At 68.8% G+C, this 55,522-nt stretch carries 57 protein-coding genes (2 of these 57 cut by a window edge); 23 read left to right on the top strand and 34 right to left on the bottom strand.

What is annotated here, in order from left to right; translation table 11 throughout:
- The 5 genes from ACIBGM_RS36700 to ACIBGM_RS36680 form a co-directional block, all read right to left on the bottom strand.
- Positions 1–848 carry the 5' portion of a carbohydrate ABC transporter permease gene (locus ACIBGM_RS36700; RefSeq protein ID WP_360531469.1) on the bottom strand. 46 nt of this gene lie to the left of the window's left edge, so 848 of the gene's 894 nt are visible here — the first part of the coding sequence; it begins with the start codon at positions 846–848; its stop codon lies off the left edge, out of view.
- A complete protein-coding gene (locus ACIBGM_RS36695; protein ID WP_396388170.1) occupies positions 845–1,750 on the bottom strand; it encodes a carbohydrate ABC transporter permease in 906 nt (301 codons plus the stop codon). Before ACIBGM_RS36695 ends, ACIBGM_RS36700 begins: the two co-directional genes overlap by 4 nt.
- A 2-nt stretch (positions 1,751–1,752) precedes the next feature.
- A complete protein-coding gene (locus ACIBGM_RS36690) occupies positions 1,753–3,087 on the bottom strand; it encodes an extracellular solute-binding protein (RefSeq protein WP_360531475.1) in 1,335 nt (444 codons plus the stop codon).
- A 10-nt stretch (positions 3,088–3,097) separates the two neighbouring features.
- Positions 3,098–4,405: a MarR family transcriptional regulator gene (locus ACIBGM_RS36685; protein WP_396388169.1), complete on the bottom strand. Its 1,308-nt coding sequence runs from the start codon at positions 4,403–4,405 to the stop codon at positions 3,098–3,100.
- Positions 4,406–4,492: 87 nt separating this feature from the next.
- Positions 4,493–5,059, bottom strand: coding sequence for a CGNR zinc finger domain-containing protein (locus ACIBGM_RS36680; protein WP_396388168.1), 567 nt, complete (start codon positions 5,057–5,059; stop codon positions 4,493–4,495).
- A gap of 81 nt (positions 5,060–5,140) precedes the next feature.
- On the opposite strand from ACIBGM_RS36680, the gene ACIBGM_RS36675 reads away from it, so the two are divergent.
- Complete coding sequence (locus ACIBGM_RS36675) at positions 5,141–6,313, top strand: epoxide hydrolase family protein (RefSeq protein WP_396388167.1); 1,173 nt, start codon at positions 5,141–5,143, stop codon at positions 6,311–6,313.
- Here the strand turns inward: ACIBGM_RS36675 and ACIBGM_RS36670 are convergent.
- Entirely contained in the window at positions 6,303–7,181 is an 879-nt protein-coding gene (locus ACIBGM_RS36670) for a helix-turn-helix transcriptional regulator (protein ID WP_360531487.1), read from the bottom strand. The genes ACIBGM_RS36675 and ACIBGM_RS36670 overlap by 11 nt on opposite strands.
- Positions 7,182–7,315: 134 nt before the next feature.
- On the opposite strand from ACIBGM_RS36670, the gene ACIBGM_RS36665 reads away from it, so the two are divergent.
- Positions 7,316–8,341 carry a zinc-dependent alcohol dehydrogenase family protein gene (locus tag ACIBGM_RS36665; protein WP_396388166.1) on the top strand — a complete coding sequence of 342 codons (1,026 nt, stop codon included), beginning with the start codon at positions 7,316–7,318 and terminating at the stop codon, positions 8,339–8,341.
- A complete protein-coding gene (locus ACIBGM_RS36660) occupies positions 8,338–9,561 on the top strand; it encodes a multidrug effflux MFS transporter (protein WP_396388165.1) in 1,224 nt (407 codons plus the stop codon). Before ACIBGM_RS36665 ends, ACIBGM_RS36660 begins: the two co-directional genes overlap by 4 nt.
- On the opposite strand, the gene ACIBGM_RS36655 is transcribed toward ACIBGM_RS36660, so the two are convergent.
- The 5 genes from ACIBGM_RS36655 to ACIBGM_RS36635 all read right to left on the bottom strand — a co-directional run bounded on the left by ACIBGM_RS36655 (position 9,551) and on the right by ACIBGM_RS36635 (position 16,383).
- The gene (locus ACIBGM_RS36655) at positions 9,551–10,423 is read right to left on the bottom strand and encodes an enoyl-CoA hydratase/isomerase family protein (RefSeq protein WP_396388164.1); all 873 of its coding nucleotides are present in this window, start codon (positions 10,421–10,423) and stop codon (positions 9,551–9,553) included. The two genes, ACIBGM_RS36660 and ACIBGM_RS36655, sit on opposite strands and share 11 nt — an antisense overlap.
- A gap of 61 nt (positions 10,424–10,484) precedes the next feature.
- The gene (locus tag ACIBGM_RS36650; protein WP_396388163.1) at positions 10,485–11,906 is read right to left on the bottom strand and encodes an aldehyde dehydrogenase family protein; all 1,422 of its coding nucleotides are present in this window, start codon (positions 11,904–11,906) and stop codon (positions 10,485–10,487) included.
- Positions 11,903–12,847, bottom strand: coding sequence for an NAD-dependent epimerase/dehydratase family protein (locus tag ACIBGM_RS36645; RefSeq protein ID WP_396388162.1), 945 nt, complete (start codon positions 12,845–12,847; stop codon positions 11,903–11,905). The genes ACIBGM_RS36650 and ACIBGM_RS36645 overlap by 4 nt, the downstream gene beginning before the upstream one ends.
- A gap of 26 nt (positions 12,848–12,873) precedes the next feature.
- Positions 12,874–13,479, bottom strand: a complete 606-nt coding sequence (locus ACIBGM_RS36640) for a molybdopterin-dependent oxidoreductase (protein ID WP_396388161.1) — start codon at positions 13,477–13,479, stop codon at positions 12,874–12,876.
- A 114-nt stretch (positions 13,480–13,593) separates the two neighbouring features.
- Complete coding sequence (locus tag ACIBGM_RS36635) at positions 13,594–16,383, bottom strand: ATP-binding protein (protein ID WP_396388160.1); 2,790 nt, start codon at positions 16,381–16,383, stop codon at positions 13,594–13,596.
- A gap of 208 nt (positions 16,384–16,591) precedes the next feature.
- Here ACIBGM_RS36635 and ACIBGM_RS36630 point away from each other — a divergent pair, with 208 nt between their 5' ends.
- The 3 genes from ACIBGM_RS36630 (at position 16,592) to ACIBGM_RS36620 (ending at position 21,050) form a co-directional block, all read left to right on the top strand.
- On the top strand, positions 16,592–19,354 hold the full coding sequence (locus ACIBGM_RS36630) for an ATP-binding protein (protein WP_396388159.1): 2,763 nt from the start codon (positions 16,592–16,594) through the stop codon (positions 19,352–19,354).
- A gap of 149 nt (positions 19,355–19,503) precedes the next feature.
- Complete coding sequence (locus ACIBGM_RS36625; protein WP_360531511.1) at positions 19,504–20,055, top strand: YceI family protein; 552 nt, start codon at positions 19,504–19,506, stop codon at positions 20,053–20,055.
- Between the two features lie 2 nt (positions 20,056–20,057).
- A complete protein-coding gene (locus tag ACIBGM_RS36620) occupies positions 20,058–21,050 on the top strand; it encodes a hypothetical protein (protein ID WP_396388158.1) in 993 nt (330 codons plus the stop codon).
- A 59-nt stretch (positions 21,051–21,109) separates the two neighbouring features.
- Here ACIBGM_RS36620 and ACIBGM_RS36615 read toward each other — a convergent pair whose 3' ends face one another.
- Positions 21,110–22,306 carry an epoxide hydrolase family protein gene (locus ACIBGM_RS36615; protein WP_396388157.1) on the bottom strand — a complete coding sequence of 399 codons (1,197 nt, stop codon included), beginning with the start codon at positions 22,304–22,306 and terminating at the stop codon, positions 21,110–21,112.
- Positions 22,307–22,840: 534 nt separating this feature from the next.
- Here ACIBGM_RS36615 and ACIBGM_RS36610 point away from each other — a divergent pair.
- From ACIBGM_RS36610 to ACIBGM_RS36600, 3 genes are read left to right on the top strand one after another with little or no spacing between them, the layout of a single operon-like run.
- Complete coding sequence (locus ACIBGM_RS36610; RefSeq protein ID WP_360531520.1) at positions 22,841–23,119, top strand: twin-arginine translocation signal domain-containing protein; 279 nt, start codon at positions 22,841–22,843, stop codon at positions 23,117–23,119.
- Positions 23,120–23,134: 15 nt separating this feature from the next.
- Positions 23,135–24,514 carry a DUF4331 domain-containing protein gene (locus ACIBGM_RS36605; RefSeq protein WP_396388156.1) on the top strand — a complete coding sequence of 460 codons (1,380 nt, stop codon included), beginning with the start codon at positions 23,135–23,137 and terminating at the stop codon, positions 24,512–24,514.
- Entirely contained in the window at positions 24,511–24,942 is a 432-nt protein-coding gene (locus tag ACIBGM_RS36600; RefSeq protein ID WP_396388155.1) for a hypothetical protein, read from the top strand. Before ACIBGM_RS36605 ends, ACIBGM_RS36600 begins: the two co-directional genes overlap by 4 nt.
- A 60-nt stretch (positions 24,943–25,002) precedes the next feature.
- On the opposite strand, the gene ACIBGM_RS36595 is transcribed toward ACIBGM_RS36600, so the two are convergent.
- From ACIBGM_RS36595 to ACIBGM_RS36565, 7 genes are all read right to left on the bottom strand, one after another.
- Positions 25,003–27,447 (bottom strand): X2-like carbohydrate binding domain-containing protein, encoded by a 2,445-nt coding sequence (locus ACIBGM_RS36595; RefSeq protein WP_396388154.1) that lies wholly within the window; start codon positions 27,445–27,447, stop codon positions 25,003–25,005.
- A gap of 582 nt (positions 27,448–28,029) precedes the next feature.
- Positions 28,030–29,151: a tRNA dihydrouridine synthase DusB gene (dusB, locus tag ACIBGM_RS36590; protein ID WP_360531532.1), complete on the bottom strand. Its 1,122-nt coding sequence runs from the start codon at positions 29,149–29,151 to the stop codon at positions 28,030–28,032.
- A 2-nt stretch (positions 29,152–29,153) separates the two neighbouring features.
- Positions 29,154–29,831 (bottom strand): hypothetical protein, encoded by a 678-nt coding sequence (locus ACIBGM_RS36585; RefSeq protein WP_360531535.1) that lies wholly within the window; start codon positions 29,829–29,831, stop codon positions 29,154–29,156.
- A gap of 2 nt (positions 29,832–29,833) precedes the next feature.
- A complete protein-coding gene (locus tag ACIBGM_RS36580; protein ID WP_396388153.1) occupies positions 29,834–31,219 on the bottom strand; it encodes a glycine--tRNA ligase in 1,386 nt (461 codons plus the stop codon).
- An 82-nt stretch (positions 31,220–31,301) separates the two neighbouring features.
- The gene (locus ACIBGM_RS36575; protein ID WP_396388152.1) at positions 31,302–31,583 is read right to left on the bottom strand and encodes an antibiotic biosynthesis monooxygenase family protein; all 282 of its coding nucleotides are present in this window, start codon (positions 31,581–31,583) and stop codon (positions 31,302–31,304) included.
- A gap of 22 nt (positions 31,584–31,605) precedes the next feature.
- Positions 31,606–32,307: a hypothetical protein gene (locus ACIBGM_RS36570; protein WP_396388150.1), complete on the bottom strand. Its 702-nt coding sequence runs from the start codon at positions 32,305–32,307 to the stop codon at positions 31,606–31,608.
- Positions 32,304–32,798: a hypothetical protein gene (locus tag ACIBGM_RS36565; protein WP_396388148.1), complete on the bottom strand. Its 495-nt coding sequence runs from the start codon at positions 32,796–32,798 to the stop codon at positions 32,304–32,306. Before ACIBGM_RS36565 ends, ACIBGM_RS36570 begins: the two co-directional genes overlap by 4 nt.
- Before the next feature lie 76 nt (positions 32,799–32,874).
- On the opposite strand from ACIBGM_RS36565, the gene ACIBGM_RS36560 reads away from it, so the two are divergent.
- A complete protein-coding gene (locus tag ACIBGM_RS36560; protein ID WP_396388147.1) occupies positions 32,875–33,183 on the top strand; it encodes a DUF6703 family protein in 309 nt (102 codons plus the stop codon).
- An 88-nt stretch (positions 33,184–33,271) separates the two neighbouring features.
- Here ACIBGM_RS36560 and eboE read toward each other — a convergent pair whose 3' ends face one another.
- Together eboE and ACIBGM_RS36550 are read right to left on the bottom strand one after the other, a co-directional pair.
- Positions 33,272–34,420, bottom strand: coding sequence for a metabolite traffic protein EboE (gene eboE, locus ACIBGM_RS36555; protein ID WP_396388146.1), 1,149 nt, complete (start codon positions 34,418–34,420; stop codon positions 33,272–33,274).
- Positions 34,421–34,544: 124 nt separating this feature from the next.
- On the bottom strand, positions 34,545–35,840 hold the full coding sequence (locus ACIBGM_RS36550) for a YibE/F family protein (RefSeq protein WP_360531555.1): 1,296 nt from the start codon (positions 35,838–35,840) through the stop codon (positions 34,545–34,547).
- 52 nt (positions 35,841–35,892) lie between these two features.
- Between ACIBGM_RS36550 and ACIBGM_RS36545 the strand changes: the two genes are divergently transcribed.
- The 7 genes from ACIBGM_RS36545 (at position 35,893) to ACIBGM_RS36515 (ending at position 41,271) form a co-directional block, all read left to right on the top strand.
- Entirely contained in the window at positions 35,893–36,870 is a 978-nt protein-coding gene (locus ACIBGM_RS36545; RefSeq protein WP_396388145.1) for a metal ABC transporter substrate-binding protein, read from the top strand.
- Positions 36,867–37,622 carry a metal ABC transporter ATP-binding protein gene (locus ACIBGM_RS36540; protein WP_360531561.1) on the top strand — a complete coding sequence of 252 codons (756 nt, stop codon included), beginning with the start codon at positions 36,867–36,869 and terminating at the stop codon, positions 37,620–37,622. The genes ACIBGM_RS36545 and ACIBGM_RS36540 overlap by 4 nt, the downstream gene beginning before the upstream one ends.
- On the top strand, positions 37,622–38,626 hold the full coding sequence (locus ACIBGM_RS36535) for a metal ABC transporter permease (RefSeq protein WP_360531660.1): 1,005 nt from the start codon (positions 37,622–37,624) through the stop codon (positions 38,624–38,626). The genes ACIBGM_RS36540 and ACIBGM_RS36535 overlap by 1 nt, the downstream gene beginning before the upstream one ends.
- A gap of 71 nt (positions 38,627–38,697) precedes the next feature.
- Positions 38,698–39,090: a Fur family transcriptional regulator gene (locus ACIBGM_RS36530; protein WP_360531564.1), complete on the top strand. Its 393-nt coding sequence runs from the start codon at positions 38,698–38,700 to the stop codon at positions 39,088–39,090.
- Between the two features lie 68 nt (positions 39,091–39,158).
- Positions 39,159–39,647 (top strand): MerR family transcriptional regulator, encoded by a 489-nt coding sequence (locus ACIBGM_RS36525; RefSeq protein WP_360531567.1) that lies wholly within the window; start codon positions 39,159–39,161, stop codon positions 39,645–39,647.
- 73 nt (positions 39,648–39,720) lie between these two features.
- A complete protein-coding gene (locus tag ACIBGM_RS36520) occupies positions 39,721–40,701 on the top strand; it encodes an aldo/keto reductase (protein WP_396388144.1) in 981 nt (326 codons plus the stop codon).
- 81 nt (positions 40,702–40,782) lie between these two features.
- Positions 40,783–41,271 (top strand): GNAT family N-acetyltransferase, encoded by a 489-nt coding sequence (locus ACIBGM_RS36515; protein WP_360531573.1) that lies wholly within the window; start codon positions 40,783–40,785, stop codon positions 41,269–41,271.
- Here the strand turns inward: ACIBGM_RS36515 and ACIBGM_RS36510 are convergent.
- A complete protein-coding gene (locus ACIBGM_RS36510; protein WP_396388143.1) occupies positions 41,268–42,362 on the bottom strand; it encodes an S-(hydroxymethyl)mycothiol dehydrogenase in 1,095 nt (364 codons plus the stop codon). The genes ACIBGM_RS36515 and ACIBGM_RS36510 overlap by 4 nt on opposite strands.
- A gap of 136 nt (positions 42,363–42,498) precedes the next feature.
- Here ACIBGM_RS36510 and ACIBGM_RS36505 point away from each other — a divergent pair, with 136 nt between their 5' ends.
- From ACIBGM_RS36505 to ACIBGM_RS36490, 4 genes are read left to right on the top strand one after another with little or no spacing between them, the layout of a single operon-like run.
- On the top strand, positions 42,499–43,377 hold the full coding sequence (locus ACIBGM_RS36505) for an ABC transporter ATP-binding protein (protein WP_360531579.1): 879 nt from the start codon (positions 42,499–42,501) through the stop codon (positions 43,375–43,377).
- Positions 43,374–44,210 (top strand): ABC transporter permease, encoded by an 837-nt coding sequence (locus ACIBGM_RS36500; RefSeq protein ID WP_360531582.1) that lies wholly within the window; start codon positions 43,374–43,376, stop codon positions 44,208–44,210. Before ACIBGM_RS36505 ends, ACIBGM_RS36500 begins: the two co-directional genes overlap by 4 nt.
- Before the next feature lie 58 nt (positions 44,211–44,268).
- The gene (locus ACIBGM_RS36495; RefSeq protein WP_360531585.1) at positions 44,269–45,474 is read left to right on the top strand and encodes a sensor histidine kinase; all 1,206 of its coding nucleotides are present in this window, start codon (positions 44,269–44,271) and stop codon (positions 45,472–45,474) included.
- Positions 45,471–46,112: a response regulator transcription factor gene (locus ACIBGM_RS36490; protein ID WP_360531588.1), complete on the top strand. Its 642-nt coding sequence runs from the start codon at positions 45,471–45,473 to the stop codon at positions 46,110–46,112. The genes ACIBGM_RS36495 and ACIBGM_RS36490 overlap by 4 nt, the downstream gene beginning before the upstream one ends.
- An 86-nt stretch (positions 46,113–46,198) precedes the next feature.
- Here the strand turns inward: ACIBGM_RS36490 and ACIBGM_RS36485 are convergent, their stop codons facing one another.
- The 6 genes from ACIBGM_RS36485 to ACIBGM_RS36460 all read right to left on the bottom strand — a co-directional run bounded on the left by ACIBGM_RS36485 (position 46,199) and on the right by ACIBGM_RS36460 (position 50,397).
- Positions 46,199–47,074: a hypothetical protein gene (locus ACIBGM_RS36485; RefSeq protein WP_396388142.1), complete on the bottom strand. Its 876-nt coding sequence runs from the start codon at positions 47,072–47,074 to the stop codon at positions 46,199–46,201.
- Positions 47,074–47,286: a hypothetical protein gene (locus tag ACIBGM_RS36480; RefSeq protein ID WP_396388141.1), complete on the bottom strand. Its 213-nt coding sequence runs from the start codon at positions 47,284–47,286 to the stop codon at positions 47,074–47,076. Before ACIBGM_RS36480 ends, ACIBGM_RS36485 begins: the two co-directional genes overlap by 1 nt.
- Before the next feature lie 33 nt (positions 47,287–47,319).
- The gene (locus ACIBGM_RS36475) at positions 47,320–48,156 is read right to left on the bottom strand and encodes an isoprenyl transferase (protein ID WP_396388140.1); all 837 of its coding nucleotides are present in this window, start codon (positions 48,154–48,156) and stop codon (positions 47,320–47,322) included.
- Between the two features lie 221 nt (positions 48,157–48,377).
- Positions 48,378–48,608: a hypothetical protein gene (locus ACIBGM_RS36470; RefSeq protein ID WP_396388139.1), complete on the bottom strand. Its 231-nt coding sequence runs from the start codon at positions 48,606–48,608 to the stop codon at positions 48,378–48,380.
- Between the two features lie 413 nt (positions 48,609–49,021).
- Positions 49,022–49,720 (bottom strand): hypothetical protein, encoded by a 699-nt coding sequence (locus ACIBGM_RS36465; protein ID WP_396388138.1) that lies wholly within the window; start codon positions 49,718–49,720, stop codon positions 49,022–49,024.
- 308 nt (positions 49,721–50,028) lie between these two features.
- On the bottom strand, positions 50,029–50,397 hold the full coding sequence (locus ACIBGM_RS36460; protein WP_396388137.1) for a hypothetical protein: 369 nt from the start codon (positions 50,395–50,397) through the stop codon (positions 50,029–50,031).
- Between the two features lie 306 nt (positions 50,398–50,703).
- On the opposite strand from ACIBGM_RS36460, the gene ACIBGM_RS36455 reads away from it, so the two are divergent.
- Together ACIBGM_RS36455 and ACIBGM_RS36450 are read left to right on the top strand one after the other, a co-directional pair.
- On the top strand, positions 50,704–51,132 hold the full coding sequence (locus ACIBGM_RS36455) for a hypothetical protein (protein WP_360531615.1): 429 nt from the start codon (positions 50,704–50,706) through the stop codon (positions 51,130–51,132).
- Positions 51,129–51,884, top strand: a complete 756-nt coding sequence (locus tag ACIBGM_RS36450; RefSeq protein ID WP_360531618.1) for a PIN domain-containing protein — start codon at positions 51,129–51,131, stop codon at positions 51,882–51,884. The genes ACIBGM_RS36455 and ACIBGM_RS36450 overlap by 4 nt, the downstream gene beginning before the upstream one ends.
- An 18-nt stretch (positions 51,885–51,902) precedes the next feature.
- Here the strand turns inward: ACIBGM_RS36450 and recO are convergent, their stop codons facing one another.
- From recO to ACIBGM_RS36420, 6 genes are all read right to left on the bottom strand, one after another.
- Positions 51,903–52,643 (bottom strand): DNA repair protein RecO, encoded by a 741-nt coding sequence (gene recO, locus ACIBGM_RS36445; RefSeq protein WP_396388136.1) that lies wholly within the window; start codon positions 52,641–52,643, stop codon positions 51,903–51,905.
- A gap of 12 nt (positions 52,644–52,655) precedes the next feature.
- Entirely contained in the window at positions 52,656–53,480 is an 825-nt protein-coding gene (locus ACIBGM_RS36440; protein ID WP_360531624.1) for an SDR family oxidoreductase, read from the bottom strand.
- Positions 53,477–54,466, bottom strand: a complete 990-nt coding sequence (locus tag ACIBGM_RS36435; protein ID WP_360531627.1) for an aldo/keto reductase — start codon at positions 54,464–54,466, stop codon at positions 53,477–53,479. Before ACIBGM_RS36435 ends, ACIBGM_RS36440 begins: the two co-directional genes overlap by 4 nt.
- 67 nt (positions 54,467–54,533) lie before the next feature.
- Positions 54,534–54,812, bottom strand: coding sequence for an SAV_915 family protein (locus ACIBGM_RS36430; RefSeq protein WP_396388135.1), 279 nt, complete (start codon positions 54,810–54,812; stop codon positions 54,534–54,536).
- A gap of 64 nt (positions 54,813–54,876) precedes the next feature.
- Positions 54,877–55,302, bottom strand: a complete 426-nt coding sequence (locus tag ACIBGM_RS36425) for an NUDIX domain-containing protein (RefSeq protein ID WP_396388209.1) — start codon at positions 55,300–55,302, stop codon at positions 54,877–54,879.
- 31 nt (positions 55,303–55,333) lie between these two features.
- Positions 55,334–55,522: the final stretch of a GNAT family N-acetyltransferase gene (locus ACIBGM_RS36420; protein WP_396388134.1), read on the bottom strand. It continues 1,269 nt past the right edge of the window; 189 of the gene's 1,458 nt are visible here — the last part of the coding sequence; the start codon falls outside the window, past its right edge; its stop codon occupies positions 55,334–55,336.

The following is a 55,522-nucleotide window of genomic DNA, read 5'->3' as shown; positions in this document are numbered from 1 at the left end:
TGGAAGAGCAGGGCCAGTACCAGGGGTGGGACGACCGCGAGCACACCGGCTGCGGCCATCACGGTGAACTGGGTGTTGAAGTCGGTGGCGAAGTTCGCCGCCACCACCGGGATCGTCTTCGCGGCCTTGGTGCTGGTCAGGAACAGCGCGAACATGAACTCGTTCCACGCGGTCATGAACGCGAACACCGCGGCGGCGACCAGCCCGGGCGCTGCCACCGGCAGGAACACCGACCACATGGTCCGGAACCAGCCGCACCGGTCGACCCGGGCCGCCTCCTCCAGCTCGCGCGGCACCGACCGGAAGAAGTCCTTCAGGATCCAGATCGTGATCGGCAGCGCGAACGTGGTGTACGACAGGATCAGCGCCAGGTACGTGTCCAGCAGCCCGAGCGACCGCATCAGCAGGTAGAACGGGATGATGATCGCGATCCCCGGCACCATCCGGGTGAGCAGGTAGAGCACCAGCAGCACCTGGCTGCCGCGGAACTTCAGCCGGCTGAACGAGTACGCCGCGAACGTCGCCAGCGCCAGGTTCAGCACCGCCGTCGCGGTCGCCACGATCAGGCTGTTCCGCAGCGAGTACGGTGTCTCCTCGATCGCCCGGCCGCCGACCAGCGCCTGCGCCTCGGTCGGCTTGACGAAGCCGAGGTAGTTCTCCAGCGTCGGGCTGGTCGGGATCCAGTGCGGCGGCACCGAGATCGCGTCCACCTCGTGCATGAAGCTCATCGCGACGATCCAGTAGAACGGCAGCACCAGGTAGAGCGCGAACGCGATCGCCAGCACATACAGCACGATCTTCTTCCACGGAATCCGGTACCGCAGGGGAACTCGCACGACGGTTCTCATACCTCGAAGTTCCCCTTCCGGTAGAGGAGGCCGATGTAGCCGATCGAGATGAGCAGCGTGATCGCGGTGATCACCCAGGCGTAGGCGGAGCCGAGGCCGAAGTCGGTGAAGGTGAGCACGGTCTGCACGTCGAGCAGGGCGATGGTGGTGGTCGCGTCGCCCGGACCGCCACCGGTCAGCACGTAGATCGTGTCGAAGGCCCGGAACGCGTTCATCGTCTCGAGGATCAGCACGATCAGCAGTGGGTGCAGCAACCACGGCACCGTGACCTGGGCGAACCGTTGCAGTGCCCCGGCCCGGTCGACCGTCGCGGCGTCGTACAGCTCCGAGGGGATTGTCGACAATCCGGCGAGCAGAATGATGACCGAGAACGGCAGCGTGTTCCACACCTGGGCGAGCGCGGTGAACAGGAACGCGCCGGTCCCCGACGTCAGCCAGGCGTGGTAGCTGTCGATCAGCCCGAGCTGGGTGAGCCACCCGTTCAGCGCGCCGGTCTTCGCGTCGAAGATCGTCCGCCACATCAGGCCGTTCACCACGCCGGGCATTGCCCAGGGCAACAAGGCCAGGCTGAGCAGCAGCCCGCGGCCACGGAACCGCTCGTTCAGCACCAGCGCCAGGATCAGCGCCAGTACGACGGTCAGCCCGAGCACCACCAGGACGAACAGCGCCGACACCTTCAGCGCGGACAGGAACGCCTGGTCCGACAGCAGCGCCTTGTAGTTGTCGAGCCCGATGAACTTCTTCGCCCGCGGGCGTTTCAGGTTGTTGCGCTGCAGGCTGACCCAGAACGAGTAGATGATCGGGTAGGCGACCAGCAGGGCGATCACGATCATGGCCGGCGCGTTCAGCGCCCAGGCCTTGGCGCTGTCGCCCAGCGGCCGGCGTTCGGCGAGGACACTCATCCTCAGTTGTACTTCTTCTTCAGGGTGTCGACCGTCTGGGCCAGGCTGCCGACCGCCGCGGACGGCTGGGTCTGGTTGCTCAGCACGCCCTGCACGACCTTGTGCATCTCGGTCTCGAACTCGGTGTACCAGGGCACCCCGAGCACGTTGCGGGGCTTGGCGATCTCGGCCAGCTGGGCGTAGACGGCCGGGTCGGCGAACTTCTTCAGCGACGCCACGATCTCCGGGTCGGTCGCCATCGACTTGTAGGCGAAGCCGAGACCGCGCTCGAGGAACCAGTACCGCGCGGTGTACGGCTTCTTGTCCGCGTCGAGCCCGCCGAGGTAGGTGAGCAGCTTGAACGCGTTGTCCTTGACCTCGGTGTCCTTCGCCAGCCCGTACAGCCGGGTATTGCTGACGGTGCCGTGCACCTGGCCGTCCAGGCTCGGTACGAGCGCCATCTTGATCTTGCCGGCCGCCTTCGACTTGGCCGGGTCGTTGTAGTCGCGGTTCGCGTACCGGGCGCCGATCGTGTAGGCGTACCGGGCGGCCTTCATCGCGTTGTCGATCGGGACCGGCAGCAGTTGCAGGCAGGCCGGGTCGATCACCTTCGACTTGTTCGCGGCCTGCTGCAACCAGGCGAAGACGTCCTTCACCACGGTGTCGGACGTGTTCATGACCGCGTTCTGCTGGTCGTCGAACATGTTGCCGCCGCTGGCGAACACCAGCGCCCACACCCAGGACCACCAGGTGTCGGACAGCTGCGCGGGAACGCCGATCGGGTACTCGAGCAGACCGGCGTTCTTGATCTTCAGCGCCTGCGCCTCCAGCTCCTCGAGACTGGCCGGCGGCTTGGTGATCCCGGCCTTGGCCAGGATCTCGGAGTTGTACGTCAGCGAGTTCGCGTCGGTGTAGTACGGCAGGCCGTAGCGCTTGCCCTGGTAGGTCATCGCGGTCGCGTTACCCGGGTAGATCGCGTCGTACACCTCGTCGACGCCGGGCATCCCGTCCAGCGGCTGCAGGTAGTCGCCCTCGACCCAGGCGGCGAGCGAGTCGTCGTACACGTAGAGGGCGTCGGGGCCGCCGCCACCGGTGAACTCGGCGACGACCTTCTGGACGTACTGCGCGCTGGTGATCGGGGTGTAGTCCACCTTGATGCTGTTCTGCTGGCTGAACCGGTCGAGGTTCTTCTGGACCAGGGCTGCCTCGTAGTCCCAGCCCTCGAACTTCACGGTGCCGTCGCCGGCGCCACCGCCGGAGGAGTCGTCGTTGGAGCAGGCGGAGAGCAGGGTCGATGCGCTGGGGAGGGCGATGCCGAGGCCGGCGAGCTTCAGGACCTGGCGGCGGTTGAGCTCCATGGGATTCCCTTCAAGACTGTCGATGCAGGAGGGCTTGGGAGATGCGGAGCCGGTACAGACGCGTCGGGCGTCCTTTCCGGTGGTGCTGAGCAGTGCCTTCGACGCTCACCAGGCCCCCAGCGTCGAGAGTGCGGATCAGCCGGCGCCCGCTCTGATCCGTGATGCCGAGCCGGTCGGCGAGCTCACCGGGCGAGATCGCGCGACCCTGCAGTTCGTGGTCCAGCGCCGCGAGCCGGGAGACCGTGGCGGCGCTGAGGCCGACGTTCTTCGCGAGCTGTTCCACCTCGTCCCCGTGCTCGCGGTAGGAGTAGCTGAGCGGCGCCTCCCGCACCGGCCCCATCGGGCCGATGATCACGCCGCTGTCCTCGATCAGGTACGCGCACGGCTCGTCCTCGACCTCCGCCCGCCTGGCGGCCTGCTCCGCGAGCAGCACGCAGTTGCGGGCGGACACGCCGACGCCGAAGCCGGCCGACACCTGGACGCCGAGCGCGGTCGCCGCCTCGGCCAGAGCCGGTACGGCGACCCAGTTGCGGGTCACGCGTTCGAACAACGCCTTGTGGGCGAACACGACGACACCGCGCGGTCCCCGGTCCTCGATCCAGGCGCCGGCGAACTCGGGGGTGTTGAGCAGCAGGTTCATCAGGCCGACCCGGGCGCGTTCCTCGTCGGCCGACCGGGAGATCAGGAACACCCCGGCCGCGAACCGCTGCGCGCTGGCCCGCTCGGACTCGATCCGCAGCGCGAGCTCGTGCAGCTCGGTCCGGATCGTGGCCGGCACCGGCATCCCGCTCATGATCGGGATCTCGTCCCGGAGCTGTTCGCGGACAGCGGCCCGGACACTGATCACGTAGCTGCGATCGCCGAACCGGTGGAACGCGGCCCGGTGGAAGTCGACGATGTCCTCGACACTCTGGGTCGGTGCGTAGGGCAAGCAGTCGATCGCGTCCTGGTCGAGCTCGAGCGCGGTGGCGACCGCCTCGACCGCCTCCTTCGGGAACGTGTCGATGCTGACCGGGGTCCGGCCCCAGCCGCGTTCCTGGGCGCGGTAGAGGGCCAGGGTCAGGTCCAGCGCGGACGACCTGATCACGCCGACCGGTAGGCCGGGTGGCAGCAGCTCGCGGCTGGCCGTGTACGGAACCGGTCCGGCCAGGAAGCCGTCCAGGCGCGTGTTCGCGACGAACTCGGAGACCTTGTCGCGGATCTCCTCCTCGTGGTCGTAGCTGACCCATTCCAGGTCGACGCCACCGAGCGTGCTGGCTGCTTCCCGGAACAGCACCCGGTGGGTCGAGTGGGTCACGACCCCGATCACAATCGCCACGACACTCCTTTACGAACCAGGTTCGGAAGTGACTCGTAAATCCGATCCGCACCAAGGTGACGTGCGTCGGGGGGTCAGGTCAAGACCTCAGGCCGAGTTCTTGGGGTGGTTCGCGATGAAGCGCGCCTTCTTCTGGCGATTCCCGCAGGTGTTCATGTCACACCACTTGCGAGTGCGACTTTGGCTGGTGTCGAAGAAGGCGGCTCGGCAGGTCGGCGAGGCACACAAGGCCAGCTTTCCGTCGCGTTCGCCGGCGATGATGCTGATCGCGTCGGCGGCGATCACGCTGAGGGCGTCTTCCACGCAGGAAGCCGAGCTGAGCTGCCAACGCCGCTGACCCTCGGGTGTCAGGATCGCCGCGGCCCGGCCCTGAGCGCTGCGGTCGTTGATGACTTGGACAGCGGCTGCAGGAAAAGCGTCCTGGATCGCGGCCGCTGTCGCGGCGGCGTGGATCGACTCCCGCAGTTCCCGGGCGAGGTCGAGCTGGGCAGGGGTGCAGGAGTCCACGGCGAGTCCGTTCACCGCCAGCCAGTCGATGAGTCGCTGCGGCGTGGGAATGCGCTCCACAGCGTTGCCACGCCGCTCCGTAAGAGTCCCCGTGAAGCTGGTCGCCAGCACGGCACCGAGGCGGAAGTCAGGGAATCCAGTACGCACTGAACCACCTTAGCCGGTTGCAGGCCGGCAGGGCTTCATGTTAGAACCGTCTTAGACGGTTCTAGATGACCAGGAGGTCTCATGCCCCGTCCGACCAGCGACGTGCAAGCATTCGAAGCCCACGCAACCGACGCCGACCTCGACGAGTTGCGCGCGCGATTGGCCGCGGCGCGACTGCCGGAGCCCGAGACGGTCTATGGCGCCGCGCCCGGTCCCCGCCGATGGGACCAGGGCGTTCCGCTCGCCGACCTCGTCGATGTCGTGAACTACTGGCGTACCGGATACGACTGGCGGTCGTTCGAAGATCGCCTGCACCGGATCGGCCAATTCCGCACGACGATCGACGAGCTGGGAATCCACTTCCTGCACCGCCGATCCGCGCGCGCAGATGCCACTCCGCTGATCTTGACGCACGGCTGGCCAGGCAGCATTGCGGAGTTCGTCGATGTGGTCGACGAACTGGCAGATCCGAAGAACGCAGACGCGCCGGCGTTCCACGTCGTCGTTCCCTCGCTCCCCGGCTTTGGTTACAGCGACAAACCGGCCAGCACCGGGTGGGGAACCGAGAAGATCGCGGCCGCCTGGGTGGAACTGATGGGACGGCTCGGCTACCGCAAGTTCGCGGCCCACGGCGGCGACTGGGGAGGAAATATCACCACGGTCCTCGGCGGCAGGTTCCCGGACCACGTGCTCGGCATCCACACCACGTTCGCAGAGGCACCACCCGGGTTGACCACGGACGGACTGACGGCGATCGAGCGCCAGTGGACCGAGGAAACCCATGATTTCTGGCGTCGGCGTGCGGCGTACGCGAAGCAGCAGGCGACCCGGCCGCAGACCATCGGCTACTCGCTCGTCGACTCACCGGTCGGGCTTCTTGCCTGGATCCTCGACAAGTTCGCCGAATGGTCGGACACCGAAGACAGCCCGTTCGAGACGATTTCCCGGGACCGCATTCTCGACGACGTCACCCTGTACTGGCTGACGCGGTCCGGCGCGTCGTCGGCCCGCATTTACTACGAAAGCCACAACTCGCTGGACCCCGAACTTCGGGTCGATGTCCCGACCGCCATCACCATGTATCCCCGCGACATCGAGAAATACCCGCGCCCCTGGGCACAGGAGCGGTACCGGCAGATCGTGCGATGGAATTCGCCCGAAAGCGGAGGACATTTCCCTTCGCTGGAGGTTCCCGAGTACTTCGTCGAAGATCTGCAGGAAGGCCTCGCGGCAGTGCTGGCCGCTAATCGGTGAACGCGGCTGGTGTCGTCGGGGCGACCCAGGAGGCAAGAAGGTCGAGGGCTTGCGCCGTGGGTGAGCCGGGCTCGGCGGCGTACAGAGTGAGCGTCAGTCCGGGGTCGGAGATCATGTCGACGCTCTCGTAGGCGAGCTCCAGATCGCCGACGTCGTGATGGTGGAAGTGCTTGGTGCCCGCGCCGTGCTGGCGCACGTTGTGGGCACTCCAGAGGCGGCGGAAATCTTCGCTGCGGGTGGACAACTCGCCGACCAGGTCGTGCAGCTCCTTGTCGTGCGGGTCGCGGCCGGCTTCGGTGCGCAGGATGGCGACGCAGGTGTCGGCGGCGGTGTCCCAGTCGGGGTAGAAGTCGCGGGCGGCGTCCAGGTCCAGGAACGTGAACCTGGCGAAGTTCGGCTGCGCGCCGGCCGCGGACCGGTACACCGCTTCGTGCATCGCCCGGCCGAGGTGGTTGCAGGCCAGGAGATCCATCCGTCCGTTGCGGACGATCGCCGGCGCGGTGAACTTGTCGAGCACCCACTGCAGGCTGGGCCGCGGTGTCCACCGCTTGCCGGCACGGCGGCGCGGACGCATCCCGGCGCTGGTGCCGTCGGCCGCGTGGGCCAGGTGGAACAGGTGCGTCCGTTCGGCGTCGTCGAGTTGCAGCGCGCGGGCGATCGCGTCCAGGACGGAGGCGGAGACACCGCCGAGCGCGCCGCGTTCGAGCTTGGAGTAGTACTCGACGCTCACGCCCGCGAGCGCCGCCACCTCGACCCGGCGCAGTCCGGGCACCCGCCGCGAGCCCACGTCCGGAAGCCCCGCCTGCTGCGGGGTCACCTTGGCTCGTCGCGAGACCAGGAACTCGCGGACCTCGGCACGATTGTCCATGGCAACGACGGTACGACGTCCTCCGGCTGCCTGGGATGCACTGTCAGTACACCTCACGAAAGAGACTCCCTCGGCGCAGCGGGCTCGGGTTCCCTGGACTCGGCAATCCACTCGAACCAAGGAGAGTTCCACCGATGCGTGGTGTCGTGATGTACGCCCCGGGCGAGGTCCGGGTCGAGGACCGGCCCGAGCCGGCCATCCTGAAGCCGACGGACGCGATCATCCGGCTGTCGGCGACCTGTATCTGCGGGTCCGACCTGTGGCCGTACCGAGGCGCCGACAAGATCGACGAGCCGCTGCCGATGGGTCACGAGTACGCCGGGATCGTCGAGGAGATCGGCTCCGCGGTGACCACGGTCACACCGGGCCAGTTCGTGGTCGGGTCGTTCTTCGCCTCGGACAACACCTGCGAGATCTGCCGGGCCGGGTACCAGACGTCCTGCGTCAACCGGGAGATCCTCGGCACCTCGGGCGCCGCACAGTCGCAACGGATGCGCGTGCCGCTGGCCGACGGGACCCTGGTCGCGACGCCCGAGGTCCCGGACGCCGACTTGGTGCCGGACTTCCTGGCGGCTTCCGACGTACTGGGCACTGGATGGTTTGCGGCGGTCGCCGCTCAGGCCGGTCCGGGGAAGACGGTTGCGGTCGTCGGTGACGGCGCGGTCGGACTGCTCGGGGTGATGGCTGCTCAGCAGTTGGGGGCCGAGCGGATCATCGCGATGAGCCGGCACTCGGACCGGCAGAAGCTCGCGCTCGAGTTCGGGGCCACCGACATCGTCACCGAACGCGGTGACGACGGAGTCGAGCAGATCAAGGCCCTCACGAACGGGCTGGGTGCGCACTCGGTGATCGAGGCCGTCGGCACCCAGGAGTCCATGCTGCAAGCGATTCGCTCCACCCGGGCCGGCGGTCACATCGGGTACGTCGGGGTCACCCACGACGTCACGTTGAACGGCGACGAGTTGTTCTTCTCCCACGTCCACCTGCACGGTGGACCGGCCCCGGTCCGGCAGTACCTGCCCGACCTCATGGACCGCATCGCGAACCGCACCATCCGCCCCGGACGCGTCTTCGACCTCGAGCTCCCCCTCGACGAGGCCGCCGCCGGCTACGAGGCGATGCACACCCGCAAAGCCATCAAGGTTCTCCTCCGCCCGTGACCACTTCGCTGGCGCTTCCACCCGAGGTACGGCGGGAGGCTCGGCTGACAGTCGGGCTGGTGGCGACCGTGGTGTTCCTGACCGCGATCGCGCCACTCGCCACGGACATGTACGTGCCGGCCTTCCCGCAGGTCGCCGGTGAGCTGAGCACGACTGCTACCCAGGTCCAGCTCACGCTCACGACGTTCTTCGTCGGGATGGCACTCGGGCAGTTGGTCGGCGGACCGGTCTCGGACCAACGCGGCCGCCGCCGGCCCCTGCTCGCCGCGATCCTCGCGATGACCGCTGCCTCGATCGTGTGCGCCCTCACGCCCTCGATCGGCGTGATGACCGCGGCGCGGTTCGTGCAGGGGTTCGCCGGCGGCTGGGCGATGGTGATCGGCCGCGCGGTGATCGTCGACCTAGCTCGCGGCGCCCAGCTCGTCCGCGTCCTCAACGTCATCGCCGGTGTCGGCGGCATCGCCCCGATCGTCGGCCCACTCCTCGGCGCCGCCATCCTCCAGTTGTCGCATTGGCGGGTCTCGTTCTGGGCCGTGGCCGCTCTCGGCGTCGCGATGATCGTGGCAGTCCTGGTCGCCGTACCGGAGTCATTGCCACCGGAGCGCCGTCACGGCGGTGGTCTGCGGACCTTCGGCACGGCTGCTCGAGTCGTGCTCGGCAACCGCGAGTACGTCGGCTACGTCATCGTCGCCGGATCCTCGATGGGCGCGCTCTTCGCCTACGTCGCCACATCGGCCTTCGTCCTGCAGTCCATGAACGGCCTGTCGCCGGTCGCCTACTCGGTCGACTTCGCCGCCAACGCCGGGGGCATGACCGTGGCCGCCCTCGTCGCCGCCCGCCTCGCCGGCCACGTCGCCACCCGCAAGCTCATCCTGACCGGCCAATTCGCCGCGCTCGCGGCGGGCCTCGGAATGCTGATCGGCGCCCTGTGGTTCGACACTCCACTGGTCCTGGCGATGATCTGCTTCTTCGTCCTGATGACCGCGCAAGGCCTGATCATCCCGAACGGCGGCGCGCTCGCGTCGGCCGCCGTACCGGACCATCCCGGCACGGGATCCGCCGTCCAGGGCTTCGTCCAATGGGTCGCCGCCGGCGTCATCGCTCCGATCGCCGGCCTGGGCGGCGACCACACCGCCGTCCCCATGGCCACCTTGATGATCGCCGGCGCCGCTACATCCCTGACCGGTCTCCTCGTCGTAGCGAGGCGCGTCAGTCGCTGAGCCAGTCGCGGATCGCGTTGGGGAGGTCGCCGACCACCTGACCCAGGTTCTGCTCGACTCCGTGGGGGGTCTGGAGGCCGTGATCGAAGAGGTAGCGGACCCGGGCTGCGTTCTCGGGGCGGCGCGCGGTGCGGAAGAAGGCCGCGAGGCCGGGGGCGAACTCGTCGTCGGGTGGCAGAGATGCCAAGTCCAGCAAGGCTTTGGTGTCGGTGACTGCGGTCTTGTCGAAGGTGCCGATGCGCCGGGCGAAGCCGTCGACGAAACCGTCCAGGTCGGCGTCGGGCAGGACGCGGTTGACGTAGCCGTAGCGCTCGGCCAGCTCGGCCGGGATGTCGTCGGCTCCGAGCAGGATCTCCGCCGCGCGTCCCCGGCCGACGAGCCGGGCGAGCCGGGCCATCGACCCGCCGCCCGGGACGGTGCCCAGGCCGACCTCGAAGTGTCCGAGGATCGCCTTGTCCCCCGCGAACCGCAGGTCGGTCGCCAGCGCGAACTCGCTGCCGGCGCCGCGGACGCGTCCGCGGATCGCGCAGATCGTCACCGCCGGCACCTTGCTCAGCCTGATCAGGCCGTCGAGGTAGGGGTGCATCCCGGTCGGGCCGGGCGGCATCGCCGCCACCCGACCACGATCCGCGCGCAGGTCCCAGTGCGCCATGAAGTAGTCGGGATTCGCACTGCCGAAGACGACCACGGTCAGCGCGGGTGCCTCCTCGATCCGGGTGACAAGGTCGGAGAGTTGCTCGACGGAGTCCGCGTCCAGCAGGTTGACAGGCCCGTTGCAGAACGTCACTTTCCAGTACGACGGTGAGACCTCGTCGACGACGAACTGCGTCCGAGGTTTCGCGACCACTGCCTCGCTGCTCACAATGCCTACCCTCCGACGAGGAAGGCACGCTCGCGCCCGTCGAAATCCCTGGTCGCCGGGATCAGCCGGTGAAGTGCGCGTACGTCTTGTGCTCCTGGAACTCCTCCAATCCGCGCGGACCGTTGAGCCGGCCGATCCCGCTCTGCTTGAAGCCGCCCTCCTCGAACTCGTCGGTGACCATGGCCCAGGTGTTGGTCCAGACCGTGCCGACCCGTAGCCGGCGCCCGACTCTGCGCGGCCGATCGACGTCGCGGGTCCAGACGGACGCGGCCAGGCCGTACTCGGTCGCGTTGGCCACCCGGACCGCGTCGTCCTCGGAATCGAACGTCTCGAAGGTGGCGACCGGGCCGAAGACCTCGTGCTGCACGATGTCCGCCTGCGGATCGTCGACCGCCACCAGCGACGGGTGGTAGTACGCGCTGTCGGCCTGCCGGATCCCGCCTCGCACGAGCGCAACGCCGTACTTGCTCGCTTCCTCGACGATCGCGTCGACCCGACGAGCGTTGGCCGCGTCGATCATCGGCCCCATCTCACTGTCAGGATCGTCACCAGGCCCGACGCGGACGGCGGACAACGACTCGACCAGGCGGTCGCGCAGCCGGTCCGCGATCCCCCGCTGCACGAGGATGCGGCTGCCCGTCATGCAGAACTGGCCGGTGAACGTGGTCACCGCTGCCGTGAGAACCGGCACCGCCGCGTCGAGTTCGGCGTCGTCGAAGACGATCATCGGCGTCTTCCCGCCCAGCTCGAGCGACAGCCGCTTGAGCTGCGGAGCCGCGTTCGCCATGATCACCCGTCCGACCCGGGTGCTGCCGGTGTAGCTGACGACGTCGACCTCGGGCGACGAGATCAGCAGCCGCGCCACCTCGTCACCGGACTCGGTCAGCGACGACACGACCCCGGCGGGCAGCGACGGGGCCTCGCTGAGGATCTGGTGGAAGAGCCCGTTCACCAGTCCGGTCTGTCCGGCCAGCTTGAGTACGGCGGTGCAGCCGGCCGCCAGCGCCGGCGCGAGTGATCGCACCAGCAGAGCCACCGGCGAGTTCCACGGCGTGATGATCCCGGCCACCCCGATCGGCTCGGGCGCGGAGGTCAGGTGGAGTCCGGGCGCCACCTCGGAGGCGCGCCCGTCGTGACTGATCGCCAGGCCGGCGTAGTACCGGAACTTCGGCGCCGAGAGGTTCACCTCGAACGCGGCATCCTTCAGGATCTTGCCGTTCTCCCGCGCGACCATCGTGATCAGCTCGTCCGCGTGCCGCTCGACACCGTCGGCGAGCTCGGTCAGCACGCGGTGCCGCAGGCGGCGGTCCCTGGCCCAGTCGGTCTCCTCGAAGGCACGTCGCGCCGCCGCGATTGCTTCCGCGGCCTGCTCGGCGTCCGCATCGGCGTAGGTTCCCAGTACGGCGCCGTCCGCCGGGGCGATCGACTTGGTCTCGTGCGCCGAGCCCACCAGCCGTCCGTCGACGAACTGCAGGGCGTTCATGACCCCTCCCGCGCACCGAAGACCGCGCGGAATCCCTGCCGCCACGACGGGTGCGCGAAGATCAGGCCCAGCTCGGCCTTCGCCTTCATGTTGCTTGCTGCAGGCAACTGGTTGCCGTAGTAGACGCTCTGGACGCCGAACCGCTCGGCGGCCTCTTCCTCGGACATCCGGGCCGGCGCCGGGCCGCCGAGGATCCCGGCCAGGAACGGCAGCCAGTCCGCCTGCGGGGCGGGCTCGTCGTCGAGGATGTTGTAGACGCCGGGTGCTCCGGTCCCGACTGCCCGCACGGTGGCCCACACCGCGTCGTCGACGTGGACGAACGGGTAGTGGCCGGCGCCGGTGCCGACGATCGGCATCGTGCCGGCCTCGACCGCCTTCGCGATGTCCCCACCAGGGCCGATCGCGGTGTGGTCGCCGTACAGGAAGCCGTAGCGAAGCACGACGCCGTCGATTCCCGGGGTATCGAGCACCATCTCCTCGGCGGCGATATTCGCCTGCACGTGGACTCCGATCGGTCCGGGAGCGTCCAGGTACGGCGGTGCGGTCTCGTCCGTCGGTCCCGATCCGGGTTGGGTCATGAAGCTCGCGCTCTGCGCGACCACTCGGTGCGCGCCGGCGTCACGCGCCGCGCTCATCAACACCTTCGTGCCCTCGCTCCGCAGCCGGTTGGTGATCGCCAGCCACTTGCCGTAGTCGTCCGACGGCGCCGACAGCGCGGTCATCAGGTTGACGACCACTTCCGGAGCGACGTCGAGGAGCGCCCGCCGCACGGAGGCCTCGTCGAGCCCGTCCATGAGGACCGCCGTCGCTCCCAGTCCCTCCACGATCGCGAGGTTGGCGGCCCGCTGCGTGCTGGCCACGACCTCGTGCCCCCTGGCGGCCAGGGCTTCGACCACCGGCCGGCCTACAACCCCCGTGCCCCCTGCCACGAAAACGCGCATCGTCCTCTCCTCTGCCGTCGTGCGAGTCAGTCGTTCCAGTGCCGCTGCTCTTGCCACGGGTCGCCGTACTCGTGGTAGCCGAGCTGTTCCCAGAACCCCAGTTCGTCCCGCTCCTGCACCCGCAGGCCGCGCAGCCACTTGGCGCTCTTCCAGAAGTAGAGGTGTGGGACGAGCAGCCGGGCCGGGCCGCCGTGCTCGAGGGCGAGCGGCCGTCCCTCGAACTCGAAAGCCACCCAGGCCTTGCCGCCGAGCAGGTCCCGGAGCGGCACGTTGGTGGTGTAGCCGCCGTACGACGACGCGACCACGAAGTCACCCGGGAGGTCCACGTCGGTCAGCAGCGTGTCGATCGGGACGCCGGTCCAGCTCGTGTCGAGCTTGCTCCACCTGGTCACGCAGTGGATGTTGACCGTGATCTGCTCGGCATCGAGCGTCTGGAACTCGTCCCAGCTCCAGCTCCGCACCACCCCGTCGGCACCGCTGATCTCCAGCCGCCACTGGTCGAGCGGGACGCGCGGAGTCGGTCCGGCGGACAGCACCGGGAAATCGCGGGTGACGTACTGGCCCGGTGGCAGGTCGCCGTACCGGGTGCTTCGCTCGGGCCGGCCGCTGAACCCGGCCGAGAAGGTGGTCATGACGTGGGGCTCCAATCCGGCTGGCGAGGCCGTTGATCCGCTCTTCAGAGTGACCGGTGCGGGTCCCTGGTCGCGCCCGTGCGTAGCCCTGGCCGGCACCCTGGCACGGCCGGTTCAGACGGGCTCGGTCGTCTTGAGCGCGTCGCGCAGGTGCCTGCGCGCGTTGATGCCGAGCTTGGCGAACACCTTGCGCAGGTGCCACTCCACCGTGCGAGGGCTGATGAAGAGCTCGGCGCCGATCTCCGGATTGGAAAGCCCTTGGGCCGCCAGGCGGGCGATGTGCAGTTCCTGAGCGGTGAGGTCGAGTTGCGTGGCGGCAGTCCGCTTCCGCGGCGTCTCGCCCGTTGCCGCCAGCTCATGCCGGGCGCGCTCGGCAAAGCCAGCCATACCCATCGCCGTGAACGCGTCGTGGGCGACACGCAACTGCAGCCGCGACTCGACTCGACGGTTGTCGCGTCGCAGCCACTCACCATAGAGCAGTCGCGCGCGAGCCACTTCGGTGCGTACGGCGGTACGTTCGAGCCGGTCGATCGCTTCGCGGTAGCGGTCTTCGGCTGGCGTCCCGTCGTACAGCTGAGCTTCGGAGCGGGCCGCGACGCCCAGCGCCCAGTCGGTGCCGCTCGCCTGCGTCATCGCGGACAGCTGCTCGAAGGCCGTAGCCGCCGTCGTGCGATCACCGGCGCGCACCGCAGCCTCGATCAGCTCGACCAGTCCCCAGTTCGACACCCCCAGCTCCGCCGGGAACGCGGCCGCCTCGCGCCCGGCGGCCATCGCCTCCGGATAGCGCCCGAGGCCGTTGCACAGCATCGCCCGAGCCCAGTTCGTCAGCGAGACGCCGATGCCCTCACCCCGAGCTGTCACGTCGCGCAGCGAGGCCGCAATCAACGCGGCGGCCGGATCCTCCCGGCCGCGGAAGGCCGCCAGCCCGATCGCGGCGTACGGCGAAAGACTGGTCTCGGCGGCCTCGGTGACCGCACGGATCTCCTCGACCAGTCCCCCGGCCGCGGACAGCTCGCCGGCGAACAGGTCGACGTACACGCGGGTGTTCAACGCGAGCGGCAGCGCGCTGAGCGCGCCAGCCTCGCGGACGATCCTCAGGTGCCGGCGCGTCAACCGATCCCAGGCACGTTCGTCCCAGAGGTCGGAAGCCACGACTGCGGCCAGCCACATGAACCGGACGCCCTCTTCCAGCGAGAGGTGGTCACTGTCGAAGACCTCGGTCGCTCGCCTGAGCAACGGCGCCGCGGCCGGGTAGTTCTCGGCGAACAGGACCGCCACTCCGTGCAGGAGCAGATCTCCACGGCGCAGCCGCGCGGTCGAGGACGGCGCGTTGCGCGCTGCCTGCGCCACCTCCGCCGGCCCCGGCCCGGACGCCAGGCGCCCGGCGAACAGCGCCGCGGTGAGTGCGTCCAGGTAGCTGTCGAGAGCGCGCTCGGCAGCCAACGGCTCCAGCCGCTGGGCGGCGGCCAGGAGTCTTGGCAGCGCCTCGTTGCCGCGGCGGGACGCGAATCCGATCTGCGCCCGGAGTACGTCGATCCGAGCGCGCTGCAGGTCACCGAGCGGCCCGTGCTCGGCCACCGCGAGCAGGTTCAACGCGGCTTCGAAAGTGCCCGCGTGCAGCATCAACTCGACGGCGCTGAGCTGGCGCTCGGTCCGGTCGGCCGCTTCCGGCGTCAACAGCGCCGCATGTTCGAGGAACGCCGCTGCAGCAGCGAGCCCGCCCTGCGCCAGCGCGCGGCCGGCGCAGTGCTCGAGCTCGGCGGCGACGGCTTCGTCGGGACCCGTCGCGGCGTGTGCGAGATGCCAGGCGCGCCGGTCCGGATCCAGGTCGGGATCCGTCGCGTCCGCGAGTGCCCGGTGCACCGCCTGCCGCTCCGGAGTGGCCGCGAATCCGTAGGCCACCGACCGGACCAGCGGATGCCGGAACCGAACAGTGTCCTGCAGCTCGATCAGGCCGGCCTTCTGTGCCGGTACGGCGTCATCGACGCCGAGCCCGATCCGGGCCGCTGCCCGCCACAGCAAGCCGACGTCACCGAGCGGCTCGGCGGCCGCGGTGAGCAGCAGCCGGCGTGACTGCCCCGGCAGCGTCTCCAACTCCCGGCGGAAGCCCTCCTCCATCCGCCTCGTCAACGTCCCCGGCTGGGCCGGCTGCGGCCCGAAGGTCAGTTCGGCCGTCGTCCACCAGCGCGGCAGCTCGAGCAGCGCGAGCGGGTTGCCATGCGCCTCCGCCAGGATCCGCCGGCGAACCCGGTCGTCCACGGGACCGGTCAAGGCCGAGTCGAGCAGCGCCTCGGCGTCCTCCTCCGGCAGGCCGCGGAGCGTCAGGTACGGGAGGCCAGCCCACTTCTGCGGATCCTGGCCGGTTCGGACGGCGAAGACCAGCACGACCGCCTCGGCCACCAGCCGGCGCGCAACGAACGTCAGCGCCTCGGCGGAGGCCTGGTCCAGCCACTGCGCGTCGTCGACGAGGCAGACCAGGGTCCCGTCACCGGCAGCCTCCGACAGCAGCGTCAACGCGGCGAGCCCGATCAGAAATCGGTCCGGAGGGTTTCCGGACCGCAACCCGAAAGCGATGCTCAGCGCGTTCGCCTGCGGCAGCGGCAGACGCTCCAGCCCGTCGAGCAACGGTCCGCACAACTGGTGCAGACCGGCGAACGCGAGCTCCATCTGTGACTCGACGCCGGAGACACGCAGCGTCTGCGCGCCCGGTGCAGACTCCGCGACGAAGTCCAGGATCGCGGTCTTCCCGATCCCGGGCTCGCCAAGGACGACCACAACCGCGCTGCGGCCCGACCGGGCCGCTTGCACCAGGCCGGCCAGCGTTTCGCACTCTGTGCGCCGACCGCGCAGACCCGGCCACGGACTGCTCGGTCCCGGCGCCACATGGCCTCCCAGCGATTCCACCCCACGGTCCCACTACGAGATCAGCCGAGCAACGGCAAAGGACGTCCTACCGGTAGGGCCGGGGGCAACGAGTCACCGGGATGCGCGCTTGGCGGAAAGATCCCCGCCGCGGGTTGCCCATTGCCGGGGCGGCGTGGCGGTGGAAAGGTGGGGCGGGACCGCCCCTTCCTCCCCTCACCGGGACCGCCACAGTCGGGGACGGTTTTCGATGGCAAGTTGGCCAGGCTTGCGCGGGCGCGTCAGCGAGTGCGAAACGCTCCGCCGGCTCGTCGCGAGTGCTCGGGACGGCCGGAGCCAGGTGCTCGTCCTGCGCGGTGAGGCGGGGATCGGCAAGACCGCGCTGCTCCAGTTCCTGCTCCACGACGTCACGGACTGCCGGGTGATCCGGGCGGCCGGCGTGCAGTCGGAGATGGAGCTCCCGTTCGCCGGCCTGCATCAGCTGTGCGCTCCCTTCCTCGATCGGCTGGAAGGCCTGCCGGCTCCGCAGCGGGACGCGCTGGCCGCCACGTTCGGGATGCGAACGGGCAGCCAGCCGGATCAGTTCGTAGTCGGTCTGGGCGTGCTGACCCTCCTGAGCGCAGTGGCCGACGAGCAGCCGCTCCTCTGTGTCGTCGACGATGCCCAGTGGCTCGACCATGCGTCCGCGCAGACGCTCGAGTTCGTTGCCCGTCGGCTCCGAGCCGAGCGGATCGCGATGGTCTTCGCGGTCCGTACGACGGACGACGTGCCGAAGCTTTCCGGACTCCCGGACCTGCCATTGCGTGGTCTCGCCGGCATCGAAGCCGCCGCGTTGCTCGAGTCGGCGATGTCCGCCGCGCTCGACCCGCAGGTGCGCGACCGGATCCTGGCCGAGGCCCACGGCAACCCACTCGCCCTGCTCGAGCTCCCCCGGCAGCTGTCCGCCACCGAGCTCGCGTTCGGGTCCGTCGACGAACCGGCCGGCGAGGAGACGATCGTCAGCCGCCTGGAGGAAGGTTTCCAGCGCCAACTGCAGGCGCTTCCCCCGGAGTCCCGCCAGCTGTTCCTGCTGGCTGCCGCCGAACCGGCCGGAGACATCGACCTGCTCCGGCGGGCAGCTCACCGCCTGGGTATCGAGACCATGGAGAGCGTCGACACGGCCGGCCTGCTCGAGCTGCGCCACCGGGTCGAGTTCCGGCACCCACTCATCCGGTCGACCGCCTACCGGATGTCGACGACGGACGAACGCCGTACCGCGCACGAAGCGCTCGCAGCGGCGACCGATCCGGACGAGGCCCCGGATCTCCGCGCGTGGCACCGCGCGCGGGCCGCGGCCGGACCCGACGAGACCGTGGCCGCCGAGCTCGATCAATCGGCCGTCCGTGCCCTCGGTCGCGGCGGAGTCGCGGCCGCCGCCGCGTTCCTGCAAGCCGCCGCGTCCCTCACACCCGACCCAGCCCGCCGGGCGCAACGCTCCCTGACCGCCGCGCAAGCGAAGGCGACCGCGGGCTCCTTCCAGGATGCGTTGAGCCTGCTCGCGTCCGCCCAGGCCGGGCCGCTGTCCGAGGCGGAGGGAGCGTTGGTGCAGCTCCAACGCGCCCAAATCGCGCACTACTCCGAGCATGGCAACAAGGGCCTGCCGCTACTTCTCGCCGCCGCCCGCCGGCTGGAGTCGACGAACCCGAGGCTCGCCCGGGAGACATACCTGGACGCGCTCGCCGCGGCGATGTTCGCCGGCCGGCTCGTCTCCGGTTCCGACATCGGGATGCAGCAGGTAGCGGAGGCAATGCGTGAGCTGCAGGTGCCGTCGGCGCCGAGCAAGTCCGACCTGCTGCTGCAAGGCATCGCCGTCCTCTACACCGACGGGTACCCGGCAGCTGCTCCCGGGTTGCTCGACACCGTGCAGGCGTTCGGGCGCGACGAGCTGACGATGGACGAGGCGGTGCGCTTTGCCTGGCTGGCCGCGTGCGTCGCAACCGACCTGCTGGACGACCTCAACTGGGGCATCCTCACCCAGCGGCACCTCGACGCGATCCGGACCATCGGCGCCCTCGGTGTGCTGCCGGTGGCCATCAACAGCCGGATCATCTACGACCTGTACAGCGGCGACCTTGGCGAGGCCGAGGCACTCGTCGCGGAGGCCGAATGGGTCGCCGACATCACCGGCGGCCAGAACGCGATGATCCCGTACGGCGAGGTGAGCCTGAACGCGATCCGGGGCCGGGCCGCGGTCGCCGAGCCCCAGTTCAAGCGGATCCACGACGACATCACCGTGCGCGGCGAGGGTGTCGGCCTGAACATGATCAGCTGGTTCCAGGCGATCATGTGCAACGGCCTCGGCCGGTACGACGAAGCACTCGAGGCAGCCCGGACCGGCGCCGCCTCGCCGCTCGAGCTCGGACCGCCGAAGTGGGCGCTGGCCGAGCTCGTCGAGGCCGGAGTGCGCAGTGGCAACACCTCCGAAGCCGCGGACGCGCTCGAACAGCTCTCGACCTTCGCGACAGCGAGCGGGACCGAGGCTGCGCTCGGCGTACTCGCCGGGCGCAACGCCCTGCTGCGGAGCGGGAGCGCGGCAGAAGACTGCTACCGCGAGGAGATCGAGCGACTCGGACACACCACGCTGCGCGCCGAACACGCCCGAGCGCAGCTCCGGTACGGCGAGTGGCTGCGGCGCGAGGATCGCCGTACCGACGCACGAGCACAACTCCGGACGGCGTACGAGAACCTGGCGGCGATGGGGGTCGAAGGCTTCGCCGAACGCGCCCGCAAGGAACTCCGGGCGACCGGAGAGACCGTCAGCCGTCGCAGCACGGAGAGCCCCGGGGACCTGAGCACCCAGGAAGCCCACATCGCCAGACTGGTGGCGGACGGCCTGACGAACAACGAGATCGGCGCCGTTCTCTTCCTCAGCCCGCGGACGGTCGAGTGGCACCTGCGCAAGGTGTTCACCAAGCTCGGCGTCACCACCCGTCGCCAACTCCGCCAGTCGGCCACCGGTAGTCGAGCCACCTGACGAACGCAGGGACTGGGCGCGAAGCCCCGCTTCGACGAGCGCGTACGGATGAGCCCGTGGGTGGACCAGGGGTTGTCGCCGGTGCGAACGACACGTGGGTCGAGACACGCTGAACGCCGTACATCCTCGACCCCCGGAGGCGGATCACCATGACGACTGCGACAGCCGAGCTGACCGGCGAGTACACGATCGACACCGCGCACAGCCGGGTCGGGTTCGTCGCCCGGCACGCGATGGTCACCAAGGTGCGCGGCGCGTTCGACGAGTGGCAGGGCACTGCGCACATCGACGGCGAGCACCCGGAGAAGTCCTGGGCCCGGGTGACGATCCAGGCCAAGAGCATCGACACCCGCAACAGCCGCCGCGACGAACACCTGCGGAGCAACGACTTCCTGGACATGGACAGCCACCCGGAGATCACGTTCTACTCGCTGTCCGTCGAGGTGACCGGCGACAGCACCTACCGGATGACCGGCAACCTGACCGTCGGCGGGGTGACCAAACCGGTCCCGGTCGACTTCACCTACACCGGTACGGCGGTCGACCCGTACGGCAACCGCCGGGTCGGCCTCGAAGGGACCGCGGTGATCGACCGCAGGGACTTCGGCATCGCCTGGAACGCGGTCCTCGAGGGCGGCGGTGTCCTCGTCTCCGAGAAGGTCGCGCTGGAGATCGAGGTCTCCGCGATCAAGAACCCCTGACCATGACCGTGACGCAGGCCGGTGCCGCGGAGTCGGCACCGGCTCCTCGGGCGTCCTCGAGCGCGGTGCCGATCGCGCTGTTCTCGATTCCGCTCGGCCTGGCCGGACTCGGTGGCGAATGGAACGCGGCGAGGCAGTTGCTCGGGGCTTCCGCCGTACCGGCTGCTGTCGCCTATGCGGCGGCGACGCTCGTGTGGGCGGCGTTCACGATCACCTATGTCGTCGGCGCGACCCGGCAGCGGCCGGGGCGGCTCGGGGTGGATCTTCGTCATCCCCTCTTCGGTCCACTCACGGCTTACGTCCCCGTGATCGCCATCCTGCTGATCGCGTACTACGCAGCCGGCCTCGGCGCTGCCGCCCGGTGGCTTTGCTACGCCGCAGTGGCGGCGCTGGCGGTCAACGCTGCCGCACTGGTGGCACATTGGCTCAGTGCGCCGCTGGATCAGGACGCCCTTCATCCCGGGTACTTCCTTCCGGTCGTCGCCGGTCCGTTCATCGCAAGCATCGGGCTGGCGAACGTCGGCGACCGGGAGCCGGCGATAGCGGTCTTCGGCGTCGGCATCTACTTCTGGTTGCTGCTCGGCGCAGTGATCACCGGGCGGCTGTTCTTCGGCTCGCCGCTTCCCCAGCCGTTCCGGCCGGTGTTGTCGATCCTGCTGTCGCCACCAGGCACCGCAAGCCTTGCCTGGTTCGCGATCACCGGCGGGCACATCGACCAGCTCCAGGGAGCCATCGGCGCGATCACCTTGTTCACGCTGCTGATCCAGCTGTTCTTCCTGCCCGACTACTTGCGTCTTCCGTTCAGCTCACAGCACTGGGTATTCACCTTCCCGCTCGCCGTGCTGGGCAACATGGCGATCCGGTGGGCGGCGGGGACCGACTTCGCCGGTTGGCGGGCGGTCGCGTGGACCGCGCTCGGGATCTCCACCCTCTCCATCCTCGCGATCCTCGCCGGCACCGTCCGCGACACCGCTCGGTGGCTCCGTCGTACGTGAAGACGCCCGACGGTGTGTCCGTCGGGCGTCTGCAGGTTGCGGTCAGCGCAGGTTTGCCGTCAGCGCAGGGAGCGGAAGGCGGCACGCACCTCGGCGGTGAAGAGGTCCGGCTCCTCCCAGGCCGCGAAGTGCCCACCCTTGTCGACCTCGTTGAAGTAGGCGAGGCCGGGGTAGACCGTCTCGGCCCAGCTGCGCGGGGCGGCCCAGATCTCGCCGGGGAACGTCGAGAAGCCGACGGGAACCTGTACCGGCGGCGGGGTGTGCCCGGCCGCGGCGTGCAGGAACTGCCCGAACTCCCAGTACCAGCGTGCCGCCGATGCTCCGGTGCCGGTCAGCCAGTACAGCGTGATGTTGTCGACGATGTTCTCCCGGGTGAGGTTGCCGACCGGCTGGCGATCGACGAACGCGCGAGAGATTTTGTAGTAGCTGTCCGTGTCGTGGTCGAGCATCCAGGCCGCCAGCCCGACAGGTGAGTCGAGCAGCGAGTAGCCGATCGTCTGCGGCCTGGTGGACTGCTCCAGGAAGTAGCCGAAGCCGTCCGTCGTGAACGTCTTCAGTGCGGCGTGCGCCGCCCGTTCCTGCTCGGTCTCCGCCGGCAGCAGGTCGACGATGCCCAACGCCGTCGCGAGCAGGTTGACGTGGATCCCGATCAGTCCGGCAGCGCCTTGGCGACCCATCGCGTCCGTGACCGCGGCGCCCACGTCGCCGCCCTGGGCCACATACCGGGTGTAGCCGAGGCGATCCATCAGCTTGGCCCACGCCTGAGCGATCGGCCCGTTCTCCCAGCCGAGCTCGCTCGGCTCACTCGAGAACCCGTAGCCGGGCAAGGACGGCAACACCACGTGGAACGCGTCTTCCGCGCTGCCGCCGTGCGCGGTCGGATCGGTGAGCGGACCGATGGTGTCGAGCAGCTCGATCACCGATCCCGGCCAGCCGTGCGTCATGATCAACGGCAACGCGTTCTCGTGCGGCGACCGGACGTGGATGAAGTGGATCTCCACCCCGTCGATCTCGGTCGTGAACTGCGGCAGCGCATTCAGTCTCGCCTCGCACCGACGCCAGTCGTACTCCCTGGTCCAGTACCGCGCAAGCTCCTGAAGCGTCGCCTGCTGCACCCCCTGCGACCGGTCCGTAACCAGTTCCTTACTAGGCCAGCGCGTCGCCAACACCCGCCGCCGCATGTCCTCGAGCTGCTCCTCGGGAACCATAACCTCAAACGACCGAACCCCGGCCGCCGTATCGACAGTAGTACTCACAACGCCTCCTAGGGCCACAGATCTGATGACCCCACGAGCCTCCTCCCATCCCCCACCAGTCGCGCCCGTCAAACCCCCTGGTCCCTCCCCGGTCCCCCGCGTCCACCTCGACGCCGCCTCAGCCACAGACACGTGCATGCGACGTGCGGTGCTCGCCCTTGCCCACCAAGGTCCCACACCGAAAACTGCCTGTCGCCACCCACATCTCAGCCGCCGATCACGATCGGCCGGACCGGGGTGTGCGCACCGCCGAAGGCGGCCGACGGGACTGCCGCCGCGCAGCGGCGTCCTTCGCGGGTGTCTTCTACCTGATGCCGTCCAAGAACCACGTCCCCTCGGCTTCTACATCTCAGCCGCCGATCGCGATCCGCCGGATCGCGGTACGCGCGCCGCCGAAGGCGGCCGACAGGACTGCCGCCGCCGCGCAGCGGTGTCCTTTGGGCGGTGTTCTTCGGGTGGTGCCCCGTTTGCACCTATCTGGTTGGGAGCTGGCTCCGAAGGGGGTGTGTCAGTTCAGTTGATGGGAGGACGAGCATGAGTGACGCGACCCGGCGGGGATTCTTGGTTTTCGCGGGTGCGGGGACTGCGGCGGCTGCGGTGGGGGCTGTGGCGGGAGCGAAGGCGCTGCGTGGGGACAGCGCGGAAGGTGGCGTGGAGCAGTTGACTGCGGCGGACTTGGCTGGGGCCGAGTCATTCGTCGTACATGTGAAGGATGTCCGGTCGGGGCGGATGGCGATCATGGTCGGGGAGCGCGAAGTGCTGGTGACCGATCGCGAACTCGCCGGCCGGCTGGCCGGCGTGACGACGAAGTGATCGGGAGGAGCTGACATGTCTTCGCACCGCGAGGCACCGGAGATCTCGAAGGACCCGGTCGCCGACAACACCGACGTGTACGCGTTCGTCAGCCCGGACCAGCCGGACACCGTGACGATCATCGCGAACTTCATCCCGTTCCAGCTCCCGTACGGCGGACCGAACTTCTACGAGTTCGGCGACGACGTGCTGTACCAGCTGCACATCTCCAACCGCGGGACCGGCAAGGCCGACATCAGTTACCAGTTCCGCTTCCAGGCCCGGATCCGCAACAAGAAGACGTTCCTGTACAACACCGGCCCGATCACCTCACTGCGGGACTCGAACTGGAACCGGCCGCAGTTCTACTCGGTCACCCGGGTCGAGAACGGCAAGTCCCGGATCCTCGCCCGCGACCTGGCCGCTCCCCCGGTCAACGTCGGAGTCCGCAGTACGCCGAACTACGCCCGGCTGGCCGCCAAGGCAGTCCACACGATCGGCCGCAACCGCAAGGTGTTCGCCGGTCAGCGCGCCGACGCGTTCTACGCCGACCTGGGCAGCATCTTCGACCTGGGCACGCTCCGCCCGTTCCAGATGGCGCACCTGATCCCGTCCGCGGCCGCAGTCGGTGTCAACGGGCTGCAGGGCTCGAACGTGCACACCATCGCGCTGCAGGTTCCGATCACCGACCTGACCCGGGACGGTCGCCGGCCGACCGACGTACTCGATCCGAAGGCCGTTATCGGGATCTACGCCAGCGCGAGCCGCCGGCAGTCCGCGCTGATCGACGGCGAACGCGGCACCCGGATGTGGCACGGCCCCTACAAGCAGGTGTCGCGCCTGGCCAACCCGCTGTTCAACGAGGTGATCGTGCCGATGGCCGACAAGGACCGGTGGAACAGCCGGCCGCCGTCGGAGGACAAGAGATTCGCCAAGTATGTCGCCAAACCCGAGCTCGCCGGATTGCTGCCGGTGCTCTACCCCGGCGTCTTCCCGAACCTGGCGGCGTACAAGAAGGACCGCGCCGACCTCGCCGCGATCCTGCTGACCGGCATCCCGAAGGGCGTCGTGCCCGGCTTCCAGAACTTCACCGGCCCGGTCCAGGCCGACCTGCTGCGGCTGAACGTGGCCGTGCCGCCGACCTCGTCGCCGAACCCGCTCGGTCTGGTCGCGGGCGACGCGGCCGGATTCCCCAACGGGCGCAGGCTGATCGACGATGTCGTCACGGTCGAGCTGCGCGCGGTCGCCGGACTCACGATCCCGCTGGTCGACAAGTCGTACAAACCCGACGGCGCGGCCTCGGCGATCGAGGACGGTACGTCGAACACGAACCCACCGCTGCTGGACCGGTTCCCGTACCTCGGCACGCCCGCGGGCGGCTTCCAGTCCACGCCCGGCACGCCGGCCGCGTCATGACCGGCAACAACGCGGTGGAGAATCCCCATGCGGGCAAGGGTTCCTCGGTGCTGCTGGACATCGGCGGGGACGTCGGCGCCCTCGTCATCGACCTGCCGGCCGACCTCGAGGACGAGGAGATCGAGCTCCGCCCCTCCGGAGGTACGACGCACCACGAGCACGGACATGAACACGGGCACGGACATGGACATGGGCATGGACATGGGCATGGACATGGGCACGGCCACGGTCATGGCCACGGCCACGGCCACCACCTGCCGCACGTCGCGGTCGTGCCCCGGCCGGTGGCGGACGGAACGCTGATGTACTCGGCCGTCTTCGACGCCGTCCCGACCGGCACCTACGAGCTGTACGTCCGCCCGGACGGTCCCGTCCAGCTCACCGTGAACATTCACGGCGGCCAGGTCACCGAGGCAACCTGGCCGTGACCCCGAAACCAGCGTGCCCGCCGCCGAGAGAGTGTCGGCAGCGGGCACGCTGTTCCAGTTCTACTTGGCGGTCGTGTAGCGAATCGTGTCGTTGCGCAGTACGTCGCCCGACACCTTGACGATCCGCAGCGTGTGCGACCCGTTCTTCACCGAGGTGGTGAAGGCCTGCCGCGCCGTCACCCGCGCTTCGTTGTGCAGGTTCACCCGCCGAACCAGCTTGCCGTCCAGGTAGACGTCGGCCTCACCCTGATCCGGTCCGAGCGCCGTGATCCACTCGACCCCGGTGCCCTGGAAGGTGAACTCGACCGCGGCGCCGTTCGCCGTCGCGAAGTGCACGTCGTCGCGGTAGTCACCACGGAACCTGAAGTCCAGCGCCGTACTGCCGGTCGCTTGGGTCGCAAGGTACGCCGCCTTGATCGTGACGACGTTCCCGTCGACCGTGTAGTCGGTTCCCTTGACGAGATCCTGACCCGCCTTCGAGATCCCGACCAGCTCGCCCGGATCGCGGCCGATCTGAACACTGACATCGGCCGGAGCGTTCTTGTCGAAGGTCGCGGTGTCCGGGTTCAGCAGGCTCTGCTGCCGGATGTTCAGCTTGTCCAGCAGCATGAACTGGCCGGACTTCTTCACGCCGCGGATCGTGTGCGTCCCGTTCGGCAGGTCCGAGATGCTGTACACGACCTGCTGCGCGCCGCGCCCGTCCGCCTGGTAGGTGCTCACGGTCTCCTTGAGCTGACCGTCGATGTAGATCTCGACGTCACCCTGCGAGTTGTGCTTCTCGGTCACGTAGTCGACGCCGGTCCCGACGAAGCTGTACGAGAACGCGTCGCCGTTGGTCTCCGTGTACTGCACGTCGTCCTGGTAGTCGCCGAGCCCGCGACCGGTGCTCCGGCTCCACGAACCCGTGTAGACAATCTGCGAGTTGTCGTTGTTCACCTCGATCGTCCGGGTCCCGATGTCACTGGTCGTCGCGGACGACTTCGCCGACGAGTCGGTCACCGCGACGGTCAACGGCTCGGACACCGCCGGCACCTCGTGGTTGGCGTTGCGCTGCCAGGCACCGTCGTACGTCACCCGCAGGTCGTCGTCGTTGACCCGGATCCCGGAGTTCTTCTGCGGCGTCACCTTCAGCAGCCGTACGCCGTGAATCGGAACATCCTGCGCGGTGAAGCCGGATGCAAACTGCCCGAGGTCCTTGTGCGCCCACAGGTCGCGCACCTTCGCGGCGCCGTCCAGGCCGAGATCCGCCCAGTTCACCGTCATGTCCGCGTCGGTCTGCCCAAGGTTGAACAGGGCAACGGTGTAGGAGTTGTCCTCGTTGAGCGAGAACCAGACCTGCCGGTTCGTCTTCGTCGACAGCGGTTGCGCCGGACGCCCGGCCTGGTTGACCGCGATCACCTCACGGTTCGTCAGCAGCTCGAGGCCGTACGAGTCGAGGTTGGTCATATCGTTCCCAACGAACATCGGCGCGGCCGACACGGCCCACAGCGTCGCCGCCGTACGACGTTCGTCGCGCGTCAGACCGTCCATCTGGCCGTTCCCGACGTTCAGCGAGTCGAGGTCGTTCCAGCCACCCGGTCCGCCGTGACGCCACCAGTCGGCCAGCTTCGGGAACAGCCGCGCGACGTTCTGCCAGGTCGTCAGCGCCTGGCCCGGGCAGTAGCACTCCACGTCCCAGTCGATCCGCCAGCCGTTGGCGTACTGCTTCCAGTAGTCGGCGTAGTTGATGTCGACTGCCCAGGACAGCTCGAGCCAGATGCCGTGCTTGGCAAGCGCCTGCGACCACGCCTTCACGTCGTCACGGGCGTCCAGCGACAGGTCGCTGATCCCCGACCCCGGCGTCACGCTGTCGAACTTCAGGAAGTCGACGCCCCAGGCGCCGTACAGGTCGGCGATCGAGTCGATGTACTTCTGCGCGCACGGCTTCGAGAAGTCGATCTTGAAACCGATCCCCCAGTAGTCCGCCTTCGTCAGCGGCTGCACCGGCAGGTCCCCGGTCCGGCACTCCGGAGCGCCGTACACGGGCAGGTTCGCGTCGATGAGCGACTTGCTGATGCCCGGGATGCCGTACAGCCCGATCTTCTGGCCGTTGCCGTGGATGTGGTCGATGACGGCCTGCAGGCCGTCCGGGTACAGCGTGGTGCTCGGCACCGGCCGCCCGTACCCGTCGACGTCGCCGTTCCAGCCGGCGTCGACGTTGATGTAGTCGTACCCGTACGGCTGGAGCTTCTCGTGCATCGCGTCGGACTGGGCCTTCAGCCGGTCCGCGGAGATCCAGCTCTGCCCGTTCCCCGAGTACACCTGCATGCTGTAACTGCTCCACCCCATGTAGGGCTTCAGCGCCTTGTCCCCCGCCGGCCCACCGGTGGCGCTCACCGTGGCGGTCGTCTCGCGCGGCAAAGGTACGGCGGACGACGTCGCAGTCAAGCCGGCCGGAATCAACCCGGCCACGGCAAGCCCCACGAGCACACGCCGCAGTCCCCTGTTCCGTACGGATCTGGTCATGAGCGGTGACCTCTCTTGATCATCTGATCCGAAAACCGGATCCGATAGGATATTGGAACCTTTACTTAACTCTGTCAAGATTCTGACCCGAACAACTTGAGATCCCCCCGCCTGTTCTTCTGGCCGCCTCGGTGGCCCCGCGTGAACCCACCCACGTGGACGCGGCCGACCGCCTCCCCGAACTCTCCGATCACGGGGAGGCGAAGCGCCGTACCGCGGGCGTCCAGGCACTGTCGGCCGCCGAGCCTGCGCGGCGGCCTTGCGGTTAGCTGTCGACGATTCGCGACAGGTCGCATGCCAACCCACAGCAGATCCCGCCCGGACCCGCCCCCCTGAGTTCGTCCACCGCCCACCCCCATCCACTGCACCACGCCGCCGTACAACCGGAAGTCAGTCCGCCGAGTTGTCGATCTCTGTTGCAAATCCACTCGCCAGACAACCGAAATCGACAATTCGGCAACATCGCCAACACCAGCGCGTTCCGGCCCCCTCGCCGACCGCGCTGCTCCGTGCCACCACTCCGCGCTCGCCGCCGGAGGCGGCCAACAGAACAGCCGCTGCGGAGTGGAGTGGTGTGGTTGGTTAGCCGCCGGAGATGCCTAGTTCGGCTTCGGTTAGGTCGGTGGTTAGGCCGTCGGTGTCGTCTAGCCAGCCTTGGGGTAGGACGATGTGGTCGCGGGGGCTGCCTTGGCGTCCGCGCGGGGCGCCTAGTTCGGCGACTGGGAAGGGGACGGTGGGGTCCAACTGGGCGAGTAGTTCGTCGAGTTGGGTCAGGGACTCGACCATGCCCAGCGCGGCGCGGAGCTCGCCGCCGGCGGGGAAGCCCTTGAGGTACCACGGAACGTGTTTGCGGAAGTCGCGTAGCCCGCGTTGCTCCCCCATCAGGTCGGACAGCAACTCACCATGCCGCCGCATCACCCGCGCGACCTCGCCGAGCGTCGGCAGGTTCAGCGCCTCGCCACCAGCGAAGGCAACCGCGAGATCGCGGAACAACCACGGCCGGCCGAGACACCCGCGACCGACGATCACACCTGCGCAGCCGGTCTCGGCGACCATCCGCAGCGCGTCACCGGCCTCCCAGATGTCCCCGTTGCCAAGCACCGGGATGCTCACATGCCGCACGAGCTCGGCGATCGTGTCCCAGTTCGCCTGACCCGAGTACGCCTGCGCCGCCGTACGGCCGTGCAGCCCGATCGCCGCAGCCCCCGAGTCCTCCGCGATCCGCCCGGCGTCGAGGTACGTCTGGTGCGCATGATCGATCCCGATCCGCGTCTTCATCGTCACCGGCACGCCGTACGGCGTCGCAGCGTGCACCGCCGACCGCAGGATCGCACCGAGCAGGTTCCGCTTCCATGGCAGCGCCGCGCCCCCGCCCTTGCGCGTCACCTTCGGGACCGGGCAGCCGAAGTTCAGGTCGATGTGCGCGACGCCGTACTGGTCGCACAGGATCTGTACTGCGCGGCCGATGTAGACCGGGTCGACGCCGTACAACTGCACCGACCGGACTGTCTCGCGATCGTCGAAGGTCAGCATGTCCAGCGACTTCTGGTCACCCTCGACGATGCCGCGGGACGTGATCATCTCGCACACGTACAGCCCGGCGCCCTGCTCCGCGCAGAGTCGCCGGTACGCCGCGTTCGTGATGCCGGCCATCGGCGCCAGCACCACGGGCGTGTCGATCGTGAGGTTGCCCAGCTTCAGCATGGTCAGGCTTTCGCCACCAGGACCTGACCGTTGCCGGAGACCTGGGCCTTGTACGGCTCGACCGCGTTCGCCGTCGTGGTGACGTCGCACGCGATCGGCTCGCCGGAATGCTTGACCACGGCAACATCATCCATCGTGCAGGTCACCTTGGCTGCGCCGGGCGCACTCCGCAGCACTGCGTCGACGACCTTCGGCTTGACGATCGCGACCGACTCGGAGGTGAACTTGTACGACGCGGAGTACGTCTTCGCGTCGACGACCAGCGTGCCGCTGTACGGCTTCCCGGCGTACGTGACCGTGCAGGTCAGCTCGTGCTTGCCGGGCTTCTCGGCGTCCGTGATACCCGGGCACCTCACCGTCGTGGCGGCGGCCTTGCCGGCCGCGATCTGTGCCTGCTTGGCGATCGCGAACTCGATCCGCTCGGCCAGCGGGGCGTCGTTCTCGGGAGCCCCGGTGACCTTCGGCGTCGGCCACGGCTTCGACGGGGTCGGCAGCGGCGTCAGCGACGGTGTCGAGGGGGTCGGGATCGGTGCGTTCGAGCTTGCCGGCGCGGACGGCGCCGGAGTGTTGCCAGCCGCCGGTTCCTCGTCCGAGCAGGCGGTGACGCCGAACACCGCGACCGCGGACAGGCCGAACACGGCCACGCCGAAGCGCACGTTGTGACCCGACAGGAACCGCATCGTCAGCAACCGACCAGGTGCTGGGCGAGGTAGCCGGTGACCTCGGTGAGGGCGACCCGCTCCTGCTTCATCGAGTCGCGTTCGCGAATCGTCACGGCCTGGTCGTCGAGGGTGTCGAAGTCGACGGTGATGCAGTACGGCGTGCCGATCTCGTCCTGGCGGCGGTAGCGGCGGCCGATCGCGCCGGCGTCGTCGAAGTCGACGTTCCAGTTCTTCCGCAGCTCCTGCGCGAGTTCCTTGGCCTTCGGCGACAGGTCGGCGTTGCGGGACAGCGGCAGCACGGCCGCCTTGACCGGGGCGAGCCGCGGGTCGAACCGCAGCACCGTGCGCTTGTCCACGCCGCCCTTGGCGTTCGGCGCCTCGTCCTCGGTGTACGCGTCGAGCAGGAACGCCAGCACGTTGCGGGTCAGGCCGGCCGCGGGCTCGATCACGTACGGCGTCCAGCGCTCACCCTTCTCCTGGTCGAAGTAGGACAGGTCGGCGCCGGAGTGCTTGGAGTGCGTGGACAGGTCGAAGTCGGTGCGGTTCGCGATCCCCTCGAGCTCGTCGAACTCCTTCCCGCCGAAGTTGAACCGGTACTCGATGTCGACGGTGCGCTTCGAGTAGTGGCTGAGCTTCTCCTGCGGGTGCTCGTAGTACCGCATGTTCTCGGGGTTCAGGCCGAGGTCGAGGTACCAGTCCCAGCGGGTCTTCAGCCAGTACTCGTGCCACTCCTCGTCCGAGCCCGGGGCGACGAAGAACTCCATCTCCATCTGCTCGAACTCGCGGGTCCGGAAGATGAAGTTGCCCGGGGTGATCTCGTTGCGGAAGCTCTTGCCGACCTGGGCGATGCCGAACGGCGGCTTCTTCCGGGCGGTCCCCATCACGTTCGCGAAGTTCACGAAGATGCCCTGCGCGGTCTCCGGGCGCAGGTAGTGCAGGCCTTCCTGGGACTCGACCGGGCCGAGGTAGGTCTTCAGCAGGCCGTTGAACATCCGCGGCTCGGTGAACGTGCCCTTGTTGCCGCAGTTCGGGCAGGCGATCTCGGCGAGCTTGACGTCCTCGGGGTCCTTGTTCTTCCGCCGGGCGAAGTCCTCGCGCAGGTGGTCGTCGCGGAACCGCTTGTGACAGGACTGGCACTCGGTCAGCGGGTCGACGAACTCCGCCAGGTGGCCGGACGCCTCCCAGACCTTGGTCGGCAGGATCACCGAGGAGTCCAGGCCGACGATGTCGTCACGGCTGGTCACCATCGCCCGCCACCACTGGGTCCGGACGTTGTTCTTCAGCTCGACACCGAGCGGTCCGTAGTCCCAGGCCGACTTGGTACCGCCGTAGATCTCGCCGCACGGGTAGACGAAGCCTCTCCGCTTGCTGAGGCTGACGACGGCATCGACGGTTTCGACGGGCACTTTTCGACTCCAGTGACGAACACAGTTGGCAGTACGGAAGGGTCCAGGCTATCGGTCCACCCGGGCCCTCGTCGCATCCGTGCTACGGAAGCAACTCGGCGAGGTCCTCGTACGCGGTGGGCTCGTCGATGGCCTGCGAGAGGAGCGGCACCGCGGTCACCTTGACCTCGTACGGCGACAGCGCGCGACGGTAGTTCCCGATCGAGTCCCACTCCAGGTTGAGCGCGATCAACTCCGGGTCGTCGACGTTCCGCCCGGTCTGAGCCGCCACGAACCCCTTCTGCTTCCGCAGTACGTCGACCGCCGCCTCCAACCGGACCGCGAACTCCGCCTGCTCCCCCTCGGCCACCCGAAACCTGATCACCACGAACACCCCCACACCCTAGTCACCCGATCCAGCCCCGCTCCAACCGGTCAGTGACGCGGCTGGGCCAGCCGGTGGGGGTGGGGCGGGTTCGTGGAGGGCGCGGGCCGGGTGGGGTGTGGAAGGTGGGGCGGGTGGGGTGGCGAGCGGATGGGTGAGTGGAGGATGACGGTGGGGCGTTGATGAGTGTCATGGGGCGTGACGAGGCCAGGGGTTGCTGGCCGGTCCAGGCGTGGGCGATGGCGCGTTTGGTGTCGAGCTCGGCTTGGCGGGTGGCTTGGCTACGGCCGGAATCGGCGGGGCGGTTGCCGAAGCGGTTGAGGCCGGGTTGGCGGTCGGCGGGATGGCGGTTGAGGCGGGCGCAGACATGGGCGTAGATGTTGTTCGCGCCGTGCCGGGGTTTGACGGCGAGCAACTCGCGCCGCGGCAGGTCGCCCGGCTGCGCCGGCCCGATCTCCCGAAACACCAGGCGGTAGTCGGCCTTCCGCTCGGGATCGGACTGCACGTAACCGACGACGCAGTCCCGTAGATCGCCTTTGCCAGGCTCGTAACCCAACGCGTGGTGCCCATCGGTCGCGCCCGAACTGAGGTGCTCGAGTTGCCGTAGGACCTGCTGTCGCAGGAACACCCTGGTGGGATCGCGCCGCGCGTCAGCCGCCAGGCGGCGCAGATCGTCGACGAACCTGTCGGTGAGCAGCAGCTCGTAGGTCGGTCGGCCGCTCACTGGTTGTCGCCTTCACGGCGGATCTCCTCGAGGTCTCGGACAGCTTCGGGGCCCATCAGCGCCGCAATCTCGTCAACGCTCATTGGGCGGCTGGTGGGTAAGGGTTGGGTCGGGTAGGCGGGGGCTGTGGGGTCGTCGGCTACGCCGGGTGGGGGTTCGTCGTCGCCGCGGAGATGGCGGTACTGCGACGTCGACAGGACTACGGCTTCCGGTTCGCCTGCCTCGCCCCAGATGACCGGGGCGCCGGAGCCGGCGCGGGCGGCCTCGACCACGGCGGGCAGGCGTTGGGCGAGCTGGGTCGGTTCGAGGACCTCTGAGGCGAGCGTGAACTTGGACTCGCCGCCTAGGTCTTCGAACTCGTCGTACGTCAGGAGGACCGCCTCGGGGACGCCGGCGCCGAAGCTGAAGGCGCGCGTGCGCCCCGCGCGGAAGCGAGCCAGTACGGCGGGCAGGTCGGCGCGGATGTCGTCTACGGAGGGCAAACCGTTCATGCCCTTGAAGATATTGGTTTCCGGGCGAGTGGGTCCGGAGTTATCCACAGGTCCGGAGGGCTGGAACAATAGGAGGATGAGTTCGTCGAGCAGTCAGCCGGTGAGTCCGCTGCGGCAGCGGATCACCAAGATCAGTTACCCGTACGTGGCGAAGCTGCACGGGATGCCCAAGCTCACGCTGCCCGCGATCACCCTGGTGCTGGCGTTGGTCGGAGTCTTCGCTCCGGTTCCGGTCGCGGTTCCCGCCCTGATCCTGCTGGCCCTGCTGCTGTCCTGGCTCGGCTTCCTGTCCTGGCCGGTCGTCGGCAACGGGCCCCGCTTCCTGCGGATCTTCTCGATCCTGGTCATCCTCCTGTTCGCGGTCTCCCGCATCGCCGGAGCCTGACCCACCAACCCAACGCGCCGAGCCCAAGAGCGGCTGACGGCGTACTGGGACACCCTCTGCAGGGCAGCGGCCGATTGTTGCCCTCGGCCTAAATCTGATCGAGTCCGAGCCCCACAAGACGATCGCGCAACCACGACAGCTCCCGGGCGATCTTCTTCGCCAAGGTTTCAGGCGTTCGGGGCGTGCGCGGCCACGCGTACGTCTCGGACTCGAGGTGATGCGTGAGCGGCTGCCCACATCCGACCAGCCGGGTCAAACAGTCCTCCAGTACGGCGTTCGTCGTGCTCAGCGGATCCGGCAGCGAACAGTGCGCCGGCAGATGAGCGTGCATCCGCCAAGCCGCATGCCCCGACAACTGATACGCCAGATCCACATCGTCCACCCCAGGCCCGCACCACTCCCGGACCTGACGCAGGTACTTCGGGTCGCCGAGGTCAGCCAACCGCCGGCGGCCGGCCATGTCGGACGGATCCACGAGCTGTGGAGCCGACGCCAGCTGCGCCTTCACCACATCCACCCCGGCCCGCCACAACGTCTCGAACGCATCGACCGGTTCCTCGAACTGCACGGCCAGATGACACGTGTCGAACCCCAGCCCGATCCGCGACCCACCGCCGTACGGGCTCGCGTAGCGGCTCAGCCAGCCGGCCGCCTGCGGGATCATCTCCAGCACGCAGCCCGGCTCGGGCTCGACCGCGATCCGGATCTTGCGGCCGGTGCGCTGCTCGGTCCGCTCCAGGTGCCAGTCGAGCCGCTCGAACGCCTTCTGCGCGGCCGCGTCCCGCGACTTCGACCACGGCACCCGCCACGCCAGCGGGATCGTCGAGATCGATCCGTACGACGCGTCCCGCGGCATCAGGACGGCCAGTACGTCGACCAGGTCGAGGGTGTACCGGAGTCGCTCAGGCTCGGTCCAATCCGGGCAGTAGAGCTTGGTGCCAACGACCTTGTCCTTGGACGCCGAGTGCGCGATGCCGTTGAGCGTCACCACTTCCAGCCGGTTCCGCTTGAGCGCGCGGCGCAGCTTGTTGATCGCGGCCGGCGAGTTGGCCAGCCGATCGGCCAGCGGACTCGCGAACCACAGCCCGACACCCAGCAGCGGTACGTCGAGCTCCTGGCGCACCAGCGACGCACACCCGTCCAGCTCGGCGATCACCCCGTCGAGGTCCTCGGCCGGGTGCACGGTCGAGCTGTAGCCCAGGTGGACGGTCGACCCGTCCCGATGCCGGAACCTCATCCGACCTCCTCACCCCGTCAAACCACGGAATGTGAGCGCAGTTGGACGTTCCGTGACCCTGATACGCACTGTAGAAGTACAACGACTGAGTGTGAAGGCCTGGTTCCCGTTTGTGACAAGGGCTTTAAGCGCCGATGTGCTCCGGCTCTGTGGTCACCAGGTCGCGCGAGCGGTCGGCCACCGCCATCGCGGCCAGGGCGGTCGTCAGCGGTACGGCGGCAATGATGCCGAGGCTCCCCACCAGACCACGGACCACTTCCATCGCCACCATCTCGGTCGAGATGATGCTCCGGCTCGGCAGGTCCTGGATGGCGAAGACGAGCAGCACCGGCAACGCGGCACCGGCGTACGCAAGGACAAGGGTGTTGACCACCGAGGCGACGTGCGTCCGGCCGATCCGGAGCCCGGCGCCGATCAACTCGCGCCGGCTTGCCGACGGGTTCGCGGCGGACAACTCCCACACCGCAGCGGCCTGCGTGACCGTCACGTCGTCGAGCACACCCAACGCACCGATCACCATGCCTGCGACCAGCAGGCCGGTCAGATCGATGTTCGGCGCCAACTGCTGAGCTGCCGACGCCCCTTCGGAGGCCAGCCCGCTGAGCTGACAGAACTTGGTGAAGAACCAGCCCAGCCCGACGGTCATCCCCAGCGCCGCGATCGTGCCGGACAGGGCTATCGAACTCTCCGCATTGATGCCGTGGGTCAGGTACACCGCGATCGTCATGATGACCGCTCCCCCGACCACCGCGACCAGCAACGGGTTCGAGCCCCGGAGAATCGCAGGCAGGATGAACTGGGTCAGCATCACCGCGGTGACCGCCAGCGCGATCAGCGCCGCGAACCCACGCCAGCGCGACAGCGCCACCACCGCGACCGCGAAGAGCGCGGCCAGCAGGAGCAGCGGTTTGGTCCGGTCGTGGTCGACGTACACGTAGCGGCCGGCGATCGTCTTGGCGTCGGACTGGATGCCGAGCATGACCGACTGGCCGACCTCGATCGAAAGCGCGGCCTGACCCGCCTTCGGTATCTGGACCGGCACCATCTGCCCCTTGTCCGCACCGCTGGTCAGCTTGACCGTCGCCTCGTCGCACTGGTCCTTCTCCGCGGCGCACGCCTTGATCGACACGACCTCGCCACGAGCCGTCTCGGTCTGGTACGACGCAACCTTCACGCCGGCGCCGGGCCACATCACGATCATCGCGATCACGGCGGCGGCGATCAGCGGGACGAGGACCGCGGCGACCACTATCCGGACGCGACGGGCGACCACCGCGTCCGAGTTCACGACCGAGGTGTCGACCACGTGATCGCCGTGCCCGTGGCCGTGACCATGCCCGTGACCTGCGGGAATGTCGAGTCTGCGGCTGCGGTTGGCCTTGTGGTCGGCTCGTCTGCGCCCGACGTTGCGGCTGGCCATGGGTCAACTCCCTGTTTTGACAACCAGTTCCAATTAAATGAAAATGATTGTCATGAGATCTAGTCTTCGTGCTGTCGTCGCCGGCGCCACCGCCTTGGCCGCCGCCCTCACCCTGGCCGGATGCGGCGGCGACTCGCCCGCCGGCTCCGGTGGCGGCAAGCTCGATGTCGTCGCTTCGTTCTACCCGCTCGAGTTCATCGCCCGGACAGTGGGGGGCGACGCAGTGAACGTTACGACCCTGACCGCACCCGGCGTCGAGCCGCACGACCTCGAGCTCACTCCCAAGCAGGTCGGCGAGATCACCGAGGCGAAGCTGGTCGTCTACGAGAAGGGCCTGCAGCCCGCCGTGGACGAGGCTGTCGCGCAGAACGCGAAGGACGCCGGTTTCGACGTCGCAGCGGCCGCCAAGCTGGAGAACACCGGCGCCGACTTCGAGGAGCACGAGGAAGGCGAGTCGCACCCGGAGGAGAGCGGCAGCACCGCCACGCCGGCCGCGCACTCCGACGAGCCCCTGGACCCGCACTTCTGGCTGGACCCGGTCCGCTACGCCGACGTCGTCCAGGCGGTCACCGACAAGCTGGTCGCGACCGACAGCGCCAACGCCGACGGCTACAAGGCCCGGGCCAAGACCCTGCTCGACGAGGTCGGAAAGCTCGATTCCGACTTCAAGACGGGCCTGGCCAACTGCAAACTCAAAACCTTCGTGACGAGTCATGAGGCCTTCGCCTACCTCGCGAAGCGGTACGGTCTGACGATGGTCGGCATCGCCGGGGTCACCCCGGACGCGGAGCCGACCCCGGCCCGGATCAAGGAGGTCCAGGACATCGTGAAGGCCCAGCACGTGACCACGATCTTCTACGAGGAGCTGGTCAGCCCGAAGGTGGCCGAGACGATCGCCCGGGACGTCGGCGTCAAGACCGCCGTACTGAGCCCGATCGAGGGCCTGTCGGACGCCAACTCCCAGGAGACCTACCTGACGCTGATGCGGGAGAACCTGCAAGAGCTCCGGAAGGCGAACAGCTGCGCGTGACACCTCAACAAGACGCTGCCAAGGCCGTCCAGGTCGCCGATCTCTCGGTCGACCTGGGCGGTCGCCTGGTGTTGCGGGGCGTCGATCTCCAGATCCGCCAGGGCGAGGTGGTCGCCGTCCTCGGCACCAACGGCTCCGGCAAGTCCACCCTGATCCGGACCGTGGTCGGCCTGCTGCCCGCGGCCCGCGGTGACGTCCGCCTCTTCGGTACGCCGGTTCCGCGCTTCCGCGACTGGCGACGGGTCGGTTACGTCCCGCAGCGCATCACCGCGGCCGGCGGCGTACCGGCGACTGTGTACGAGGTGGTGTCGTCCGGGCTGCTGTCGAAGCGGCGGCTGTTCACTCCGCTGCGCGCGGCGCAGAAGCAGGCGATCGACGAGGCGTTGCAGGTCGTGGACATGGGCGACCGGCGCAAGGACGCGGTCGCCGAGCTGTCCGGTGGGCAGCAGCAGCGGGTACTGATCGCACGGGCGCTGGTGTCCGATCCGGAGCTGTTGATCCTCGACGAGCCGACGGCCGGTGTCGACCTGGCCAGCCAGCAGATTTTCGCGGACGCGATCCGGGAGCGGGTCGCCCGCGGCACGACAGTGGTGATGGTCAGCCACGACCTCGGCCCGATGGACGCGCTGATCGACCGCTCCGTCGTCATGCGCCGCGGCCGGATCGTGTACGACGGACCGCCCCACGCCTCGCAGACGCATGCACACGTCCACCACTCACACGGTGGCGACGAACCCGGGTGGCTGTCGTGATGACCCTGTTCCAGCTCGAGTTCATGCAGCGGGCGCTGATTGCCGGGCTGCTGACCGGGCTCTCCGCTCCTGCGATCGGGACCTATCTGGTCCAGCGCCGGCTGTCGCTGATGGGCGACGGCATCGGCCACATCGCGATCACCGGTGTCGCTCTGGGCCTGCTCACCGGTAGTGCACCGGTCCTCACGGCCATCATCGTCTCCATCGCGGGCGCCACTGCGATCGAGCTCGTCCGCGCTCGCGGCAAGGCCAGCGGCGATGTCGCACTCGCACTTCTCTTCTACGGCGGTATTGCGGGCGGCGTGCTGCTCGTAGGCCTGGCGGGACAGGGTGCAGCCACGCTGAACACCTATCTGTTCGGCTCACTGACCACGGTCTCCCCCAGTGACCTGTACGTCGTCGTCGGGCTGGCTGTCGCCGTACTGGTCATCGCGATCGGTCTTGGGCCGCAGCTGTTCGCCGTGTGCCAGGACGAGGAGTTTGCTCGGGTCACCGGACTTCGCGTGCAGTTGCTGAACCTGCTGATCGCTGTGATGGCCGCTGTCACGGTGACGGTGGCCATGCGGACAGTCGGGTTGCTCCTGGTCAGTGCGCTGATGGTGGTGCCGGTGGCAACTGCGCAGCAGATCACCCGGTCGTTCCGCAGTACGTTCGTCACCGCCTGTGTGATCGGTGTGCTCGCGTGCCTGGCCGGCATCGTCACGTCGTACAACGCGGACGTGGCTCCTGGCGCGACGATCGTCGTACTGGCGCTGGCTGGGTTCGTGGTGGCGGCCACAGTTGGGACTCTGATCCGGCGGCGGCAGGGGCGGGTCGCACCGCTCGTCGACGAGGAGCCGGAGATCGGCGTACCCGAGCCCGAGCCGCATGTGGTGAGCGCAGGGCACCCGCACACGCACGATGCGCAGTGCGGTCACAGGAAGGTCGACCACGGCGATCACGTCGACTACGTGCACGACGGACACCTGCACGCAGCGCATGGCGATCACTGGGATGAGCATTAGCACTTGTTGACTTCTGAGAGAATTGGCGGGGTTACCGGGGAAATCACGGTGACGGAGTGACAGGAGGAACGGTGGCCATCGGAACACGCTCGACCCGTCAGCGCGCTGCGGTCGCGTCCGCGCTCGACAATCTCGACGACTTCCGGACCGCCCAGGAGATCCACCAGGAGCTCCGGTCCGCCGGTGAGGCCGTCGGCCTCACCACCGTCTACCGGACCCTGCAGGCGCTCGCCGACTCGCGCGAGGTCGACGTACTGCGCACCGCCGACGGCGAGACGGCGTACCGGCGTTGCTCCAAGGGACATCATCACCACCTGGTCTGCCGCAACTGCGGCCGCACGGTCGAGGTCGAGGGCCCGGCCGTGGAGCGCTGGGCGGACAAGGTCGCGGCCGAGCACGGGTACGCCGACATCAGCCACACCCTGGAGATCTTCGGCACCTGCCAGGACTGCCAGAAGTCCTGACTGTGGCCGAGTTTGTGGCCTAGGTCACCTTTGCCTTTGAGCGCACTCGAAGGCGTACGGTCGAAGACATGAACACGACCGGTGTCCTCACCACTCCCGAACGGCGACAGGCCTTCGTCGACCGCTACGAGGTGCCGCCGCCGTCCCCGCTCGACCCCGAGCTGCTCAAGCTCCTGGACCTCCCGGACGGCCTCCCGGAGCAGCTGAGCATCGCGGAGGCGGCCGAGGTCACCGGACTCACCGCCCACACGCTGCGGTACTACGAGCGGATCGGGCTGATCCGCGTCGGCCGCGACGGCGCCCGCTACCGGAGCTACGACCGGCTGGCGCTGGCGCGGATCGTGTTCATCACCCGGCTGCGGCTGTCGGACATGCCGATCAGCACGATCAGCCACTACCTGGAGCTGGTCGCGCAGGGCGAGGAGACCGCACCGCAGCGGCTCGCCCTGATGGAGGAGCACCGGGCGACGATTCAGCGGCGGCTGCGTGAGCTGCAGGCGGCGCTGGCGGTGACCGACTACAAGATCACCACGTACGGCGGTCACGCCGAACCCTGACCGAATCTCTCCGTGCCTTGGCGGGCCTGACGGTCTGCCTGGCGGAGCTATGCCTTCTTCGAGGAGATCGACGATGAGACTGGGAAGCACCGGAGCCGAGGTCAGCCGGCTGGGACTGGGCTGCATGGGAATGAGCTACGCGTACGGCGCGACCGACGACACCGAGTCGGTCGCGACCCTGCACCGCGCGCTCGACCTGGGCATCACGTTCCTGGACACGGCCGACATCTACGGCTTCGGCAAGAACGAGGAACTGGTCGGCCGGGCCATCAAGGAGCGCCGGGACGAGGTGTTCCTGGCGACCAAGTTCGGGATTGTCGGCAATCCGACGATCCCTGGACAGCAGGGAGCCGACGGGTCACCGTCGTACGTCCGGTCCGCGATCGACGCGTCCCTCGGGCGGCTGGGTGTCGACCACATCGACCTGTACTACCAGCACCGCGCCGATCCCGCCGTACCGATCGAGGAGACAGTCGCGGTCATGGCGTCGCTGGTCGAGGCGGGCAAGGTCCGGTACCTCGGGCTGTCCGAGGCGTCGGCGGACACGATCCGCCGGGCGCACGCCGTCCACCCGATCACCGCGGTGCAGACCGAGTGGTCGCTGTTCAGCCGGGACATCGAGGAGTCGGTGCTGCCGACCTGCCGTGAACTCGGCATCGGGATCGTGCCGTACTCGCCGCTCGGCCGCGGCATGCTGACCGGCACGCTGCCGCGGAAGGCCGACCTCGCGGCCGACGACTACCGGCGGACGCTGCCGCGCTTCTCCGACGAGAACTTCGAGGCGAACGCGGCCCTGGTGGAGGAGATCAAGACGGTCGCCGCGCGGTACGACGCAACGCCCGGCCAGGTCGCGCTCGCCTGGGTGCTTGCGCAGGGCAACGACGTGGCGCCGATCCCGGGGACGAAGCGGCGCAAGTACCTGGAGGAGAACGCGCGAGCATTGGAGCTCACGTTGTCCGGCGACGATCTGGCGTCGCTGTCCAAGCTGACGCCGGTGGGCACGCGGTACCCGGACATGACCTGGGTCGACCGGAGCACCGCACCGCTCGGCTGATAAACTGCTTCGCATCAAGGCCTCCCGCTTCCCGCGGGAGGCTTTCGTGCGTTCTGATGCAGGTTGAGTGTGAGGAGTCCGATGTCTGACCTTGTCGTACGGCGCGCCGGCTACGGCGATCAGGTTGCGCTGGAGCGGTTGTGGCTGATGTTCCGGCACGACCTGTCCGAGTTCCAGGGGCAGCTGCCGCGCCCCGATGGGAGCTACCGGAGTGAGTGGCTCGAGTCGGTGCTGGACGGCGATCCGAACTGGGCCGGGTACCTGTTCCACGCGGGCGAGAATCCGGTGGGGTTCGCCTTCGTCCGGGCGTTGACGCAGCCGGTGCGGGTGCTCAACGCGTTCTTCATCGTGCGGCCGATGCGACGGCATGGGGTTGGGCTGCGCGCCGTACAGGAAGTCGTCGCACACCATCCCGGGCCGTGGGAGGTGGCGTTCCAGGAGAGCAACGCGACGGCGGTGCACTTCTGGCGACGGGTCGCGGCGGCGGTGTCCGGGGAGGCGTGGTCGGAGGAGAAGCGGCCGGTCCCGGGTGATCCGAGCACGCCGCCGGACGTCTGGATCTCCTTCTAGAACAGGACCACCGAGCGCAGGACGTCGCCGTGGTGCATCTTGGTGAACGCGGCCTCGACCTCGTCCAGCGCGATCGTCTCCGAGACGAAACGGTCCAGCGGCAGCCGGCCCTGCAGGTGCAGGTCGATCAGCAGCGGGAAGTCGCGGGTCGGCAGGCAGTCGCCGTACCAGCTGGACTTGAGCGAACCGCCCCGGCCGAAGAAGTCGAGCAGCGGCATCTCCAGGGTCATCTCGGGCGTCGGCACGCCGACCAGGACGACGGTGCCGGCCAGGTCGCGGGCGTAGAAGGCCTGCTTCCACGTCTCCGGGCGGCCGACCGCGTCGATCACCACGTCCGCGCCGAAGCCACCGGTCAGCTCGTGGACCTGCGTGACCACGCCGTCGTGGTCCAGGTCCTTGGAGTTGACCGTGTGGGTAGCGCCGAGCTCCTGGGCGACCTTCAGCTTGCGCTCGTCGATGTCGACGGCGACGACCTTCGCCGCGCCGGCCAGGCGGGCGCCGACGACTGCCGCCGTACCGACGCCGCCGCAGCCGATCACGGCGACCGAGTCACCGCGGCCGACGTTGCCGGTGTTGATGGCGGCGCCGAGGCCGGCCATCACGCCGCAGCCGAGCAGGCCGGCCACCTCCGGCTTGGCGGCCGGGTCGACCTTGGTGCACTGGCCGGCCGCGACCAGGGTCTTCTCGGCGAACGCGCCGATGCCGAGCGCCGGTGAGAGTTCGGTGCCGTCGGCAAGGGTCATCTTCTGCTCGGCGTTGTACGTGCTGAAGCAGTACCACGGGCGGCCGCGCAGGCAGGCGCGGCAGTTGCCGCAGACCGCCCGCCAGTTCAGTACGACGAAGTCGCCCGGCTGCACGTCGGTCACGCCGGCGCCGACCGACTCCACGATGCCTGCCGCCTCGTGGCCGAGCAGGAACGGGAAGTCGTCGTTGATGCCGCCCTCGCGGTAGTGCAGGTCGGTATGGCACACGCCGCACGCCTGCACCTTCACCACGGCCTCGCCCGGTCCGGGATCCGGGATCGTGATCTCCTCGATCGAGACCGGTTGACCCTTACCCGCCGCCACCACACCACGCACCGTCTGAGCCATGGCCCCGACGCTAGCCGCAACCACCCCACCCCGTCAGCCCTCCCGGGCGTGGCGCAGCTTGTCCACCGGTCGGGGGACAGAGCGTCATCCGGGTGGTGCTCCCGCGGGCGGCCCCCTGCACGGGAGGGTTGGAGGCATGGAGACAGATACGGCTGTGAGGGTGCGGGGGCTGGTGAAGCGGTACCCGGACAAGGTGGCGGTGGACGGGGTGGACCTGGACATCCACCGCGGTGAGGTGTTCGCGCTGCTCGGCCCGAACGGCGCCGGCAAGACGACGACCGTGGAGATCCTGGAGGGGTATCGCCACGCCGACGCCGGCGAGGTCAGCGTGCTCGGCGCCGACCCGGCGCGCGCTGACCGGGACTGGCGGGCGCGGCTCGGGATCGTCACCCAGACGTCTCGCGACGAGGCCGAACTGTCCGTCGCCGAGCTCGTGAACCACTACGCCGGCTACTACCCGGACCCCCGGGACCCCGACGAGGTGATTGCCGCGGTCGGTCTCGAGGAGAAGCGCCGTACGCGGACCCGGAAGCTGTCCGGCGGCCAGCGCCGCCGCCTCGACGTCGCACTCGGCGTGATCGGCAACCCCGAGCTGCTGTTCCTGGACGAGCCGACTACCGGTTTCGATCCCGAAGCACGCCGGCAGTTCTGGACCCTGATCGAGAACCTGCGGACCGCGGGCACCACGATCCTGCTGACCACCCACTACCTGGACGAGGCCGAGCACCTGGCCGACCGGGTCGGCGTGATCGCCGACGGCCGGATGGTCGAGGTCGCGACGCCGGAGACCCTCGGCGGGCGCGGCGCCCGGACCGCGCGGGTCTCCTGGCTGTCCGCGGACGGGATGCGCGAGGTCCGCACCGACCAGCCGACCGCCGAGGTCGCCCGGCTGCTGGCGGAGTACGGCGGCGAGGTGCCCGAGCTGGAGGTACGGCGGCCGAGCCTTGAAGACATCTACCTGGACCTGATCGGAGCGGTCGCGGCCGCTCCGGTGCTGGAAGGAGCAGTGCAGTGAGCGTCGTCGAACGGAGTCGCACGGTGAGCAGGCCGTTGCCGTCGCCGATGAAGGTCGGGCTGTCCCGGACCGGGCTGGAGGTGAAGCAGTTCTTCCGCGAACGCGAGCAGCTGATCTTCACCTTCTTCTTCCCGATCATCTTCCTCGGCATCTTCTCCGCCGTGTTCAGCGGCACCGACTTCTCCGGCGGGGTCGACGCCGCCACCTACTTCACGCCCGGGATGATTGCCTCCGGCATCTTCCTGACCAGCTTCCAGTCGCTGTCCATCACGATCGCGATGGAGCGCGACGAGGACCTGCTGAAGCGCCTTCGCGGCACACCGATGTCGCCGCAGTCGTACTTCATCGGCAAGATCGGGCTGGTCCTGGTCACCTCGATCCTGCAGTTCGGCCTGCTGCTCGTGATCGCCGGCCTGCTGCTCGGTGTCGACATTCCGACCGAGCCGGTGAAGTGGCTGCACTTCCTCTGGATCTTCGTCCTCGGTACGGCGTCCGGGTCGGTGCTCGGGATCGCGTTCTCCGTCGTGCCGAAGTCGGGCAAGGCCGCGTCGGCGGTCGTGACGCCGGTCGTCCTGCTGCTGCAGTTCATCTCCGGCGTGTACTTCGTCTACAGCAGCCTGCCGGCGTGGATGCGGTCGGTCGCGGAGATCTTCCCGCTGAAGTGGCTCGCGCAGGGGATGCGGTCGGTGTTCCTGCCGGACGGCTTCGAGGCGAACGAGCCGGGCGGCTCGTGGCAGCTCGGTCTCGGCGCGCTGGTCCTGTCGGCGTGGCTGGTCGTCGGTCTGGTCGTCGCTCAGCGAGTGTTCCGCTGGACCCGCCGGGACGCGGGTTGATTGTCGACGATCACAGCGGGTTGATTGCCGACAATCAGATGAGAGGAAGATAGACATCGTGGAGCAGAACCGGGTGGTGGACGAGCCGATCTGGATGCGGACGCTGATCGGCTGGCACATCGTGTTCTGGGTGCTGCTCGCGGTGACGTTCGCGGTCTCCTTCGCGACCGACCTCAGCACGGGTCGTCGGATTGTCTACACGGCTACGATCGTCGTGCTCGCGGCGGCGTACCAGTTCATCGCGGTGCCTGCGATCACGTCGCGCCGGCGGCTTCCGTCGTACGGGTATCGGCTCGTGATGCTCGGGTGCCTGATGGTGCTGGTCGCGTTGTACCCGCAGTCGGTGTTCCTGCTGTTCATCGTGTCGGGGCAGATGTGGCTGCTCTGCGAGCGGGTGCGCGAAGGTGCGGCCTTCAGCGTGCTGCTCGTGCTCGGGGTCGGCTCCGCGCAGCTGTGGAACGCCGGCTGGGGCTGGGACGCGTTCTGGTCGGTCCTGCCGTGGATGGCGGTCAGCCTGGTCGTGAGCCTGCTGTTCGGGATCTGGATCGAGCGGGTGATCACCCAGAGCGAGCAGCGGGCCGAGCTGATCCGGGAGCTCCAGTCGACGCGCGACGAGCTCGCCGAGGCGCACCACAGCGCCGGCGTGATGGCCGAGCGGGAGCGGATGGCGCGCGAGATCCACGACACCCTCGCGCAAGGCATGACCAGCATCGTGATGCTCTCCCAGGCGGCCGCGGTCGAGCTGCAGCGCGGCGGGACCGACGGGGCCGCGGCCCGACTGGCGGCGATCGAGGACACTGCGCGGGAGAATCTCGCCGAAGCGCGGGCGTTGGTTGCAGCGTTCACCCCCGTTGCGTTGTCCGAGGCCACGTTGACCGAGGTGCTGCGGCGGCAGGCGGAGCGGTTCGCGGCCGAGACCGGCGTCGACGTCCAGGTGTCGCTCGACTTGCCGGACGAGGAGGTCGCCGCGCTGCCGCAGGCGCAGCAGGTTGTGCTGCTGCGATCGGCTCAGGAGGCGTTGGCGAACGTGCGCAAGCATGCGGCCGCGACGCAGGTGCTGATCACGCTGGGCATCTCGGACGACGGTGTGTGGATCGAGATCCGCGACGACGGCACCGGGTTCACGCCGTCCACGGCCGACGCCGGGTACGGGCTGGCGGCGATGCGCGGGCGGGTCGAGGAGTCGGGTGGTTCGGTACAGGTGGAGAGCGCGCCGGGTCAGGGCACCCGGGTGCAGGTGTTGATCCCAGCGGAGGACGTGTGATTCGGGTAGTGGTGGTTGACGACCATCCGGTGGTGCGGTCGGGCCTGGCCGGGATGCTCGCCGTGACCGAGGACATCTCGGTGGTCGGCGAGGCCGGCGACGGCGCGGAGGCCCTGGCGCTGGTGGAGTCGACCAAGCCGGACGTCGTACTGATGGATCTGCGGATGCCGCGGATGGACGGGGTGGCGGCGACCGGGGCGATTGTGTCCGGGTATCCGTCGACTCGGGTGCTCGTTCTTACGACGTACGACACGGACACCGACATCCTGCACGCGGTCGAGGCCGGTGCCGCGGGCTACCTGCTCAAGGACACGCCGCATGCGGATCTGCTCGACGGGATCCGCGCCGCGGCGCGTGGCGAGACTGTCCTCGCGCCGCCGGTTGCTGCGCGGTTGATGTCTCGGCTGCGTACGCCGGCCGCGCCGGCCAGCGCGCAGCCGTCGCCGCGGGAGCTCGAGGTGCTGGCGGCGGTCGCTCGTGGGTTGAGCAACGCCGAGATCGGGCGTGAGCTCTTCATCGGCGAGGCCACTGTCAAGACGCACCTGCAGCGCCTCTTCACCAAGCTCGATGTCGACGACCGCACCCGAGCCGTAACCGTCGCCATCGAACGAGGCCTGCTCCCCTCCCCCGGCCGCTGAGCCACAGGTCGCGCTGGGCTGCAGGTTGCGCTGGGCTACAGGTCGCGCTGAGCTGCGGCTTTGCGCTGGGCTGCAGGTTGCGCGCGCTACAGTCTGAGGCTCTTGTCGGGCGACGGGGCGGTCGGCATGTGCTTACGGTCCTGCTCGCCCATGCCGGAGCTCTGGCGCGGTTCGGCCGGCTGCGGGTTCAGCCCGACCTGGAACGTTCGTGCCAGCTCCGCGCCTTTGTCGGCCAGCTCGATGCTCTGCTGAGCTGCCTCGTGTGCGCTGTGCCCGACGGTGTGCAGCTGCCCACTCAGGCTGGTCATCCCCTCACGGGCCACGCTGATATCCGTCTCGAGCTGTGAACTCGTCCGGTCGATCAGCACCGAGTGCTGCCCACTGCCATCCACCTGCAGCACGGAGGTCTCGAGCGCCGAAGCCGCGCTGCGAGCCGACTCGAGCCGAGCCGTTGCCCGCTCGAAGCTCTCAGTCGCGACGCCGACGGCGCCTCGGAGGTTCTCCAGCCGGACTCGCAACAGCCCGGTCTCCGGGGTCTGTCGACCCGGCAACTGCTCGAGCTTGTCGAGGTGGTCGAGCCCGCGGTCAAGCGTCTCCGCACTCTCCGCGAGTTCCTCCCCCAGTTCGTGGAGCTCTCGCCGTGAGCCGTTGAGCCGGTCCACCAGCACGCCGGCTGTGTTCTGAACACCCCGGAACGCGCCGCGCACGCTTTCGTCCGCCTGGTAGCGCTGGACATCTTCGCTCCGCGGGTCGGCGTTGATCAGCCGGGCATCAGCCTCGTTCTCACGGACCCAACCGGCGCCGGTACGCAGCGACTCGACGTCCTCCAGCCGACGCTCCAACACCCGAACGAACCCAGTCGGGCCCATCGCATCGGCCACCGCCGCCATCGTCGAACGCGCCCTGGTCACCGCGGTCGCGATCTGCTCGGTCCGGAAAGCGACCTCGGCCTCGTCGGCCATCAGCGTCCTGCCTCGTCAGCCTCGGCGGCCAGGCGGTCGTCCTCGGCGAGGGCGGCGCGCAGGACGTCGCCGACCTGGCGGACCTCCTCCTGGGCGGCCCGCAGTTCCCGCTCCACCGCCTGCTGCGGCGTCTCATCCGTCGGCTGGTCCGGCACGTCGTACTCCTTGTCCTCGGTCAGTCGTCCAACGAGCCTAGACGCACCCCAGTCCACCGCCGGTCCACCGCTGGGGATTTGGTACGGCGGTCAGGCCGGGGCGACCGGATTCGGTACGGCGCCGCCGTACCGGCGGTCGCGCTGGGCGTAGAGCTCGATCGCGCGCCACAGGTCGCGGCGGTCGAAGTCCGGCCAGAGCGTGTCCAGGAAGACCATCTCGGCGTACGCGAGCTGCCAGACCAGGAAGTTCGACGTACGTTGCTCACCCGACGAGCGGACGAACAGGTCCACCTCGGGGATGTCCGGCGCGTACAGGTGCCGGGCGACCGTCTGCTCGGTGATCCGGTCCGGCTTGAGCTTGCCGTCGGCAACATCGCGCGCGATCGACCGCATCGCGTCCGCGATCTCCGCGCGGCCGCCGTAGTTCACGCAGAACTGCAGCGTGATCGTGTCGTTGTGCTTGGTCCGCTCCTGGGCGTACTCGAGCTCGTCGATCACGCTCTTCCACAGCCGCGGCCGCCGCCCGGACCAGACCACCCGCACGCCCATCGCGTCCAGCTCGTCGCGCCGGCGGTGGATCACCTCCCGGTTGAACCCCATCAGGAAGCGCACCTCCTCGGGCGAGCGGGCCCAGTTCTCGGTCGAGAACGCGTACGCCGAGATGTACTTCACCCCGACCTCGATCCCGCCCTTGATCACGTCCAGCAGCGACGCCTCGCCTGCCTTGTGCCCCTCGGTCCGCGGCAGCCCCCGCTGCTTGGCCCACCGCCCGTTCCCGTCCATCACGATCGCCACGTGCCGCGGCACCAGCTCCGCCGGAATCACCGGCGGCCGGGCCCCCGACGGATGCGGCTCCGGCGCCACCACCACCTTCTCCCCACCCCGCGACTCCAACCCCCGACCCCGACGACGACCAATAGGCGACATAACCGCATCCTCTCCCACCCCCCAACCCTGTGGATAACCTCCCCCACCACCGACGTACTCGTTGTTGGGGACCATGCTCGATGAGTCTGTGTACGACGCACCACAACCAGGCAACCCGCACCAGGCGCGGAGAGGGCCTTGGGAATCAGCAGTTCCTCGCCTCCTCCGAGGTGACGGGTGGATTGAAGCCGAAGTCGTCAGTGCAACGGTGGCGAACTTGATCAGCAGTTCGCTGCCTGGTTCATGCCGTAGTACGCCTTCCAGGCGCCGTCGACGAAACGCATCTGCATGTCATCGAGCCATCTCGTCGCAGTTCCGGGCTTCTTGACGCTCTTGCCTGTCGCATCGACGGCGGTCGCCTTCGACGAGTCGAGGCACGCCTGGACAGTTACCTCGGCCACCTGACCGTTCGCTCCGGCCGATCCGAGCTTCACCGCCTTGGTCCAGAGCACGTCAACCTGCCCGACGCCACGCCACTTGCGCCCTCTGTATGTCGCCGCTTGATTCAGCTCGGCCCCCAATATGATCCCTGTCGCAACCTTCGGTAGCTCCGAGACGTTCCGACCGCCGCTCGCCTGCATCGCGCTCTTCGCGGCGACATACCGCCGGTACGCCGTCTGAGCTGCAGCCGCCGCGGCCTGCTCAGGCGTTGTCGACGGAGGACTCGCCGTACTGGCGGGACTCGGTGAGCTGGACGCGGGTGTCGGCTGGGAGTCGCCGGAGGTGCAGGCGGGGAGGGCGGCGATTAGGACGACCAGAGCCGCGATGGCTAGGCGCCCGGGCATCGAGTGGCCCCGGGGATCCGGCGAAACCATCTGTGAGATCTTCGTGTGTTTGGTCCGCCGGTGATCTCGGGTGTGGGAGGTCAGCGGCATGCGCGGGGTGGTAGTTGGGTGGTTGGTTCGCCGGCCTCGGGAGCCACGAGAACTGGGTTGAGATCGGTGACGCGGAGTGGGGTTGAGCGGCTGAAGTTGAGGGGGATGTTGCCTTGCATGCCGCCGCCGGTCCAGTGGACGTTCCAGTAGGCGGTTGCGGTTACTTGGAACTTGCCGGTGGTCTCGCAGCGGGAGGTGTTGCGGTACTTGTGGCCGCAGGTGGGGGACGGTGGGATCTCCTTCAGGGACTTGCCTTCGGCGTAGGCGCGGGTGAACGGCGTACCTCCGCCCTTGCAGGTCACCTTGTCGCCGGCGCCCATCGACCACTCGATCCGGTCCACCGTCCCGGTCGCCACGATCGTGACGCCGTCGAGGGTCGCCTGCTTGGTGAGTGGGCCGGTGGTGTTCTCGCCCGGATCCGCTACCCACATCCAGATCGGCACGTTCACGACACCGTCACCGTTCGCGCTCTGCACGTACGGCGACAACCCCAGCTGCGGCGCCCGGAACGCCATACTCTCCACCACCCGCCGAGCCACCACCCGCGGGTCAACCACCACCTCCCCCGGCGGCCGAATCACCGGCTCAAACCGCTCGATGCCGTCCGGCGTGCCGTCCACCACATCCAGCAGAACCCAGCACCGGTAGAACTTGGTTCCCGGCGGGTAATCGCTAGCCGAGTGGAACATGGATGTGAGCGTCTTCGTCGGAGTCAGGTAACACCCCGAGGCCGCATCCCAGAACCCGTTCTCCGTCCGACACGGGATTGCTTGTCCCTTGGCTACGCATCCGGTCTGCCCGGCCGTCGATGATCCTGGCTTCCGCGGAGACTTCTCGGCCGGCGATGTCGTCTCGTCCGTCACCGAGATCGTGCACCTACCCGAGACGCGATCGCGATCGCAGGTCGGACCTGCAGGACTGGGCGTCCCCATGCCGGGAGACACAGCGCCCGTCATCGGTAGGCCGACGAGCAGACTCGCCGTGACCACAACTGCGGTCAGCATTGCGCCCCCTCGTTCTTGCCCCGGATGACCTTCCAGCTTCCGCCGATGAGCTGCAGATTTCGGTTGTCCAGCCAACGGGTCGGGGTACCGGGCACCTTCACGTTCTTCCCGGCCGAATCGACGGCTTGGGTCTTCGAGGTGTCCAGGCAGGCCTGGACTGAGGCTGTGGTGAACTTGCCCGCCACAGGACCAGCCACCTTGACCGGCTTGGTCCAGACGATCTCCGTGGCTCCGATGGCCCGGATCTTTTCGCCGCGATAGCGCTCGGCCAGGATCTGAGTGGCGCGGAGTTCGACGCCGGCGGTCACGGACGGGAGGTCCTTCACGTCGGTGCCTCCGCTCCTCATCATCGCGTCGGTCACCAGGATGTAGCGGCGGTAGGCGGCTACGGCTGCTTCGCCGGCCTGTTGGGACGGGGGTGCCGGGGTTGGGGTGGTGCTGGTGGCTGAAGCTGATGGCGTGAAGGGTGGGGGTTTGGGGTTGTCGGGGGTGCAGGCGGGGAGGGTGGCGACTGTGGTTATGAGGGCTGCGGTGGCTAGTCGCCTGGGCATGCGGGGGCCTCCGGGGCGCGGGTGGGGCTACTGAGGGTGTAACTGTTTCATACGTTCGGTTCCGGAGGGTTGGGTTATCCACAGGTGGGTGGACGGGTGGTGAATTACACTCTGGGCATGTCCGGGCCTAGTACTGACTCGCGGATCTACCTGCTGGAATCGGATGAGAGTCGGGTGGTGCCGGGTGGGCCGGCTGTGGTGGGGCCGGATGGGGTGCGGGAGGAGATTCCGGCGCAGGTGTTCAGCGCGGTTCGGCACGTGATCGAGGCGATGCGGGCGGGACAGGCGGTGAAGGTCACGCCGCTGCGGCCGGAGTTGCCGATCGACGAGGCGGCCGACGCGATCGGGATGGCCCGGGACGACCTCCGCGCGTACGTTGCCGAGGGCGCCGTTCCCTTCCGGTCCTCGGAGTACGTCGACTGGGTGCGCCTGGCCGACGTGATCGCGTGGGACGCCAAGCGCCGGGACGAGCGGAGCGCGGCGTTGCAGGAGATGCTGGACGAGGAGCCGTGGGATGCGGCCGACGATGACGGGCGGCAGTCATGACCGAGTCGGCGCCCAGCACTCCGTTGCGACCGGAGCGCGCGTTCCTCGACGCGAACGTGATCCGTGGTCAGCTGACCAACGACATCCTGATGTCGCTGGCGCACCGGGACACCTTCGAGCCGCGCTGGTCGCAGCACGTCCTCGACGAGATGCGCCGCAACCGGCCGCCCGGGGTGTCCGAGGAGAAGATCGACAAGCGCATCGCCACGATGAACAAGGTCTTCCCGCGGGCGATGACCAGCGGACATGAAGGCCTCGAGCCGCAGATGCAGGCCGACCCGAAGGACAAGCACGTGCTCGCGGGCGCCGTCCACAGCGAGTCGGCCGTCCTGGTCACCGACAACGTGAAGGACTTCCACCCGCCGTCGTCCGGCCCGCACGCGATGCGCGTCGAGAAGCTGTCGCAGTTCCTGAACCGCAAGCTCGAGGAGGACCCGCAGCGGGTCCAGTCGGCGCTGCAGGACATGGTCAATCGCAACAAGCGGGACCCGAGGACCATGTCCCAGCTGATCGACAAGATGGCGACCCAGCCGGAACTCCGCTCGTTCGCCCAGAACCTGAACGCCGTCGTCCCGCCCGACCAGCAGGGCACCGCCGAGGTGCTGACCGCCAACCAGCGAGGCTCCGCCGCATCGAAGGCCTTCTCGGGTCTGTCGTCGCCCACGGCACAGGCCCCGACCACTACCCCCGAAGCCCGCAAGGGCACCCAGCAATCCCAGGAACGCGCCAAGAGCTCCGAGCAAGAGGTCTGAAGCAGGAGGTCTGAAGCGCTAGGACCCCGTGCTCAAGTCCAGGTGGGGCAAAGAGCGCAGTTGATGGTCCTGGTGGTAGGTGAAGAAGGCGGCGATCAGGCCCGTGGCTTCGCGACGGGTCCTGGGGTCGGCTTGCAGCGCGGTGGGCCAGTCGCCGGTTAGCAGGGCGGCCAGGTGCGCGACGGTGCCGGCGGACGGCATCGCCGAGGCCGGCGGGCGGCAGGCGGTGCAGACCATGCCGCCGGCGGCGGGGTTGAAGGCTCGATGCGGACCCGGTTCGCCGCAGCGGGCGCAGTCGGCGAAGGAGGGAGCGTAGCCGTTGATCGCCAGCGAGCGGAGGAGGAAGGAGTCGAGGACCAGGGCGGGTTCGCGTTCGCCGGTGGACAGGACGCGGAGGGCGCCGGCCAGGAGCAGGTGCTGCTGGGTGGCGGGTTCCTTCTCCTCGACGACGAGGCGGTCCGCGGTCTCCAGCAGGACCGTGCCGGTCGTGTACCGCGCGTAGTCGTTGACGATCCCCTCGCCGTACGCCGCGATCGACACTGCCTGCGTGACTACGTCGAGGGTGCGGCCGGTGGCGAGTTGCAGGTCGACGTGGCTGAACGGCTCGAGGCGGGCGCCGAAGCGGGACGACGTACGGCGGACGCCCTTCGCGACGGCGCGGATCTTGCCGCGACCGCGAGTCAGGAGCGTGGCGATCCGGTCCGCCTCACCCAGCTTCTGGGTGCGCAGCACGATCGCCTCTTCACGGTAGAGCGGCACGCGTTCAGTCTCTCACCCGCGGGCGACATACTCCTCGAGGCTGGTCGGCGGCCGGCCGGTGATGTCCTCGACTGCCGACGAGACCTCGCTCAGCTCGCCGCTCGCGATGGCCGCGTACGACGTGACCCAGCCGGCCACCTCCCACGCGGGAGCGCCGTACCCCTCCCGGGACCGGTAGGCCTCGTCCAGCGTCTCCGCCTCGTAGCGGACCCGCCGGCCCCAGGCAGACGACAGTACGGCGGCCGCCTCGGCCAGCGTGAACGCGGCCGGGCCGGTCAGGTCGTACGTCATCCCGGTGTGCCCGGGGTCCACCAGCACCCGGGCCGCCACCGCTGCCACGTCGTCCCGGCTGACCGCTGCTACCCGACCGTCGCCCGCCGGCCCACGGATCACGCCCTCCGCACCGACGAACCCGGTCACGAAGTCGAGGTACAGGTTGTCCCGGAGGAACGTGAAGTCGACACCCGACGACCGGATGTGCTCCTCGGTGTGCCAGTGGTCCCGGGCGAAGGTGAACGTCGCGCCCGGCGACGCGCCGAGGAACGACGTGTAGACGATCCGCCGTACACCGGCCGCCAGCGCGGCATCGACCGTTGCCTTGTGCAACGCAACCCGGTCCGCGGATTCCGTTGCACTCAGCAACATCAAGGTGTCGACCCCGTCCAGCGCGTCGGCGAACGCCTGCTCGCCGTACGCCGCCTGCGCCACCTCGGCTCCGGGCAGTGCGGGCGCCCGGCCCGGGTCGCGCACGATCAGCCGCTGCGGTACGCCGGAATCCGCCAGCAGGCGCGCGATCCGGGAACCGAGCTGACCGGTGGAGCCGGTGACGCCGATCACTTGCCCACCAGGTCCATCCCGCCCTGGGTGTACCGCTGACCGGACACCGCGTCCGGCGGGAAGGCCTCATCCAGCGCCGCCAGCTCCTCCGCGGTCAGCTGGACGTCCACAGCGCCGAGGTTCTCGGCCAGGTACTTGCGCCGCTTGGTGCCCGGAATCGGCGCAATGTCATTGCCCTGAGCAAGCAGCCAGGCCAGCGCCAGCTGACCGGCCGTGACGCCCTTCGCGGCGGCCAGCTCGCGGACCTTCTCGACCAGGTCGAGGTTGCGCTGGAAGTTCTCCCCGCTGAACCGCGGCAGGCCGCGCCGCATGTCGTCGGGCTCGAAGTCGTCCGGCGACTTGAGCTGCCCGGTCAGGAACCCGCGGCCGAGCGGGCTGAACGGGACGAACCCGACGCCCAGCTCCCGCAGCGTCGGCAGTACGACGGTCTCCGGGTCCCGCGTCCACAGCGACCACTCGCTCTGGACGGCGCTGATCGGGTGGACGGCGTGCGCCGCCCGGACCGTGTCGCCGTTCACCTCGGACAGCCCGAGGTAGCGCACCTTGCCCGCCTGGACCAGCTCGGCCATCGCGCCGACGGTCTCCTCGATCGGGATCTGCGGGTCCTTGCGGTGCAGGTACCACAGGTCGACGTGGTCCACGCCGAGCCGCCGCAGCGAGGCGTCCAGCGCCTGCCGCGCGTACGCCGGGCTGCCGTCGACGACCGTGGGCGGGTCGTTCGGGCTGGTGGGCTTCTTGAAGCCGAACTTGGTGGCGAGGACCACCTGGTCGCGGCGGCCGGCCAGCGCGCGGCCGACCAGCTCCTCGTTGGCGCCGTCGCCGTACACGTCGGCGGTGTCGATGAAGGTGCAGCCGGCGTCGATGGCGGCGTGCAGGGTGGCGATGGACTCGGTCTCGTCCGTCGTCACGCCGTAGGACTGGGACATCCCCATGCAGCCGAGGCCGAGGCAGGAGACGTGCAGGTCACCGAGCTTCGATTCACGCATGCTCCGAACCTACCGTCGTCGGCCGTTGCTGTGGGCAAGACCCCTCCGGCGGTCACGGGGAGTGACGTCAGTGGACCAGCGCCGCCTCGGACCGTACGTCGGGACCGACGAGCACCGGGTCGAGCTGGATCCTGGTGATCCCGCGCGGCGCCAGCAGGTCGCGCAGCGCCGCCTCGGACAGGCGGACGAACTCCTGCCGCGGTCCGGTCGCGGCGCGGAGCAGGGCGAGGGTGGTGAACGCGATGCCGACCCGCGGGCCGTCGGGCAGCCGCCCGGTCTGCAGTACGGCGATGCCGTCGGTGGATCGAACCGGGACGAACCACTCAGCACAATGTCGAGGTCTCACACCACCGACGCTAGGCCGCGATCCTCCCCCATCGCCGCTTCCTCACACACTTCGCACACGCTTCTCACAACCCCACACGAACCGGGCGAGCAGGCACTCCGTCGCCCAGCAGGGCGCGGATCAGCTCGGGCAACTCACGAGGTGCGAAGACGACATCAGCCGCCAGCAGTTCGTCGACAGTCCACCACCGGCACTCAGCGACAAGCTCCCGCTCCCACTCAGGGTTCGGTTCCGGCGTGAAGTGCGCAGTGCGCACGAGGTAGTAGTCGCTACGCACCCCGTCGTGCCCGGCGGCGTACGCACCGATCGCCTCCTGCCGCCAGACGTGCTCCCCGATGTCCACGGTCAACAACCCCAGCTCCTCGCGGAGCTCGCGGGCGAGGCATTGCTCGGCGGTCTCACCGGCTTCGATGCCGCCGCCGGGCGCGAGCCAGAAGGAGCGGTCGGGGAGGACGACCCGGAGAAGTAGCAGCCGGTCAGTGGGATCCAGGATGAGGGCGCGCGGGCGCCGTGCCGGAGGTTCACAGGCCGAGGGGGGTTGGGGTGGTGGGTGGGCCGGAGCGTAGGAGGTCTTCGATCAGGGCGGGGAGGTTGCGGGGGGCGAAGCGGCCCTTGTGGGACTGGAGCTCAGGGAGGGTCCACCAGCGGTGGCCGTGGACGTTCTCGGCTTGGAGCTCTTCATCCGTCATGGTGCCGCCGACGGCGAACGG

Origin of the sequence: Kribbella sp. NPDC050470, assembly GCF_044458365.1 — a bacterium.
GTDB lineage: Bacteria > Actinomycetota > Actinomycetes > Propionibacteriales > Kribbellaceae > Kribbella.
Note: the sequence above shows the minus strand (reverse complement) of the source record. Positions and strands in the feature narration are given on the sequence as shown.

Bases quoted from the DNA above. Each gene is read 5' to 3' on its own strand.
- ACIBGM_RS36695 (WP_396388170.1), bottom strand. From the start codon at position 1,750: ATGAGTGTCCTCGCCGAACGCCGGCCGCTGGGCGACAGCGCCAAGGCC.
- ACIBGM_RS36690 (WP_360531475.1), bottom strand. From the start codon at position 3,087: ATGGAGCTCAACCGCCGCCAGGTCCTGAAGCTCGCCGGCCTCGGCATC.
- ACIBGM_RS36675 (WP_396388167.1), top strand. From the start codon at position 5,141: ATGCCCCGTCCGACCAGCGACGTGCAAGCATTCGAAGCCCACGCAACC.
- ACIBGM_RS36670 (WP_360531487.1), bottom strand. From the start codon at position 7,181: ATGGACAATCGTGCCGAGGTCCGCGAGTTCCTGGTCTCGCGACGAGCC.
- ACIBGM_RS36665 (WP_396388166.1), top strand. From the start codon at position 7,316: ATGCGTGGTGTCGTGATGTACGCCCCGGGCGAGGTCCGGGTCGAGGAC.
- ACIBGM_RS36650 (WP_396388163.1), bottom strand. From the start codon at position 11,906: ATGAACGCCCTGCAGTTCGTCGACGGACGGCTGGTGGGCTCGGCGCAC.
- ACIBGM_RS36645 (WP_396388162.1), bottom strand. From the start codon at position 12,847: ATGCGCGTTTTCGTGGCAGGGGGCACGGGGGTTGTAGGCCGGCCGGTG.
- ACIBGM_RS36640 (WP_396388161.1), bottom strand. From the start codon at position 13,479: ATGACCACCTTCTCGGCCGGGTTCAGCGGCCGGCCCGAGCGAAGCACC.
- ACIBGM_RS36630 (WP_396388159.1), top strand. From the start codon at position 16,592: ATGGCAAGTTGGCCAGGCTTGCGCGGGCGCGTCAGCGAGTGCGAAACG.
- ACIBGM_RS36625 (WP_360531511.1), top strand. From the start codon at position 19,504: ATGACGACTGCGACAGCCGAGCTGACCGGCGAGTACACGATCGACACC.
- ACIBGM_RS36620 (WP_396388158.1), top strand. From the start codon at position 20,058: ATGACCGTGACGCAGGCCGGTGCCGCGGAGTCGGCACCGGCTCCTCGG.
- ACIBGM_RS36610 (WP_360531520.1), top strand. From the start codon at position 22,841: ATGAGTGACGCGACCCGGCGGGGATTCTTGGTTTTCGCGGGTGCGGGG.
- ACIBGM_RS36605 (WP_396388156.1), top strand. From the start codon at position 23,135: ATGTCTTCGCACCGCGAGGCACCGGAGATCTCGAAGGACCCGGTCGCC.
- ACIBGM_RS36600 (WP_396388155.1), top strand. From the start codon at position 24,511: ATGACCGGCAACAACGCGGTGGAGAATCCCCATGCGGGCAAGGGTTCC.
- ACIBGM_RS36595 (WP_396388154.1), bottom strand. From the start codon at position 27,447: ATGACCAGATCCGTACGGAACAGGGGACTGCGGCGTGTGCTCGTGGGG.
- dusB (WP_360531532.1), bottom strand. From the start codon at position 29,151: ATGCTGAAGCTGGGCAACCTCACGATCGACACGCCCGTGGTGCTGGCG.
- ACIBGM_RS36585 (WP_360531535.1), bottom strand. From the start codon at position 29,831: ATGCGGTTCCTGTCGGGTCACAACGTGCGCTTCGGCGTGGCCGTGTTC.
- ACIBGM_RS36565 (WP_396388148.1), bottom strand. From the start codon at position 32,798: ATGAACGGTTTGCCCTCCGTAGACGACATCCGCGCCGACCTGCCCGCC.
- ACIBGM_RS36560 (WP_396388147.1), top strand. From the start codon at position 32,875: ATGAGTTCGTCGAGCAGTCAGCCGGTGAGTCCGCTGCGGCAGCGGATC.
- eboE (WP_396388146.1), bottom strand. From the start codon at position 34,420: ATGAGGTTCCGGCATCGGGACGGGTCGACCGTCCACCTGGGCTACAGC.
- ACIBGM_RS36550 (WP_360531555.1), bottom strand. From the start codon at position 35,840: ATGGCCAGCCGCAACGTCGGGCGCAGACGAGCCGACCACAAGGCCAAC.
- ACIBGM_RS36545 (WP_396388145.1), top strand. From the start codon at position 35,893: ATGAGATCTAGTCTTCGTGCTGTCGTCGCCGGCGCCACCGCCTTGGCC.
- ACIBGM_RS36535 (WP_360531660.1), top strand. From the start codon at position 37,622: ATGACCCTGTTCCAGCTCGAGTTCATGCAGCGGGCGCTGATTGCCGGG.
- ACIBGM_RS36525 (WP_360531567.1), top strand. From the start codon at position 39,159: ATGAACACGACCGGTGTCCTCACCACTCCCGAACGGCGACAGGCCTTC.
- ACIBGM_RS36520 (WP_396388144.1), top strand. From the start codon at position 39,721: ATGAGACTGGGAAGCACCGGAGCCGAGGTCAGCCGGCTGGGACTGGGC.
- ACIBGM_RS36515 (WP_360531573.1), top strand. From the start codon at position 40,783: ATGTCTGACCTTGTCGTACGGCGCGCCGGCTACGGCGATCAGGTTGCG.
- ACIBGM_RS36510 (WP_396388143.1), bottom strand. From the start codon at position 42,362: ATGGCTCAGACGGTGCGTGGTGTGGTGGCGGCGGGTAAGGGTCAACCG.
- ACIBGM_RS36505 (WP_360531579.1), top strand. From the start codon at position 42,499: ATGGAGACAGATACGGCTGTGAGGGTGCGGGGGCTGGTGAAGCGGTAC.
- ACIBGM_RS36485 (WP_396388142.1), bottom strand. From the start codon at position 47,074: ATGGCCGACGAGGCCGAGGTCGCTTTCCGGACCGAGCAGATCGCGACC.
- ACIBGM_RS36475 (WP_396388140.1), bottom strand. From the start codon at position 48,156: ATGTCGCCTATTGGTCGTCGTCGGGGTCGGGGGTTGGAGTCGCGGGGT.
- ACIBGM_RS36465 (WP_396388138.1), bottom strand. From the start codon at position 49,720: ATGTTCCACTCGGCTAGCGATTACCCGCCGGGAACCAAGTTCTACCGG.
- ACIBGM_RS36455 (WP_360531615.1), top strand. From the start codon at position 50,704: ATGTCCGGGCCTAGTACTGACTCGCGGATCTACCTGCTGGAATCGGAT.
- ACIBGM_RS36450 (WP_360531618.1), top strand. From the start codon at position 51,129: ATGACCGAGTCGGCGCCCAGCACTCCGTTGCGACCGGAGCGCGCGTTC.
- ACIBGM_RS36435 (WP_360531627.1), bottom strand. From the start codon at position 54,466: ATGCGTGAATCGAAGCTCGGTGACCTGCACGTCTCCTGCCTCGGCCTC.